The 55,771-nt window shown below is 71.5% G+C and carries 57 protein-coding genes (2 of these 57 running past the window's edge); 29 read left to right on the top strand and 28 right to left on the bottom strand.

The genetic code is table 11. The features are described from left to right. Window positions 1-414, top strand: the 3' portion of a protein-coding gene (gene ehuA, locus GGQ54_RS04920; protein ID WP_179444380.1) for an ectoine/hydroxyectoine ABC transporter ATP-binding protein EhuA. It extends 342 nt beyond the left edge of the window; only the last 414 of its 756 coding nucleotides appear in the window; the start codon falls outside the window, past its left edge; the stop codon is at window positions 412-414. A 334-nt stretch (window positions 415-748) separates the two neighbouring features. Here the strand turns inward: ehuA and GGQ54_RS04915 are convergent, their stop codons facing one another. After that, the gene (locus GGQ54_RS04915; protein ID WP_179444379.1) at window positions 749-1,528 is read right to left on the bottom strand and encodes a class I SAM-dependent methyltransferase; all 780 of its coding nucleotides are present in this window, start codon (window positions 1,526-1,528) and stop codon (window positions 749-751) included. A 73-nt stretch (window positions 1,529-1,601) separates the two neighbouring features. Between GGQ54_RS04915 and GGQ54_RS04910 the strand changes: the two genes are divergently transcribed. Beyond that, window positions 1,602-2,462, top strand: a complete 861-nt coding sequence (locus GGQ54_RS04910; RefSeq protein ID WP_179444378.1) for a LysR family transcriptional regulator — start codon at window positions 1,602-1,604, stop codon at window positions 2,460-2,462. A gap of 41 nt (window positions 2,463-2,503) precedes the next feature. On the opposite strand, the gene GGQ54_RS04905 is transcribed toward GGQ54_RS04910, so the two are convergent. Both GGQ54_RS04905 and GGQ54_RS04900 read right to left on the bottom strand, forming a co-directional pair. Then, complete coding sequence (locus tag GGQ54_RS04905; protein WP_246292553.1) at window positions 2,504-2,824, bottom strand: VOC family protein; 321 nt, start codon at window positions 2,822-2,824, stop codon at window positions 2,504-2,506. Between the two features lie 2 nt (window positions 2,825-2,826). Beyond that, window positions 2,827-3,387 (bottom strand): DinB family protein, encoded by a 561-nt coding sequence (locus tag GGQ54_RS04900; RefSeq protein ID WP_179444377.1) that lies wholly within the window; start codon window positions 3,385-3,387, stop codon window positions 2,827-2,829. Between the two features lie 60 nt (window positions 3,388-3,447). Here GGQ54_RS04900 and GGQ54_RS04895 point away from each other — a divergent pair, with 60 nt between their 5' ends. Next, a complete protein-coding gene (locus tag GGQ54_RS04895; protein ID WP_179444376.1) occupies window positions 3,448-4,398 on the top strand; it encodes a helix-turn-helix transcriptional regulator in 951 nt (316 codons plus the stop codon). 185 nt (window positions 4,399-4,583) lie between these two features. Here GGQ54_RS04895 and GGQ54_RS04890 read toward each other — a convergent pair whose 3' ends face one another. Genes GGQ54_RS04890 through GGQ54_RS04875 form a run of 4 tightly spaced genes read right to left on the bottom strand, consistent with a single transcriptional unit; the run spans window position 4,584 to window position 9,419 of the window. Next, window positions 4,584-5,702, bottom strand: coding sequence for a M20 family metallopeptidase (locus GGQ54_RS04890; protein ID WP_179444375.1), 1,119 nt, complete (start codon window positions 5,700-5,702; stop codon window positions 4,584-4,586). After that, entirely contained in the window at window positions 5,699-6,973 is a 1,275-nt protein-coding gene (locus GGQ54_RS04885; RefSeq protein WP_179444374.1) for an aminotransferase-like domain-containing protein, read from the bottom strand. The genes GGQ54_RS04890 and GGQ54_RS04885 overlap by 4 nt, the downstream gene beginning before the upstream one ends. Window positions 6,974-6,975: 2 nt before the next feature. Then, window positions 6,976-8,151 (bottom strand): M24 family metallopeptidase, encoded by a 1,176-nt coding sequence (locus GGQ54_RS04880; protein WP_179444373.1) that lies wholly within the window; start codon window positions 8,149-8,151, stop codon window positions 6,976-6,978. Then, window positions 8,148-9,419 (bottom strand): aspartate aminotransferase family protein, encoded by a 1,272-nt coding sequence (locus GGQ54_RS04875; RefSeq protein ID WP_179444372.1) that lies wholly within the window; start codon window positions 9,417-9,419, stop codon window positions 8,148-8,150. Before GGQ54_RS04875 ends, GGQ54_RS04880 begins: the two co-directional genes overlap by 4 nt. A 59-nt stretch (window positions 9,420-9,478) precedes the next feature. Between GGQ54_RS04875 and GGQ54_RS04870 the strand changes: the two genes are divergently transcribed. Beyond that, window positions 9,479-10,447, top strand: coding sequence for an NAD(P)-dependent oxidoreductase (locus GGQ54_RS04870; RefSeq protein ID WP_179444371.1), 969 nt, complete (start codon window positions 9,479-9,481; stop codon window positions 10,445-10,447). Here the strand turns inward: GGQ54_RS04870 and panB are convergent. The 8 genes from panB to GGQ54_RS04830 form a co-directional block, all read right to left on the bottom strand. Then, complete coding sequence (gene panB, locus GGQ54_RS04865) at window positions 10,444-11,289, bottom strand: 3-methyl-2-oxobutanoate hydroxymethyltransferase (protein WP_179444370.1); 846 nt, start codon at window positions 11,287-11,289, stop codon at window positions 10,444-10,446. The genes GGQ54_RS04870 and panB overlap by 4 nt on opposite strands. Before the next feature lie 58 nt (window positions 11,290-11,347). After that, a complete protein-coding gene (locus GGQ54_RS04860; protein ID WP_179444369.1) occupies window positions 11,348-12,808 on the bottom strand; it encodes an NAD-dependent succinate-semialdehyde dehydrogenase in 1,461 nt (486 codons plus the stop codon). An 85-nt stretch (window positions 12,809-12,893) separates the two neighbouring features. After that, window positions 12,894-13,745: a class II fructose-bisphosphate aldolase gene (locus GGQ54_RS04855; protein WP_179444368.1), complete on the bottom strand. Its 852-nt coding sequence runs from the start codon at window positions 13,743-13,745 to the stop codon at window positions 12,894-12,896. A 3-nt stretch (window positions 13,746-13,748) separates the two neighbouring features. Then, window positions 13,749-14,681 carry a hexose kinase gene (locus GGQ54_RS04850; RefSeq protein WP_179444367.1) on the bottom strand — a complete coding sequence of 311 codons (933 nt, stop codon included), beginning with the start codon at window positions 14,679-14,681 and terminating at the stop codon, window positions 13,749-13,751. After that, window positions 14,678-15,625 carry an ROK family protein gene (locus GGQ54_RS04845; RefSeq protein WP_218843703.1) on the bottom strand — a complete coding sequence of 316 codons (948 nt, stop codon included), beginning with the start codon at window positions 15,623-15,625 and terminating at the stop codon, window positions 14,678-14,680. The genes GGQ54_RS04850 and GGQ54_RS04845 overlap by 4 nt, the downstream gene beginning before the upstream one ends. 78 nt (window positions 15,626-15,703) lie before the next feature. Further along, entirely contained in the window at window positions 15,704-16,516 is an 813-nt protein-coding gene (locus tag GGQ54_RS04840; protein ID WP_179444366.1) for an RES family NAD+ phosphorylase, read from the bottom strand. Then, on the bottom strand, window positions 16,473-16,850 hold the full coding sequence (locus tag GGQ54_RS04835; protein WP_179444365.1) for a hypothetical protein: 378 nt from the start codon (window positions 16,848-16,850) through the stop codon (window positions 16,473-16,475). The genes GGQ54_RS04840 and GGQ54_RS04835 overlap by 44 nt, the downstream gene beginning before the upstream one ends. A gap of 41 nt (window positions 16,851-16,891) precedes the next feature. Next, entirely contained in the window at window positions 16,892-17,968 is a 1,077-nt protein-coding gene (locus GGQ54_RS04830; RefSeq protein ID WP_179444364.1) for a GNAT family N-acetyltransferase, read from the bottom strand. Window positions 17,969-18,035: 67 nt separating this feature from the next. Here GGQ54_RS04830 and GGQ54_RS04825 point away from each other — a divergent pair, with 67 nt between their 5' ends. After that, a complete protein-coding gene (locus GGQ54_RS04825) occupies window positions 18,036-19,244 on the top strand; it encodes a glycoside hydrolase 5 family protein (protein ID WP_179444363.1) in 1,209 nt (402 codons plus the stop codon). A gap of 9 nt (window positions 19,245-19,253) precedes the next feature. Then, a complete protein-coding gene (locus tag GGQ54_RS04820; protein WP_179444362.1) occupies window positions 19,254-19,625 on the top strand; it encodes a DUF1707 SHOCT-like domain-containing protein in 372 nt (123 codons plus the stop codon). On the opposite strand, the gene murQ is transcribed toward GGQ54_RS04820, so the two are convergent. Next, entirely contained in the window at window positions 19,578-21,425 is a 1,848-nt protein-coding gene (murQ, locus tag GGQ54_RS17555; protein ID WP_179444361.1) for an N-acetylmuramic acid 6-phosphate etherase, read from the bottom strand. The genes GGQ54_RS04820 and murQ overlap by 48 nt on opposite strands. Before the next feature lie 101 nt (window positions 21,426-21,526). Here murQ and GGQ54_RS04810 point away from each other — a divergent pair, with 101 nt between their 5' ends. Next, window positions 21,527-22,651, top strand: a complete 1,125-nt coding sequence (locus GGQ54_RS04810) for a chorismate-binding protein (protein ID WP_179444360.1) — start codon at window positions 21,527-21,529, stop codon at window positions 22,649-22,651. Between the two features lie 299 nt (window positions 22,652-22,950). On the opposite strand, the gene GGQ54_RS04805 is transcribed toward GGQ54_RS04810, so the two are convergent. Then, window positions 22,951-24,408, bottom strand: coding sequence for a glycoside hydrolase family 3 protein (locus GGQ54_RS04805; protein WP_179444359.1), 1,458 nt, complete (start codon window positions 24,406-24,408; stop codon window positions 22,951-22,953). A gap of 86 nt (window positions 24,409-24,494) precedes the next feature. Between GGQ54_RS04805 and GGQ54_RS04800 the strand changes: the two genes are divergently transcribed. Continuing rightward, the gene (locus GGQ54_RS04800; RefSeq protein WP_179444358.1) at window positions 24,495-25,382 is read left to right on the top strand and encodes a GTP-binding protein LepA; all 888 of its coding nucleotides are present in this window, start codon (window positions 24,495-24,497) and stop codon (window positions 25,380-25,382) included. Between the two features lie 24 nt (window positions 25,383-25,406). Here the strand turns inward: GGQ54_RS04800 and GGQ54_RS04795 are convergent, their stop codons facing one another. After that, window positions 25,407-25,922: a DinB family protein gene (locus GGQ54_RS04795; RefSeq protein WP_179444357.1), complete on the bottom strand. Its 516-nt coding sequence runs from the start codon at window positions 25,920-25,922 to the stop codon at window positions 25,407-25,409. 154 nt (window positions 25,923-26,076) lie between these two features. On the opposite strand from GGQ54_RS04795, the gene GGQ54_RS04790 reads away from it, so the two are divergent. The 12 genes from GGQ54_RS04790 to rplQ all read left to right on the top strand — a co-directional run bounded on the left by GGQ54_RS04790 (window position 26,077) and on the right by rplQ (window position 36,698). After that, window positions 26,077-27,393 carry an MFS transporter gene (locus GGQ54_RS04790; protein WP_179444356.1) on the top strand — a complete coding sequence of 439 codons (1,317 nt, stop codon included), beginning with the start codon at window positions 26,077-26,079 and terminating at the stop codon, window positions 27,391-27,393. Window positions 27,394-27,549: 156 nt separating this feature from the next. Then, the gene (locus GGQ54_RS04785; RefSeq protein ID WP_179444355.1) at window positions 27,550-28,611 is read left to right on the top strand and encodes a S1C family serine protease; all 1,062 of its coding nucleotides are present in this window, start codon (window positions 27,550-27,552) and stop codon (window positions 28,609-28,611) included. Window positions 28,612-28,733: 122 nt separating this feature from the next. After that, window positions 28,734-30,077: an ABC transporter substrate-binding protein gene (locus tag GGQ54_RS04780; RefSeq protein ID WP_343045853.1), complete on the top strand. Its 1,344-nt coding sequence runs from the start codon at window positions 28,734-28,736 to the stop codon at window positions 30,075-30,077. Further along, the gene (locus GGQ54_RS04775; RefSeq protein WP_179444354.1) at window positions 30,074-31,009 is read left to right on the top strand and encodes a carbohydrate ABC transporter permease; all 936 of its coding nucleotides are present in this window, start codon (window positions 30,074-30,076) and stop codon (window positions 31,007-31,009) included. Before GGQ54_RS04780 ends, GGQ54_RS04775 begins: the two co-directional genes overlap by 4 nt. Further along, window positions 31,006-31,887: a carbohydrate ABC transporter permease gene (locus tag GGQ54_RS04770; protein WP_179444353.1), complete on the top strand. Its 882-nt coding sequence runs from the start codon at window positions 31,006-31,008 to the stop codon at window positions 31,885-31,887. Before GGQ54_RS04775 ends, GGQ54_RS04770 begins: the two co-directional genes overlap by 4 nt. An 825-nt stretch (window positions 31,888-32,712) precedes the next feature. Then, window positions 32,713-32,934, top strand: a complete 222-nt coding sequence (gene infA / locus GGQ54_RS04765; protein ID WP_179444352.1) for a translation initiation factor IF-1 — start codon at window positions 32,713-32,715, stop codon at window positions 32,932-32,934. Between the two features lie 71 nt (window positions 32,935-33,005). After that, window positions 33,006-33,119 carry a 50S ribosomal protein L36 gene (gene rpmJ / locus GGQ54_RS04760; protein ID WP_013862061.1) on the top strand — a complete coding sequence of 38 codons (114 nt, stop codon included), beginning with the start codon at window positions 33,006-33,008 and terminating at the stop codon, window positions 33,117-33,119. Between the two features lie 167 nt (window positions 33,120-33,286). After that, the gene (gene rpsM / locus GGQ54_RS04755) at window positions 33,287-33,655 is read left to right on the top strand and encodes a 30S ribosomal protein S13 (RefSeq protein ID WP_179444351.1); all 369 of its coding nucleotides are present in this window, start codon (window positions 33,287-33,289) and stop codon (window positions 33,653-33,655) included. An 11-nt stretch (window positions 33,656-33,666) separates the two neighbouring features. Next, window positions 33,667-34,071, top strand: a complete 405-nt coding sequence (gene rpsK, locus GGQ54_RS04750) for a 30S ribosomal protein S11 (protein ID WP_179444350.1) — start codon at window positions 33,667-33,669, stop codon at window positions 34,069-34,071. A gap of 28 nt (window positions 34,072-34,099) precedes the next feature. Beyond that, window positions 34,100-34,711, top strand: a complete 612-nt coding sequence (gene rpsD / locus GGQ54_RS04745) for a 30S ribosomal protein S4 (protein ID WP_179444349.1) — start codon at window positions 34,100-34,102, stop codon at window positions 34,709-34,711. A 130-nt stretch (window positions 34,712-34,841) separates the two neighbouring features. Continuing rightward, a complete protein-coding gene (locus GGQ54_RS04740) occupies window positions 34,842-35,879 on the top strand; it encodes a DNA-directed RNA polymerase subunit alpha (RefSeq protein ID WP_179444348.1) in 1,038 nt (345 codons plus the stop codon). Window positions 35,880-35,912: 33 nt separating this feature from the next. Continuing rightward, window positions 35,913-36,698 carry a 50S ribosomal protein L17 gene (rplQ, locus tag GGQ54_RS04735; RefSeq protein WP_179444347.1) on the top strand — a complete coding sequence of 262 codons (786 nt, stop codon included), beginning with the start codon at window positions 35,913-35,915 and terminating at the stop codon, window positions 36,696-36,698. 84 nt (window positions 36,699-36,782) lie between these two features. On the opposite strand, the gene GGQ54_RS04730 is transcribed toward rplQ, so the two are convergent. Then, window positions 36,783-37,742, bottom strand: coding sequence for a peptidoglycan-binding protein (locus GGQ54_RS04730; protein WP_179444346.1), 960 nt, complete (start codon window positions 37,740-37,742; stop codon window positions 36,783-36,785). Window positions 37,743-37,920: 178 nt separating this feature from the next. On the opposite strand from GGQ54_RS04730, the gene GGQ54_RS04725 reads away from it, so the two are divergent. The 3 genes from GGQ54_RS04725 to GGQ54_RS04715 are packed head-to-tail and all read left to right on the top strand — an operon-like array spanning window position 37,921 to window position 41,208. Continuing rightward, window positions 37,921-39,132, top strand: coding sequence for a glutaminase (locus tag GGQ54_RS04725; RefSeq protein ID WP_179444345.1), 1,212 nt, complete (start codon window positions 37,921-37,923; stop codon window positions 39,130-39,132). A 37-nt stretch (window positions 39,133-39,169) separates the two neighbouring features. Then, window positions 39,170-40,015: a tryptophan 2,3-dioxygenase gene (kynA, locus tag GGQ54_RS04720; RefSeq protein WP_343045852.1), complete on the top strand. Its 846-nt coding sequence runs from the start codon at window positions 39,170-39,172 to the stop codon at window positions 40,013-40,015. Then, window positions 40,012-41,208: an aminotransferase class V-fold PLP-dependent enzyme gene (locus tag GGQ54_RS04715; protein ID WP_179444344.1), complete on the top strand. Its 1,197-nt coding sequence runs from the start codon at window positions 40,012-40,014 to the stop codon at window positions 41,206-41,208. Before kynA ends, GGQ54_RS04715 begins: the two co-directional genes overlap by 4 nt. A 7-nt stretch (window positions 41,209-41,215) precedes the next feature. Here the strand turns inward: GGQ54_RS04715 and GGQ54_RS04710 are convergent, their stop codons facing one another. From GGQ54_RS04710 to GGQ54_RS04670, 9 genes are all read right to left on the bottom strand, one after another. Next, entirely contained in the window at window positions 41,216-41,983 is a 768-nt protein-coding gene (locus GGQ54_RS04710; protein ID WP_179444343.1) for an alpha/beta hydrolase family protein, read from the bottom strand. Between the two features lie 86 nt (window positions 41,984-42,069). Then, window positions 42,070-42,690 carry a superoxide dismutase gene (locus GGQ54_RS04705; RefSeq protein WP_179444342.1) on the bottom strand — a complete coding sequence of 207 codons (621 nt, stop codon included), beginning with the start codon at window positions 42,688-42,690 and terminating at the stop codon, window positions 42,070-42,072. An 83-nt stretch (window positions 42,691-42,773) separates the two neighbouring features. After that, entirely contained in the window at window positions 42,774-43,859 is a 1,086-nt protein-coding gene (locus GGQ54_RS04700; RefSeq protein WP_179444341.1) for a prenyltransferase/squalene oxidase repeat-containing protein, read from the bottom strand. Window positions 43,860-43,984: 125 nt separating this feature from the next. Next, entirely contained in the window at window positions 43,985-44,194 is a 210-nt protein-coding gene (locus tag GGQ54_RS04695) for a CsbD family protein (RefSeq protein WP_179444340.1), read from the bottom strand. Between the two features lie 105 nt (window positions 44,195-44,299). Beyond that, a complete protein-coding gene (locus GGQ54_RS04690) occupies window positions 44,300-44,896 on the bottom strand; it encodes a methyltransferase (protein ID WP_179444339.1) in 597 nt (198 codons plus the stop codon). Next, window positions 44,893-45,732: a tRNA pseudouridine(38-40) synthase TruA gene (gene truA / locus GGQ54_RS04685; RefSeq protein ID WP_179444338.1), complete on the bottom strand. Its 840-nt coding sequence runs from the start codon at window positions 45,730-45,732 to the stop codon at window positions 44,893-44,895. Before truA ends, GGQ54_RS04690 begins: the two co-directional genes overlap by 4 nt. Next, complete coding sequence (trmB, locus tag GGQ54_RS04680; protein ID WP_179444337.1) at window positions 45,729-46,457, bottom strand: tRNA (guanosine(46)-N7)-methyltransferase TrmB; 729 nt, start codon at window positions 46,455-46,457, stop codon at window positions 45,729-45,731. Before trmB ends, truA begins: the two co-directional genes overlap by 4 nt. A gap of 226 nt (window positions 46,458-46,683) precedes the next feature. Further along, window positions 46,684-48,687 carry a sigma-70 family RNA polymerase sigma factor gene (locus GGQ54_RS04675; RefSeq protein WP_179444336.1) on the bottom strand — a complete coding sequence of 668 codons (2,004 nt, stop codon included), beginning with the start codon at window positions 48,685-48,687 and terminating at the stop codon, window positions 46,684-46,686. Between the two features lie 9 nt (window positions 48,688-48,696). Further along, complete coding sequence (locus GGQ54_RS04670) at window positions 48,697-49,977, bottom strand: citrate synthase (RefSeq protein ID WP_179444335.1); 1,281 nt, start codon at window positions 49,975-49,977, stop codon at window positions 48,697-48,699. Between the two features lie 205 nt (window positions 49,978-50,182). Between GGQ54_RS04670 and GGQ54_RS04665 the strand changes: the two genes are divergently transcribed. The 6 genes from GGQ54_RS04665 to glmM form a co-directional block, all read left to right on the top strand. Beyond that, window positions 50,183-50,770: a GNAT family N-acetyltransferase gene (locus GGQ54_RS04665; protein WP_179444334.1), complete on the top strand. Its 588-nt coding sequence runs from the start codon at window positions 50,183-50,185 to the stop codon at window positions 50,768-50,770. A gap of 146 nt (window positions 50,771-50,916) precedes the next feature. Continuing rightward, entirely contained in the window at window positions 50,917-52,908 is a 1,992-nt protein-coding gene (locus tag GGQ54_RS04660; RefSeq protein WP_179444333.1) for a M15 family metallopeptidase, read from the top strand. Beyond that, a complete protein-coding gene (locus tag GGQ54_RS04655; protein ID WP_179444332.1) occupies window positions 52,905-53,621 on the top strand; it encodes a hypothetical protein in 717 nt (238 codons plus the stop codon). Before GGQ54_RS04660 ends, GGQ54_RS04655 begins: the two co-directional genes overlap by 4 nt. Window positions 53,622-53,834: 213 nt before the next feature. Next, entirely contained in the window at window positions 53,835-54,299 is a 465-nt protein-coding gene (rplM, locus tag GGQ54_RS04650; protein WP_179444331.1) for a 50S ribosomal protein L13, read from the top strand. After that, the gene (gene rpsI, locus GGQ54_RS04645; protein WP_179444330.1) at window positions 54,296-54,841 is read left to right on the top strand and encodes a 30S ribosomal protein S9; all 546 of its coding nucleotides are present in this window, start codon (window positions 54,296-54,298) and stop codon (window positions 54,839-54,841) included. The genes rplM and rpsI overlap by 4 nt, the downstream gene beginning before the upstream one ends. Before the next feature lie 7 nt (window positions 54,842-54,848). Continuing rightward, on the top strand, window positions 54,849-55,771 hold the 5' portion of the coding sequence (glmM, locus tag GGQ54_RS04640; protein ID WP_179444329.1) for a phosphoglucosamine mutase. The gene runs 430 nt beyond the window's last position; 923 of the gene's 1,353 nt are visible here — the first part of the coding sequence; it begins with the start codon at window positions 54,849-54,851; its stop codon lies off the right edge, out of view.

Genomic DNA, 55,771 nt, shown 5'->3' with positions numbered 1-55,771 from the left:
GGCAAGCCGAAGGCCGAGGCCACATCGAGCGCCATGGAGCTGTTGGAGATGGTCGGCCTGAGCGAGCATGCCCGCAAGCGGCCCGGTCAGTTGTCCGGCGGCCAGCAGCAGCGGGTCGCCATCGCGCGGGCGATGGCGCTGCAGCCGCGGGTGATGCTCTTCGACGAACCCACCTCCGCGCTCGACCCCGAGCTGGTCGGCGGCGTGCTGAACGTGATCCGCGATCTTGCCCACAGCACCGACATGACGATGCTGCTGGTCACCCACGAGATGCGGTTCGCCCAGGAGATCTCCGATCGTGTGGTGATGTTCGACCACGGCGCCGCCATCGAGGACGGCCCGCCGTCGCAGATCTTCGGCAACCCGACCCAGGAGCGAACCCGCCAGTTCCTGCACGCCGTGCTGGAGGCCTGAGCCTCCCCGCCGCCCCGGGCTCCCCGCCGCCGCACCCGGGCTCTCCGTCGCCGCACCCGGGCTTCCCGTCGCCGCACCCGGGGCTTCCCGTCGCCGCACCCGGGGCTTCCCGCCGCCGCACCCGGGCTCTCCGTCGCTGCACCCTCGCCTCGAATTGTTTCCGTAGTTATGCCCGCTATCCGGCACGGATAGCGGGCATAACTACGGAAACAATCGGCTGGGGGAGGTGGGGGGAGGTGGCGAGGTCGGAGGGGAGGTGGCGCGGTCGGAGGGGAGGGGGCGGATCGGAGGGGAGGTGGCGCGGTCGGAGGGGAGGGGGGGCGGATCGGAGGGGTCAGCGGATGCCGACGATCACCCGGTCGTCGCCGCACTGCCAGACCTGGCCGACCTCGGCGCAGCCGCCCTCGCGCAGCGCCGCCAGGTAGTCGCCGACGGTCGCGGGCGACGAGACGTGATGGCCGAGGTCGGTACGCTCGCGCGCCGCCCACAGCTCGGCCAGCTCCGGCGCCTCCGAGGCCGCCTGCCACCACTCCTGCCAGCCCTCGCCCGGCTGCTCGCCGCGGCGCGTGCGGGCCGTCGCGCCGACCTCGCGGAGCAGTGCGTCGAAGCGGTCGGTCCGCTCGTAGAGGTGGTCGCCGTCGACGAACACCCCGCCGGGCGCGAGCGCCCCGGCAGCGGTGCCGAGCAGTTCGCGCAGGGCGGTCGGGTCCAGCCAGTGCAGCGCGGTGGTGGAGACGAAGGCGTCGGGCGCGCGGTGCAGCCCGAGCCGGTCGAGCCGCCCCGCCTCGCCCAGGTCGCCTGTGACCGCGCGGAAACGCCCGCCGAACTCGTCGCGGTACGCCGCCTCGGCCAGCCCCAGCAGCAGCGGGTCCTGGTCGATGCCGATCACCTGGGCGCTCGGCAGCCGACGCAGCAGCCGCGCCGCGAGCGAGCCGGGGCCGACACCGAGGTCGATGATCAACGGATCGGGACGCTCGATCGCGTGGGCGAGAACGTCGCCGATCACGGCGAAGCGCTCCTCCCGGTCGGCGAAGAAGGTGGCCTGCTGGGCGTCCCAGCGGTCGAGCCAGGCGCGGGCCCGGTCGGGGGACAGCTGCGTGATCGTCTGCGTCATGGCGACCATCCTGTCCGGGGCCGCACCAGGGCGGTAGCTCGGACATCTGGCGTACCGGCCATAGGATCGTCCTATGAGCGCGACGCCGAGCGTGGATGACCTGCGGCTGATCGCGTCGATCGCCGAGACGGGGTCGATCGGCGCGGCGGCCCGCATGCTGCGCATCGCGCAACCCTCGGCCAGCCAGCGACTCGCGCGGATCGAGCGGCGGTGCGGGGCGTTGCTGTTCACCCGCGATGCGACCGGGGCGAGCGCCACCGCGGCGGGGGCCGAGCTGGCTGCGCTCGCGAACCGGGTGCTCGGCGAACTGGACGGGGCCTATGCCGCGGCGCTCGGGGCCGCGGCCGATCGGCGCCCCAGGATCGGCGCGATCGCCGCGATGGCCCCGAGCGTGATCCCGTCGTTCGAGAGCCTGCTCGGCCGGCCGATCACTCCCTTGGTCGATCATGGTCCGCGGCTGATCGAGCTGGTCGCCGAGGAATGCCTCGATGCCGCCATCGTCGCGATCGCCGACCAGGTCACGCTGCCCAGGCGGGTGATCAGCCACCGGCTCGGCGAGGACCGGTTGGTGCTGCTCCGCGCGGCCGGTACGCCGCCGCCGGGTCGCGGGCGCCGGGCGTACCGCGGCCATCGCGTCGTGCACAGCACCTACGACCGGATGGGGCCGGTGGTGCAGGAGCGGCTGATCGGGCTGGGCGCCGACGCCGAGCCGGGCGCGACGCTGCCGACCACGCTGGCGATGGTGCGCTGGCGCGGCTGCCTCGGGGTGGTGCCGCGCAGCGCGCTCGCTCACGACCTGCACGAGGGCGAGGTGATCAGCGAGCTGCCGTTCGCCGCCCGGGTGCGGGTGTCGCTGATCACCGGCCGCGAGCCGGGGGACGAGCTGCGCGGCCTGCTCGCCGACCTCGGGCGCTGGCTGCACCTGACGAACTGATCAGTCCAGGCAGAACTCGTTGCCCTCGGGGTCGCGCATGATCAAGTGGCCCAGGCCGAACCCGTCCGGCTCGCGCCGGTCAGTCCGGGCGCGGCCCGCAGGTCGAGGTGCACGCGGTTCTTGGCCGTCTTCGGCTCGGGCACCCGCTGGAAGAACAGGCGCGGCGTCACCCCGCCGGGATCGATCACCGCGGAGCGGGAGTTGTGCTCGGATATCGGTACGCCCCAGGCGGTGAGCGCCTCGGCCCAGGAGGCGAAGCCGTCGGGCGGCGGCTGGACCGTGCCGCCCACGGCGTACGCCCAGAACTCCACGAGTGCGCCCGGGTCGGCGCAATCGAAGGTGACCTGTACCTCGACGCCCATGATCAGTTCTTCTTCCGATGCGTCCACAGGTCGCGCAGCAGCGCGATTTCCGCGCCGTGGTGGATGACCTCGCGGTTGATGTGCAGCACCAGCGTGGCCATGGTCTGGTCGGCATGCGGCCCCTCGGTCTCGCCGGCCGGCCGCCACAGGCCCTCCTCGCCGAGGCCGGCGACGCCCGCCTGCCACCGGGCGTACCCCTCGTCGAGCTGGTCCAGCGCGGTCGCGGCATCGGGAGCGTAGTCCCAGCCGAAGTAGTCCGCCGGCGGCCCGCCGAAGTGCCCAGCGTTGCGCATGCCGAAGACGCCGACGATCAGGTGCCCGAGGCGCCACGCGATGGTGGTCAGCGGCGGCGGGCTCGGCTCGGGGAGGGCGAAGTCGATCACCCATGCGCCGCTGCCGGCCTGCATCGGCGTGCGGTCCTGTTCGCGGGGGTGGACGGTCCAGGCGCCCGGCGCGGGCTCGAACAGGTACTCCTCGTCGGTGAGCCCCGCCAGCCGCGGGCGGAGCTGGTTGGTCCAGTGCCAGTCCAGTTGTTCGCGCAGTGTCGCGTTCACGTTGCTCATGGTCCGATCGTGCCGCGCCAACAGGACTGATTCGGTCCGCACGGCGGCTAGGTTGGCTGCATGGCCCGCACCACCGAGCGCGTCCTGCAACTGCTCGGGCTGCTGCAACAGCGTCCCGTCTGGTCCGGCCCCGAGCTGGCCGAACGGCTCGGGGTCACCACCCGCTGCATCCGGCGCGACGTGACGCGGCTGCGCGAGCTGGGTTACCCGGTGCACGCCGCGCACGGCGCGGCCGGGGGCTACCAGCTCGGTCGCGGGCGCACCCTGCCGCCGCTGCTGCTGGACGATGCCGAGGCCGTCGCCGTTGCCGTGGCGCTCGCCCAGACCGCGGGCGGCAGCGTCGCCGGGGCCGGCGAGGGCGCGGTCGGCGCGCTCGGGAAGCTGGACCAGGTGCTCCCGCCGCGGCTGCGGGCCCAGGTGCGGGCGATCTCGGAGGCGACCAGTGTGCACCCGGTCGCCGCCCGCATCGACGCCGACGACCTGCTGGCGCTGGCGCGGGCGTGCCGGGAGCGCCTGCGGGTGCGATTCGGCTACACGGCCCGCGACGGGACCGAGTCCGACCGCGAGGTCGAACCCATCCGGCTGGTCGACCTCTCGGGCTACTGGTACCTGATGGCCTTCGACCGCGATCGCGACGACTGGCGTACCTTCCGGCTGGACCGGGTCGGCGCGATCCGGGTGACCACCTGGCAGTTCCCGGCGCGTGATCATCCGGACCCGCTGGAGTGGGTGCGCCATTCCGTCGCCGAAAGCCCTTATCCGCAACAGATCCGGGTCATCCTCGACTGTTCGGCCGAGCGCGGCGCCGCCCTGGTTCCTCCGCGCTCCGGCACCATCACGCCCATCGACGACGGGCACTGCGAGCTGGTTCTCGGCCGGCTCGATCTTGGTTGGGAGGCGATGCATCTGGTCGCCCTCGGCGTCGGCTTCCGGGTGATCGAGCCGCCAGAGCTGGTGCATGAGTTGCGACGCCTGGCCGCCCGGATGCTCGAGGCCGCCGAGCGATCGTGAGTCGCGGCGTACCGCAGGCGCGGGCCGAACCGGCAGGTGCGGGCTGAGTATCGTTCGCGGGTGCCGGTTGGGTTCGCGGGTGCCGGTTGGGTTCGCGGGTGCCGGTTGGGTTCGCGGGTGCCGGTTGGGTTCGCGGGTGCCGGTTGGGTTCGCGGATGGGACAGACAGCCCGTCCTCCCGGCGACCTAGCGGGCGCCGCCCAGCAGCTCGCGGGCCAGCCGCTCGTAGCGATCGGTGGCCTCGACCAGCTCGGCGATGCCGACGGACTCATCGATCTGGTGCGCCTGGTCGTTGAGCCCGCCGGGGCCGAGGATGATGCAGTCGATGCCGAGGTCGCGGGCGACGAAGCCGCCGTCGCAGGCCGCGCTCCAAGCGCCCGGCGTACCACCCGCGAGCCGTACCAGCGGATGATCGGCCGCCGTCCGGAACCCCGGCATCTCCATCGCGACACCGACCTCGACGCCGATCCCGTCGCCGGTGATCCCGGCCCCATCGATCCGGTCCGCCAGCTCGGCGGCGAGCACGCCGGCGTCCTCGTCCGGCATCAGCCGCCGGTCGAGCTGCAGCAGGCAGTCGGGGGCGACGATGGAGACGCCTCGGCCGCCGCTGATCATGCCGCTGCTCCAGGTGCCGTGACCGAGCAGCGGGTCGGGCGATGCGGCCAGCCGGCGCTGGTCCTCGGCGACCAGCGCCAGCACCCGGCCGGCGGCGTCGATGGCATTGCGCCCGTCGCTGGGGCGCCCGGAATGCGCGGGTACGCCGGTGATCCGCACGTCGAGATAGCTGTCGCCGCGGCAGGCGATCACCGTCTCCAGATCGGTCGGTTCGGCGACCACACAGCCGAGATAGCTGCCCGACAAGCCGCGCCGCACCAGCGCCCGGATGCCGAGGCCGGTGTCCTCCTCATCGACGGTGCAGGCGAGGGTGACCGGGCCCGACAGCCCGGCGCCGCGCAACCGGTCCATCGCGGTGATCACCGCTGCCAGGCCACCCTTCATGTCGGTCGCGCCGCGGCCGAAGATCCGCCCGCCGGCCACCTCGCCGCCGAACGGCTCGCGCGTCCAACCGGGCCCGGCGGGCACGACATCGGAGTGGCCGAGGAACAACAGCCCGGGGCCGTCGCCGCCGGGCAGGGTGGCGATCAGGTTCGGGCGCCCGGGCGCCACCTCGATCAGCTCGACGTCGATCCCGCGCGCGGCGCAGGCATCGGCGAGCACGCGTACCGTCTCCGCCTCCGTGCCGCCCGGGTTCTCCCCGCCGGCGGTGATCAGGCTGCGCGTCAGCTCGACCAGCGGCTCGGTCATCCCACCCGCCCGGGCCGCTCGTCCAGCTCGGCGCGCGCCCGGTCGAGCGCCGTCGTCAGCCGGTCGACGCCCTCGACGATGCGTTCGGGGGTGGTGGAGGCGAAGCACAGGCGCAGGGCGTCGCCGAACCGCCCGGCGGGGGAGAACGCCGGCCCGGGGATGTAGGCCACCCCCTCGGCCAGCGCGATCTCGAACAGCCGGTTCGCCTCGATCTCGGCGTCGGCACCCTGCAGCGTCACCCAGCAGAAGAACCCACCCTCGGGTTCGGTCACGGTGATCCGGTCGCCGAGTCGCTCGGCGAGCGCGCCGCGCAGCGCGGCAAGGCGCTCGGCGTAGGTGATCTTCAGTCGCTGCAGGTGATCGGACAGCCCGCCGCGACCGATGAAGTCGGCGACCAGGTGCTGGTTGGGCACGTTCGTGCAGGTGTCCATCGCCTGCTTGGCGTTGATCAACAACTGCCGCAGCGACGGATCGGCCTCGACCCAGCCGACTCGCAGCCCGGGCGCAAGGATCTTGGAGAAGGTACGCACGGAGAACACCAGCGGGTCGTTGCCCGACAGCTCGCCGAAGCCCGGCAGGTCCTCTCCGGCGAAGCGCAACAGGCCGTAGGGATCGTCGTCGATGATCACCGCGCCCCACTCGCGCGCCAGCTCGATCAGCCGTTCGCGGCGGGCGACCGACAAGGTCACCCCGGACGGGTTCTGGAAGTTGGGGATGGTGTAGATCGCTGCGGGGGTACGCCCGGCGCGCTCGACCGCCTCGGCCAGTGCATCCACGTCGAGCCCGTCGGCATCCATCGGCGCCTCCAGCAGCTCGGCGCCGTAGGACAGCGCGGTGGCCGAGCCGTTGGTGTAGGTGGGCGACTCGACCACGACAAGATCACCGGGGGTGATGAACAGCTTGCCGGCGAGGTCCAGGCCCTGCATGCCGCCGGAGGTGATCACGATCCGCTCGGGGTCGACCTCGGCGCCGAGGCCGTCGGAGACCGCCTCGATCAGCGCTGGCTCGCCCTCGGTCGCGCCGTAGGTGAACGACGACGCGTCCCAGGCGCTGCCGGCGGCGTCGATGAACTCCTTGACCGGCATCGCCTCGTCGGCCGGCGCGCCCATCGCGAACCGCACGATGTCGTGGCTCTGCGCGGCGAGCAGCGAGGTGGAGGAGTCGATCACGGAGCCGACGAGCTGGCCGGCCCGGTCGGCGAGGGGGATCCGGGGATCGACGCCGCGGGCGGGCCCGTCGGCGCGGTCGTCGGTGCGTCGCTTCGATGCCATGATCACTCCTTCGTCAGTAGGCCGCGGGGGAAGTCGGTGAAACATTCCACGCCGTCGTCGGTCACGCGTACCGATTCCGAGGCCTCGTATCCGTAGCCCTTCATCCACATCCCGCAGATCACGTGGAAGGTCATGTTGTGCGCCAGCACGGTGTCGTCGGAGGGGCGGATGCTGACGGTCCGCTCGCCCCAGTCCGGTGGGTACGCGATGCCGATCGAGTAGCCGAGGCGGCTCTCCTTGGCCAGCCCGCGCCGGCGCAGGACCGCGTTCCAGGCCTCGGACACGTCGCGGACCGGCACGCCGGCCGCCATCGTGTCGAGCACGGCGGCCAGGCCCTCGGCGACCGCCTCCTCGGTCTGGCGAATCCGGTCCGACGCGCGGCCCAGGACGATCGTGCGGGCCAGCGGAACGTGGTAGCGCCGGTGCGCGCCGGCCAGCTCGATGGCCACCGCGTCGTCGGCGGCGAAGCGGCGGTCGGTCCAGGTCAGGTGCGGGGTGTCGGCGGCCTCGCTGGTCGGCAGCATCGGCACGATGGCGGGATAGTCGCCCCAGACCTCGTCGGTGCCGCCGATCTGGGCGGCGCTGATCGCCGCCGCGACGCGGTGTTGCGGTACGCCGACGTCGATCGCCTCGAGCGCGGCGGTCATCGCCGCGGTGGTGATCTGTGCGGCGCGGCGCAGCACGTCGATCTCGGTGTCGGACTTGATCACGCGTACCCAGTTGACCAACTCGGCGGAGTCGACCAGCTCGCGGCCGGGCAGCGCGGCGCGCAGCGCGAGGTAGGCCTTCGGGCTGAAGAAGTGGGTGTCGAGCTCGAGGCCGATCCGCGAGCCGGGCGCGATGTCGGCCGCGAGCCGCTCGCCGACCCAGTCGAACGGGTGCTCGGCGTCGCGGTGGACGTAGCCCTCCGGGTAGCCGACCACCTGATCGGCGGGAAGCCAGCTCGTCCGGGTGGCGCCGTGGGCATCCATCGCGCGCGCGTAGAAGATCGTGTCGCCGTCCAGCGGCACGTAGAGCAATTGCGGGGTGTAGAACGACCACGCGTCGTAGCCGATCAGGTAGAACAGGTTGGCCGGGTCGCTGATCAACAACACGTCCAGTCCGGTGTCGGCCATCCGCCGCCGGACCGCGGCCATCCGCGCGGAGTACTCCGCGTCGCTGAAGGTGTAGAGGTTCATTTGCCGAGCACGTCGGCGAGCGCCGCGCCGAAGCGCTCGACGCCCGTCGCGATCTCGTCGGAACTCACCACCAGCGCGGGGATCAGCCGGACCACGTTGCCCTGGGGCCCGCAGGTGAGCGACAACAACCCGTGGCCGGTGGTGGCCTGCTGCACGGCGAGCGCGGTCTCCGCGTCCGGGCTGCCGTCGTCGTTGCTGAACTCGACGCCGAGCATCAGCCCGAGGCCGCGCACGTCGCCGATGCCGCGGCCGGCCTTGATCGGGTAGTCCTCGGCGAGCTTGCGTACCCCCGCGAGCAGCTCCTCGCCGCGGACCCGGGCGTTCTCGACCAGGCCGTCTCGTTCGATCACCCGCAGCGTCGCGACGCCCGCGGCGGCCGAGACGGCATTGCCGCCGTAGGTGCCGCCCTGGGAGCCCGGCCAGCCCTTGCTCATCAGGGATTCCGGCGCGGCGATCGCGGAGATCGGGAAGCCGGAGGCGATGCCCTTGGCGGTGATCAGGATGTCCGGGGCCGCGGTCGAGTACTGGTGGCCCCAGAACTTCCCGGTCCGCCCGACGCCGGTCTGCACCTCGTCGATGATCAACACGATGCCGTGGGTGTCGGCGCGCTCGCGCAGGCCCTCGAGGAACGCGGGCGGGGTCGGCAGGTAGCCGCCGTCGCCGAGCGCGGGCTCGATCAACATCCCGGCGGTGTCGGCCGGCGCGGTGCGGGTGGCCAGCAGGTAGTCCAGCTCGCGCAGCGCGAACTCCACCGCGGTGTCGGTGTCCCAGCCGTAGCGGTAGGCGTAGGGGAAGGGCGCCATGTGCACGCCCGGCATCAGCGGCGACCAGCCGGCGGAGAACTTGGTGCCGGCGGTGGTCAGGCTGGAGGCGGCGGCCGTCCGCCCGTGGAAGCCGCCCTGGAAGACGACGATGTTGGGCCGGCCGGTCGCCATCCGGGCCAGCCGGATCGAGGCCTCGACGGCCTCGGAGCCGGAGTTGGCGTAGAAGACCGAGTCGAGCCCGGCCGGCAGCACCTCGCCCAGCTTCTCGGTCAGCTCGAGCAGCGGCTGGTGCATCACCGTCGTGTACTGGGCGTGGATGATCTTGCCGACCTGTTCGCGGGCGGCCGCGACGACATCGGGGTGGCAGTGGCCAGTGCTGGTGACGCCGATGCCGGTGGTGAAGTCGAGGTAGTCGCGACCGTCCGTGCCGTGGATCCAACTGCCCTGGGCGTGGTCCACGACGACGGGGGTTGCCTGCTTGAGGAGAGGACTGAGGGCGGCCATGCCGCCATCGTCCGGGGGCAATTGCAGATTGTCAACAATCAAGCTGTTACGGTGCCCGGGTGACCACCGCAGTCGTGCTGACGCGCCCCGATCTGGGCCCGCCGCCGAACGAGGCCGCCCTGTCCGAACTGGTCGAGCTGAGGTACGCCACGGCCGAGGAGCTGCCCGGCGCGATCGCGGGCGCGGAGGTCTGTTTCCTGTGGGACTTCTTCTCCCCGGCGCTGCGGGCGGCGTGGCCGCGGGCCGACCGGCTGGCGTGGGTGCACGTCGCCGCGGCGGGGGTGGACGCGATCCTGTTCGACGAGCTGCGGGATTCGTCGGTGGTGTTGACCAATGCGGCCGGGTTCTTCGACCAGCCCATCGCCGAGTTCGTCGCCGCCCAGGTGCTCGCCGAGACCAAGCAGTTGTACCTGAACGCCGAGCTCCAGTCCGAGCGACGCTGGGAGCACCGGGAGACCGATCGGGTCGGCGGGCGGCGCGCGCTGGTCGTCGGCACCGGCGGCATCGGCCGGGCCTGCGCGCGGCTGTTGCGCGCGCTGGGGATGGAGGTGCGCGGCGTCGGTCGCGTGGCGCGCGCTGAGGATCCCGACTTCGGCGAGGTGGTGGCCTCCGATGATCTTGCCGCCGCGGTCGACGGCGTCGATCACCTGGTGCTGGCGGCGCCGTTGACGGCCGGTACCCGGGGGATGGTCGACGCGGGCGTGCTGGCGGCGCTGCCGTCCGGCGCGCAGTTGATCAACATCGGTCGGGGCGAGCTGATCGACGAGGCGGCGCTGATCACCGAGCTGGCGAGGGGCCGGATCTGCGCCGCGCTGGACGTGTTCGCCGTCGAGCCGCTGCCCGCGGAGAGCCCGCTGTGGGCGATGCCGAATGTGCGCGTGAGCCCGCACCTGTCCGGCGACGTGCGCGGTTGGCGTACCGGCCTGGCGGAGCAGTTCGAGGCCAACCTGCGCCGCTGGCTTGCCGGGGAGCCCCTGGCCGGGGTGGTCGACAAGGCCGCGGGCTACGTGCGGCGCGACCCGCGCTAGAAGGTGTGCTCGCGGTCGGGGAAGGTGCCGGCCGCGACATCGGCGGCGTAGGCCCGCGCGGCAGCGTGCAGGGTGGAGTGCAGATCGGCGTACTGCTTGACGAACCGGGGCAGGCGCCCGCTGCGCAGACCGGCCATGTCCTGCCAGACGAGCACCTGGGCGTCGCAGCCGTTGCCGGCGCCGATCCCGACGGTGGGGATGGTCAGGGCCTGCGTGACGGCGGCGCCGACCTCGCCGGGGACCATCTCCAGCACCACAGCGAAGGCGCCTGCGCGCTCCAGGGTGCGGGCGCTCTGCACGAGCTCGTCCGCGCGGTCCTGGCCGCGTCCCTGTACGCGATAGCCGCTCAGGGCGTGCTCCTTCTGCGGTGTGAAGCCGATGTGTGCCATGACGGGGATGCCGGAGCGGGACAGCAGGTCGACGTGGTCGGCGATCTCGACCCCGCCCTCCAGCTTCACGGCATGTACGCCGGCCTCCTTCATGAATCGGGTGGCGGTGCGCAGGGCCTGCTCCGGTGAGGCCTGGTAGGACCCGAAGGGCAGATCGGCGATCACCAGCGCCCGGGAGGCGGAGCGGCTGACGGCGCGGGCCAGCGGGATCAGCTCGTCGACGGTGATCGCGAGGGTGCTGTCGTGGCCGTAGACGTTGTTCCCGGCCGAGTCGCCGACCAGCAGGGCCGGGATGCCGGCGTCGTCGAAGATCGCCGCGGTGTAGGTGTCGTAGGAGGTGAGCATCGCCCACTTCTCGCCGCGCTCCTTCAGCTCCTGCAGGTGGCGCAGCCGCACCCGGCGCGCGGGGGCGGGCGGCTCGGGAGCGGCGTAGGGGGCCGTGGTCTCGGTCATGGTGTCCTCTCGTCAGCGTCCCCGATGGTGGCGCGCGAGGAGCGGCCGAGTCTCCCGATCAGCCGGGCTGCGGCATTGCGAGCAGCTTCACCTCGAGGAACTCCTCGATGCCCTCCTTGCCGCCCTCGCGGCCCAGGCCGGACTGCTTGATCCCGCCGAACGGCGCGGACGGGTTGGACACCATGCCCGTGTTCAGGCCGACCATGCCGACCTCCATCGCATCGCTGACCCGGAAGGCGCGTGCGACGTCGGTGGTGAACAGATAACCCGCCAGCCCGTACGGGGTGGCATTGGCCATCGTGATCACCTCGTCCTCGGTCTCGAACGGGATCACCGCCGCAACGGGGCCGAAGATCTCGGTCTCCATCAGCTCGGCGTCCTTGCTCACCCCGGACAGCACGGTCGGGTTGTAGAAGAAACCCTTGCCCTCGGGGCGATCGCCGCCGGTGATCACCTTCGCGCCCTTGTCGATCGCGTCGGTGACCAGCGTCTCGACCTTGTCCAGCGCCTTGCGCTCGACCAGGGGGCCCACCTGCGTACCCTCGGCCGACCCGTCGCCCACCTTCAACTGCTGCATCCGCTCCGCGACCCGCCTGGAGAACTCCTCGGCGATGCCCGCCTGGGCATAGATCCGGTTCGCGGCCACGCACGCCTCGCCCATGTTGCGCATCTTCGCCGCCATCGCACCCTCGACGGCGACATCAAGATCGGCGTCGTCGAACACGATGAACGGCGCATTGCCGCCCAACTCCATCGACGCACGCATCACGTTCTGCGCGGCCTGGCCGAGCAGGTGCTTGCCGACCGCGGTCGAGCCGGTGAAGCTGACCTTGCGCGCCTTGCCGCTCTCCATCCACGCCGTCACCACCGAGCCCGGGTCGGTGGTGTTCACGACATTGAGTACGCCCTCGGGCAGGCCCGCCTCGACCAGGACCTCGACCAGCGCGAGCGAGGTCAGCGGCGTCAGGTCCGCCGGCTTGAACACCATCGTGCAACCGGCCGCCACCGCCGGGCCGATCTTGCGCGTACCCATCGCCAGCGGGAAGTTCCACGGCGTCACGAGTACGCAGGGCCCGACCGGCTGGCGCTGCACGAGGAACCGCGTCTTGCCGTCGGGGGAGAGCGTCTGGTCGCCCGAGATGCGCACCGCCTCCTCGGAGAACCACCGGAAGAACTCCGCGCCGTAGACGACCTCGCCCTTCGCCTCGGCCAGCGGCTTGCCCATCTCGGCGGTCATGATCGCCGCGATGTCGTCGGCGCGCTCGATCAGCAGCTCGTACGCCCGGCGCAGGATCTCCCCGCGCTCGCGCGGCGCCGTCGCCGCCCACGCCTGCTGCTTGGCCGCCGCCGCGTCCAGCGCGGCCCGGGCGTCCTCGGCGCCACCGTCGGCGACACTCGCCAGCACCTCCTCGGTCGCGGGATTGATCACCTCGAACGTCTTGCCCGATTGCGCGGGCACCCACGTCCCGTCGATGAACAGGTCCGTGTTGAGCTTGGTGACTGCCGTCGGTGTCGTCATCGTCCCCTCCGTGGCGGTTGGTCGGCCTCCACGCTACTCCGGGCCCGACGCACCGCGCGGTCCGGGTCGCGCGCCGAGACGCCGCTCAGGCGCCGCGGAACAGGGCCAGCAGCCGCGCCGTCTCCGCGGCCATTGCGTCGCGGGCCGGGCCGAGGTACTTGCGGGAGTCCACCAGCTCGGGGTTGCCCGCCAGCGTCTCGCGTACCGCACCGGTGAACACCTTGTTCAGGTGCGTCGAGACGTTGATCTTGGTCATTCCCGCCCGGATCGCCGCGACCAGCGTCTCGTCGGGTACGCCGGACGAGCCGTGCAGCACCAGCGGTACGCCGGCCGCCTCGCGCAGCCGGCCGATCAGCTCCAGATCGAGCACCGCGCTGCGCTCGGTCATCGCGTGCCTGCTGCCGACGGCGACGGCGAGCGCGTCCACCCCGGTCGCCGCCACGAACTCGCGCGCCTGGTCCGGATCGGTCAACACCCCCGGCTCGTGCGCGCTGCGCCCCGGCAGATCCTTGCCGCCGACCTCGCCCAGCTCCGCCTCGACGGCGACGCCGTGATCATGGGCGAGGTCCACCACCCGGGCCGTCGCGGCGAGGTTGTCGGCGTGCGGCAGCCGCGACCCGTCATACATCACCGAGCCGAACCCGGCGGCCACCCCGGCCCGGGCCAGCGCCTCGTCCTCTGCATGATCAAGATGGACGGCGACATCCGCCCCCGCCTCCCGCGCGACCTCCAGCGTGGCCAGTGCGATCGGCGCCAACCGTCCGCCGTGGTACTTCACGCAGTTCTCCGAGATCTGCAGGATCACCGGCAGGCCGGCAGACTCCGCACCCGCGACCAGCGCCTCCGCTGACTCCAGGTGCAAGACGTTGAACGCGCCGATCCCCGCGCCCTGTGCGCGGGCGGCGTTGATCAACTCGAGGGTCGGTCGCAGGGGCATCGGTCAGTTCTCCTCGACAACGCGGATCCGGGCGGGGGCGGTCAGCGGGCCGAGCTCGCCGGCCACGGGCGCGAGCACCGCGGCCGACGACCACTGCACCGCCGTGCGGGCCAGCCGCTCGTCGTCCCAGTCCGAGCACAGCGCCACCGCGGCGGCCGCCACCGCGGCGTCCCCGGCGCCGGTCGGGTTGCCGCGCAGCCGCTCCGGCGGCCGGGCCACCAGCGCGCCCCGCCGTCCCTTGGTGAACAGCGCCAGCCCGTCCGGCCCGGCCGAGACGAGCGCCCGCGCGCCCTCGTCCGGTGAGCGGTCCAGCAACGCCCGGACGGCCGTCGCCAGGTCCGACTCGCCTGTGGCCTCGCGTACCTCCTCGGCGTTCGGCTTGACCAGGTCCGCGCCCGCGGCGACGGCGTCCAGCAGCGCCGGCCCGGAGGTGTCGACGATGCAGCGGGCGCGGGAGGCGCGGGCGTACTTGATGATCTCGGGAAACAGGTTGCGCGGGGGATCGGGCGGCAGGCTGCCCGAGACCACCACCACCCGCGGGGCGTACTTGGCCATGGACCACTTCAGGCAGTCGTCCAGCTTGGCCCACTCGGCCCGGCTGATCGGTACGCCGTACTCGTTGAGCACCGTCGCCTGGTCGGCCGCCGTGTCCACCAGCGCGATGCTGCGCCGGGTGGGGCCGGTGACCTGGACCAGCTCCGGGGTGACGCCGCTGGCGCGGAGCTGGTCGCCGAACTGGGCCAGGTGCAACTCGTCGACCGGCGCGATGGCGACCACCGGGCGCCCCGCGCGCGCCACCACCCGCGCGACGTTCAGGCCCTTGCCGCCCGCGCGTACCTCGGGGGCGCGCACCCGGTGCGTCTCGCCCGGGCGCAGCGCGACCTGATAGGTCTCGTCGACGGCCGGATTCGGCGTCAGCGTCAACACCCCGTTCACGTCGGCCCCCGATCCTTGCGTGGCAGTGCGGTCAGGCCAAGCAAATCAGTGCCGAGGATCGCCGCGCCCCACAACCCGGCATCCGGCCCGAGTTGCGCCGCGACGACCGCTGGCCGGCGATGGAAGGAGAGGGCGCCGTGCAGCCGCGCGGTCAGCGGGTCGAGCAGCGCCGGGCCGGCCGCGGCGAGGCCGCCGCCGATCACGATCAGTTCCGGACCGAGCACGGCAACACAGTGCCGAAGGGCGTGGGTCAGGGCATCGATGGCCGCGTCCCAGGCGCGGCGCGCGGCGGCACCGGCGCGGGGATCGTCGAGCAGGGCCGCCACCTCGCGTGCCCCGGCGGCCGCGATGCCGGACTCCGCGCTGAACCGGCGGGCGATCGCCGCGGCCGAGGCCACCGTCTCCAGGCAGCCGGTGGCGCCGCAACTGCAGGGGCCGCCGCCCGGGACGGGGGCGTGGCCGATCTCCCCGGCGTACCCGCCCGCGCGCAGGCGGTGCCCGTCCACGAACGCGACCCCGGCGATGCCGGTGCCGATCGGCAGGACCAGCACGTTGTCGACGCCGCGCGCCGCGCCGAGTCGGCGCTCCGCGACGCCGACCGCCGCGATGTCGTGGCCGAGCGCGACGGGCAATCCGGTGGCGGCCGCGAGCCGGTCACGCAGCGGCTCCTCGCGCAGGCCGAGGTTGGCGGCGAACCGGACCACGCCTGCCGCCTCGTCGACGATCCCGGGCACCACGACGCTGATGGCGTCGGCGTCGGCGGCCAGCTCGGCGATCAGCGCGGTCAGGTCTGTGGCGCGGTCGGTGCCCGGTACGCCCGGCGTGGGCACCCGGCGTACCCCCGACAGGCCCGCGTCGGTCAGCAGGCCGGCCTTGACGTCGGTGCCGCCGATGTCGAAGACCGCCAGCCGCTCGCCCTCGCGCGGCCCCTCGGAAGTGTTCACGAGGGCCGATTCTGCTGGGTTCGGGCGCCGAGCGCGACTACGCCTAGGCGCGCCGTTCAGGTCAGGTTGGCTCGCGCGTCAGAAAAGACCTCGTTCCACACCTTCAATGCCTGGCCCATCGATGGTCGGCGCAGGCAGGTCGGCATCTGGGAGGAGCCAGCGCAATCCGAGTGTGGCGAACGCGGCGAGAAGTTCGGGGTGGGTCGGCGTCAGATCGAGCGCTTGCTGCTGATCAATGCAACGTGGCGGCCGATTGATGCTTCGTTCGAAAATGGCCCAGAGGGTGAGGTCGCTGCCGTGCCGCGAGGTGTAGCGGATTCCGTCAAGATCAGTTGAGCGGCACAGACGAGTGGCGATCGCTTGGGTCAGGGGCCGGGCTGCGGCGTCGTTGAGCGCGGATACGTCGAAATCGTTCAATCCCAGTTCAGTCGCTCTGGTTGCGAAGGAGGGGCGCAGGGTCGCGATGGTGGTCGAGGTCGTGACATCGCAGAAGGCTCCGGTGAGGGTAGCGGTTCCGGCGACTCGGTTGTCGAGCCAAGAAGGATCGACATCGCCCGCGGGTGTCGTCGGAAACTGCTCGACATCCTCTGGATCGGCGACGATGGCCGCGATTTCCTCGGCGAGCTGTGGATCTGGACGTAATGGCGCGAGCAGTTCGACGAAGCAGGAATAGAGGCTCGCGCCGGCATAGATCGACCGGAAGGTGCCGTCGAGATCGTCCCAGCGCCCGTCGAAGTGGTGCCCGGTCGCCCACTTCCAGTCCGTCCATGCCCACGGATCCGGGGCGTAGCCGACGCGCCAGATGCCCTGCTCGGCCGGTTCGGCGAGAGTGAGGGGCATCCAGGCCTCAGGCAGCGGCGAAATGGCGGGCCGCGCCAAGGACGCGCTCACCGATCTCGTCGATATCGCTCTCGCGGAGAATTCGTGCGGGCGCGATGTCACCGAGATCCGGGTTGAGTCCTTGCATCCAGGCCTGGACGACTCGGGAGCCGTGGCGGTCACCGAGGATGGTGCTGATCTGGTGGCTGAGGCGAAGTCGCTGTACCACCGCTGCGCTCGGCTCGCGTTCGCCGTGGGCCCACTGCCGAACCGCGCGCGTTTCCTTCACCCCCGCGATATATGCGACGAGGGTGGCGCCGAGCCGGTCCCGGAGCTCCTCGGTGAGGCTTGCGACCGGAAGTGTGACGGATTCCTTGTGGGCCCGCTGGTCCAGAGTGGTGACCATGCCCCCATCATGCCACGGATGCGTCACGATCACACCTCGAATCACACCCCAGAAAGCCGCTTGCTCCACACGGTTTCCAGCAGGCCCGGCCGGTAGCCCATCGCCAGGTTGATCGCGAGCATCCACTCGTTCTCGCCCGCGTTCCAGGTGTGGATCCGGGCGATCTGCGGCCGGTGGGCGGCGACCAGGTCGAGATTGGCGAGCTTGATCGCCAGCCCGAGCCGGTGCCCGCGGTGCTCGGCGCGGACCAGCGTCTCGGCCTGGTAGCCCACCGCGGGCTTGTCCGGCGGAACCTCGATGATCGTGAACGCCGCCAGCCGGCCCGAGCCGATGTGTTGGGCGACCGTGGTGAAGGCGGTCCGCCCGCCGGCCGCGGCCCGCGCCTCGCGCCGGCGTACCCGATCCGCGTCCCACACCTCCTCCTGATAGCCGAGCTCGGCGTGCGGCACGTCGACGCTCATCCGGGTGAACAGCTCGGCGATCTGATCGACGTGTTCGGCCGGGGCGGCATCTCGCCAGCCCAGCAGGCGATAGCCGCCCGAGCGCTCGTCGGCATCGCGCTGCAGCCTCTCGCGTACCCCAGGATCCAGCGGCACGGGCTGGGTCGACATCCGCTCGGCCTGCTCCAGCCGATAACCCCGGCCCAGCGCGAACGCGACCGGCGGGCTGTCGCGCGGCGCCCGGCCCACCCCGGTCGGCGGCAGCAGGGCGCCCGGGCCCTCGGCCCCGTCGGGGTGCTCGGCAAAGCCCAGCATGCGGGTACGCCCGCGCGCCCGCGCGGCATCCTCCGCGGCCTGCGCGAGCGCGCTTCCCAGACCGGCGCGCCGATGCCCCGGCACGATCTGCACCGTCGTCTCGGCGGTCTCGACGTTCTCCCGCAGCGGGTAGATGACCTCGGCGGCACCGAGCGCGGGGCCTTCCGGCTCGGCCCGGATCAGCAACAGCTCACGGGCCTTGTCGGACTGGTCGGCGAACCGCGCGCGACGGGCCGCGGCGGAGTCGGCGAGATCGTCGTTGCCGTGGGTCTCGATCAGCACGGCCCGGTCGATCGCGGCCACCTCGTCGAAGGCGCCCGCCCCGTCGGGGTCGGGTGTGGTCACGCGGTCGATGTGCACCATGGGTGCATGGTGGCCCCGCGCCCGATGCCCCCGCCACCAGTTTTCCCGATCCGCGAGGATGGTCGGCATGATCATCGAGACACCGCCGACCGATCGGACCGCGCCGCGGCTGGGCGTCAACTACACGCCGAGCCGGGGTTGGTTCCACTCCTGGCTGGACTTCGATCCGGCCGCCGCGGCTCGCGACCTGGACGCGATCAGCGCCCTGGGCGTCGATCATCTCCGGGTGCTGCCGCTGTGGCCGATCCTGCAGCCGGACCGGACCATGATCAACACCCGCGCGGTCGCCGATCTGCTGGCGCTGACCGACCTCGCCGCCGAGCGCGACCTCGACGTCTCGGTCGAGGTCTTGCAGGGCCACCTGTCCAGCTTCGACTTCCTGCCGGCCTGGGTCGGTAGCTGGCACCGGCGCAATGTCTTCACCGATCCCGACGTGGTGGCCGCACAGGCGCGGTTGATCGATGTCCTCGGCCGCGAGCTGGCCGGCCGCCCGAACGCGTTCGGGCTGGGCCTGGGCAACGAGTTCGGCCAGTTCGCGGCGGCGCGGCACCCCTCGGCGTACCCGCTGGACACCGCCGGTGCCGGCGCCTGGCTGGACGCCTTGCTGGGCGCGGCCGAGCGGGTCTGGCCGACCGGCCTGCACCAGGCCAATTTCGACGACGACGTGTGGTTCGCCGACGATCACCCGTTCACCCCACGGCTCGCCGCGAGCCGCGGGGCCCTGACGGTCGTCCACGCGTGGGTGTTCGGCGGCGTCGGACGGCGCTACTGCGCCGATCATCCGGCGCTGGCACAGTTCGCGCGCTATCTGGTCGAACTGGCGCGGGCCTGGTCGCCGCCGGGGCGCGGGGTCTGGCTGCAGGAGGTCGGTGCCCCGCGTGCCGCCCACGACGGGCGCCCGCTGATCGCCGACGCCGAGGCGTTCCTCACCGACACGGTCGGCGCGCTCGCCGACGCCCCCGATCTGTGGGGCATCACCTGGTGGGCCAGCCACGACGTGTCCCGCGACCTGGCCGACTTCCCGGAGCTGGAGTACGGCCTCGGGTTGATCGATGCCCACAATCGGCCGAAGCCGATCGGCCGTGCGCTGGCCGAGCAGGCGCCGCGGATCCGCGCCGCGCGGCCGGCCCCCGCGGCCGGCCCCGTGGTCGAACTGGCGCTCGCCGAGGACGGCTCGGATCGCTCCCTTGGCGGGCCCGAGAGTGACGCGTTCGACGCCTGGCTGACCGAGCGGCTGGCCGGTCGAGCGCCCCGGCTGCGACTCTCGACGCACTAGGCTGGGTCCATGAGCGGCGATCTGCCCATCTCGAGCAAGTACCGCAGCACGCCCACCGCGCCGGTGGACGACGCCGAGCGGGAGCGACTGACGCGGCAGCTCAACGATGCCTACACCCGCGGGCAGCTCGACGCCGACGACTACCAGCAGCGCCTCGACCGGCTCTATGCCGCCGGTTCGCTGGGCGAGCTGGTCCCGGTGGTCGAGGGGTTGCCGCCGCTGCCGACCCACGCCGAGCCGGCGATCGTCGCGCAGTCGGGCCAGCCGGGGGAGGTCGGCGGGCCCCCGCGCGGCGCCGGATTCAGCCGGGTTGCGCTCGGTGTGATCGTCGGGTCAGTCGCCCTGCTCGTCTTGTTGATCTTGTTGTTGATCATCTTCTAACGCCTTGCGCACGCTGCCGTCGGCGGCGCCCAGGCGCTCCCGGGCAGCCTCGGCATCGCCGCCGGTGAGCAGGCTGACGATCGCGGTCTTCACCTCACCGCCGGCAGCGGCCAGCGCCCGCTCGGCGTCGCCGTGATCATGGCCGGTGGCCTCCCGGACGATCCGGTTGGCGCGGGCCCGCAGCTTGTCGTTGGTGGCGGCCACGTCGACCATCCAGGCGCCGTAGGTCTTGTTGTTCATGATCATCGCCGCTGTGGAGATGATGTTCAGCGCGATCTTCTGCGAGGTGCCGGCCTTCATCCGGGTGGAGCCCGACACCACCTCGGGCCCGGTCAGCAACTCGATGCCGACCTCGGCGGCCGCGGCCACGGCGGTGCCGTGGTTGTTGGTGATGCCGACGGTCGGCGCGCCGCGCTCGGCGGCCGCGGTGAGGGCGGCGACCACATAGGGGGTACGCCCGGAGGCCGCGATGCCGATCACCAGGTCGGCCGGCCCGATCGCCAGGCGCTCGATGTCGGCGCGCGCCGCCTCCTCGTCGTCCTCCGCGCCCTCGATCGCGGCGGTCATCGCCTGTTCGCCGCCCGCCAGCAGTGCCACGAAACGGCCGGGATCCACCCCGTAGGTAGGCGGGATCTCGGCGGCATCCAGCGCGCCGAGGCGCCCCGGCGTACCCGCGCCGACGTAGACGATCCGCCCGCCGCGCGCGTACGCCTCCGCCGCCATCCGCGCCGCCGTCGCGAGCTGACCGTGCGCGGCGCGCATGGCCGCTGGTACCGACGCCTCGGCATCCAGCAGCACGTCGACCAGGCGGGTACTGGAGAAGGTGTCGAGATCGGCAAGATCGCGGCGTACCTGCTCGGTGCCCAGCCGGTCCACCGAACCGTCGGAAACCTCCGAGCGCTCGCCGGGCTCGGCCGCCGGGCCGATCAGCATCTCCCGGTGCGGCGCCGGCGCGCCCGAGGCCAGCAGCAGCGCCCCGTCCAGCGGCGTGCCCTCGCCGCGGACCACCTCGCGGCCGCTGGCGCCGGCCAGCTCGGCCAACAACAGCTCCGAGCCGGACAGGCCACCGGTCACCGCGACCGGCCCGTCGCCGGCGCGCTCGATGGTGCCCGCCAGCGCCTCGGCGGCCGCCGTCACCAGCTCACGCGCCGCGGCATCGCCCTCGGCGGCGAGGCCCAACACGTCGGGGGCGAAGGCGGCGGTGGCGCGGGCGGGCGTACCGCTTGCGGCGAGCGTGCGTGGCAACCGGGCCAGGTCGCCGAACCGAGCGCGGGCCGCATCCAGCAGCGGGCCCAGGTCGTAGTCGGCCTCGCGGGAGGCGAGCACCCGCCGCAGCGCCTCGCGACCCAGCCAGGCGCCGGACCCGTCATCGCCGAGCCAGGGGCCCCAGCCGTCGAAGATCCGCAGCTCCCCGCGGGCCGAGACGTTGATCACCACCGCGCCGGTGCCGAGCGCCGCGACCGTGCCGGACCGGCCGCCCAGCGCACCGGCGTGGGCGATCACCGCATCGCTGGTCACCGTGACCTCGGTGCCCGGCAGTTCGGCCTCCAGCCGGGCGGCGAGCTCGGCCGCGGCCTCCGGCGCCGCGGCCGCGCCCGCGGCCCCACAGACCAGCGAACCGGCGAGCTGGCGCTGCGCCGCTGGCAACGCCTCCCGGACGGTGAGCACCGCGCGGACGGCCTCGGCGATGCCGCCGGGCTCGGCAAGTCCCGGCGCACCCGGCCCCGAGACGACCACCGGCCGCTCGTCGACCACCGCCAACCGGCACCCGGTCTTGCCAAGATCAATTCCGCTGTACACGGCCTCCAAGCTAACAGCGGCGGCCCGCGAACCCCCGGCGTTCGGGTCCGGGTCGGCTCGCGATTTCCGGGGCTGGTGGGCCGCGTGGGATCATCGACGCCGTGGAGGAGGCCTTCGTCGACCGGCTGGGTTGGGTACGCGACGGTGCCGCGCTCACCGGATCGGGCGGCTGGCGGCTGGCCTTCTCCGGCCGCGACCGGCTCGCCCGGATGGACGCCGTGTGGCAGCGGCTGGCCGACCGCGATCGCGGCCCCGCCCCGCTCACCGCCTTCCTCGCCGCCACCTTCGACGACTCCTCGGCGCTGCCGAGCGTGCTGCGCGTCCCGCGGTCGGTACGCCGCGGCGAGACCGCGTGGGAGCAGGCCGTCGACGCCGGGTTGCTCGCCGAACTGGCCGCGGCCGACGATGGGTTGACGGTCGGGCTCGCGGGTGAGGAGATCCGGGGACTGGCCGCACCGGGGGAGAGCGCCGGCCGGGCGGGGCACCGCCGGCTGGTCGAGGCGGCGCTCGGGGCGATCGCCGGCGGCGCCGCGGACAAGATCGTGGTCGCGCGGGACGAGTACGTGCGTGCCGACGACGCCCGGTGCGCCCGCGCCCTCGAGGCGTTGGCCGCCAGCTATCCGCAGACCTGGACATTTGCCGTGGACGGGCTCTTCGGCGCGACGCCGGAGCTGATGATCGCCCGGCAGGGAGACCGGTTCCGGACCCGGGTGCTGGCCGGCACCGCGGGCGATGCCGAGACCCTGCTGGGCGATCCGCGCCGGGTGGCCGAGCACCGGCTGGCCGCCGACGCTGTGCTCGGCGAGCTGGCCGGGCTGGCGGTGCTGGACGACGAGCGGCCGGCGGCGTACCCGCTGCAACTGCCGAACCTGTGGCATCTGGCCACCGACATCTCCGGCCGCGTCGCCGATCCCGCGTCGTCGCCGCTGCGGTTGATCACCGCGCTGCACCCGACGCCGGCGGTGGCCGGCGTACCGACCAAACGGGCCGTGGAGTTGATCAACGAGTTCGAGCCGCGGGACCGCGGGCGCTACGCCGGGCCGGTCGGCTGGATGGATGCGGACGGCAACGGCGAGATCGGGCTGGCCCTGCGCTGCGGCCAGCGCGAGCCCGGCGGCGTGCGCTGCTATGCCGGCGGCGGCATCGTGGCAGGCGCCGATCCCGAGTGGGAGTACGCCGAGACCGAGGTCAAGCTCCAGCCCATGCGCCGGGCCCTTGGGGTGTAGGAAAGGACTCTTGGAGGTCTGTTGCGATGCTCGGAATTTCCCGTCCAGTGATCGCCGCAGTCGCCTTGATCATGCTGGGTGCCGTGATCGGCGGTTCCGGGGCGGCGAATCGGGGTTCGTGGCTCGGCATCGCTGCGGGGGCTCTGGGTGTCCTCTGTGGCGTGGCCGGAATCGTCCTCCTGTGGCGGGGATCGTCGGGGCGGGGGCGGGCGAGTCGCCGTCAGCGCTAGTTCGATCTCTTCGTCAGGTTTCGCCCGCTGAAGCTGGCGCCAGGGGGCGAGACCTGACGACGCGATCGGTCAGCCGACCAGTGCCTCCGCGGCCGCGATCGCCTCGACCCGGCCCGGCCCGGCGGTCTCCAGCACTTTCCCGCGGAGATCCCGCGGCACTCCGGTGTTGATCACCAGCGCGTCCGGGCGCCGGTCCAGCACCGCGTCGAGCAACTCGGCGGTGGCGCCGTCGGGCTGCGCGCCCAGCAGCACGACCAGCGGCTCATCGTCCAGCCCGGCAAGATCGGCAATCGTCTCGATCACCACCCGCCGCGCCCCCGGCAACCGGGCGGCGAGTTCCACCAGCGCCCACGGCCGGGTACGCCCGGCGGCGATGTTGTCGGGCCCGCGCAGTTCGGCAAGCCAGGGCCGCGCACCCAACTTCGGCAACGGGCCGGTACGCCGCAGCGCCTCGTGCGCGATCTGTGTCCCGACCTCGCTGCGGGTGCCGGGCGCCCGGCGTACCGGCTCCCCGAAGGCCGCCCGCCGGGCCGCCGCCCGCTCCGCCAGTCGGGCCACCCGCCCGGCCGCCTCGGCGAGCCGGGTCTCCCGCAGCGCGCCCGAGCGCACGGCCCCGATGATCGCGTCGACGATCTCGGCGAGCGCCGCGGCGGGGTCGTAGCCGCCGCCCACCGGATTCCCGATACAGATCAGATCCACCCCGGCCGCCAGCGCGAGCGCCGCGCCGCGGCCCATGCCCCAGCCGTCCCGGATCGCCGCCATGTCCAGTGCGTCGGTGCAGACCACCCCGTCGAAGCCGAGCTCGTCTCGCAGCAGCCCGATCAGCCGCGGGTTCAGCGTCGCCGGCTCGCGCCCGTAGGCGTCGAAGATCACGTGCGCGGTCATGATCGCGTCGGTCCCCGCCGCCACCGCGGCGGCGAACGGCACCAGATCACGCTCCCGGACCACGGCCTCCGGCGCGTCCACCCGGGGCAGGGCGACATGGGAGTCCTGCCGGGTCGCGCCGTGCCCGGGGTAGTGCTTGGCGCAGGCCGCCACCCCGCCCGCCTGCAGCCCGCGGACGAAAGCGGCGCCGTGCCGGGCCACCAGCTCCGCATCATCGCCGAAGGCGCGTACCCCGATCACCGGATTGTCCGGATCGGAGTTCACGTCCACATCGGGCGCGGCGGTCAGGTCGATCCCCTCCCCGCGCAGCGCGGCGCCCAGCTCGGCGGCCACCGCCTCAGTGCGTACCGGATCGTCGACCAGCCCGAGCGCGTGGGCGCCCGGCCAGGACGACCCGTCCGGCTCGAACCGGGTGACCGACCCGCCCTCCTCGTCGGAGCAGACCAGCGCCGTCGGCGCGATCGCGCGCAGCTCACCGGTCAGCGCCGCGAACCCCTCGGCCGGCCGGTTGTGACCGAACAGCCAGGCCCCGGCGAGCCCGCGATCCAGCTCGTCGGCCAACCAGCCCGGCACACTCGTCCCGACGAATCCGGGCGCCAGCACGCCGCGCGCCAGTGCGGCCAGTTCCGACTCCGATTGCACGGCCACACTGTGCCACCGGCCGTTCCGCGCGACCAGACTGAGGGAAGCCTAAGTTGGCTCACCCGGCGTGCGTTAGGGTTGGGCCCGTGCCCCGCCGCGAGATCACCGACACGATGCTGATGGACAGCGTTCGCCGGCTCGAGGACGAGCATCCGCCGATCCCGATGGGCTCGGTCGACTGGACCGTGCACGACCCCGGGGCGGTCGCCCGCGACTACGCACACATCCTCGACTATCTGGCCCGGGTCGAGCTCGAGGTCGACCGCAATGTGCTCGAGCTCCTGGTGCTGCTGCCCGATGTCAGCGAGGTCGACCGCTACTTCTACGCCGATGTCTGGCAACCCCAGGAGATCCAGCACGGCCTGATCCTGGACAAGCTGCAGACCGAGCTCGGCCTCGCCCCCGCCGAGCCGATGCTCGAGGTGCAGATGGGCATGAAGATGCTCGGTGCGCTGGCCCACATCGAGCCAATCCAGGAGGTGGCGCGGCTGATGTACTACCTGACCGGTGCGGCGACCGAGCGGCAGGCGGTGCTGGCGTACAACGCGATGACCAAGGGCATGAACAGCCTCGGCGAGACGGCGATCTCGAAGACGATCATCGGTCAGATCAAGAAGCAGGAGCCCGGGCACTTCGCCTTCTACAAGATGTCGGCGGAGAAGATGCAGCAGGACCGCGTGCTCAAGCCGTGGCAGTTGTGGCTGACGCGGCGACTGCGCAACTTCTCCTACGGCCTGGTCGGCACCAACCAGCGCAAGACCTATACCGCCGACATGGGCGGCGTGGTGATCGGGCTGGGATTCGCCGAGGACCTGGAGGCGTACGCCCGGGAGGTCTCCCGGGTGGAGAAGTCGATCTTGTGGGCCCACGACAAGGGCCTCGACTTCCCGCCCTACGTGCTGCGTGCCCTGCGCGAGTCCGTCGAGATGTATCGCGAGCGCGGCGGGCTCGGCGGGCCCGTCGTGCCCGCCTGAGACCGACGTCGCCGGTACGCCCGGTCAGCGGTCCACGTCGTGCAGGTGATGTATCGGGTCGTGGACGTAGTAGCGGGCCAGCGACTCCACCGTGAAGATCGTGCCGTCCGAGCGCCGGCCGGTACGCCCGAGGTCGCCGGCGGCCACCGCGGCGAAGGCGGCGGCGGTCCGGTCGGCCGCCCGGATCAGCGCCTGCCCGACGGCGGCCGGATCGGCCTCGGCATAGCGATCGCGCTCTGCGGTCTCGTCGGGATCCCAGTTGGCGAACGCGGGATCGTCGTCGCCGAGCATCAGCGCGAGCCGCTCACCGAAGATGACATGGGCGTCGCGGACGTGGGCGGCGTACTCCAGCGGCGACCAGACCTCCGGCGCGGGCCGGTCACGGACGTCCGCGCGGGCCAGCACCGCGGGCCAGGCGGCGGCATTCTCCCGCAGCAGTTCGGGGACGCGCTCATACGGCACGGTCGAGGCGTCGAACCCACACTCGGGACAGCGGCGCTCCAGCACCCAGGTCCAGTCCTTGATCTCGGCTTGCGGCATGGCCCGATGCTGGCGTGCCACGGCGTACCCGACCAGTGCTGCGCGCGCCAGGAATCGCAGCGATCCGGCCAGCGGGGGCTGCGCAAGATCGGACAAGCCGTTGTCAGTCCTGCGACCTAGGCTGGGGCCAGCATCGACGGACCGGGAGCTGATCATGAAGTCCTTCTATCTGGTGCTGGTGAACACATTGCTGGCCAATGTGACCAGCAGCTACCTGTGGTTCGCGCTGACCTTCTGGATCTACCTGGAGACGCGCTCGGTGACGGCGACCGCGATGATCGGCGGCACCTACATGCTGCTGGTGGCCCTGACCGGCACCCTGTGGGGAACGATCGTCGACCGGGTACGCAAGAAGACCGCGATGGCCGCCTCCTCGACGATCACCCTGACCTCCTACCTGCTGGCCGGACTGACCTTCGCGACCGTGCCGACACCCGCGCTGCTCGACCTGCGCGGCCCGTGGTTCTGGATCTTCGCCGTGCTGATCCTGATCGGCGGGGTGGTGGAAAGCATGCGCAACATCGCCTTGTCGACCACCGTCACACTGCTGGTGCCGGAGCCCGAGCGGGCCAAGGCCAATGGCCTCGTCGGCAGCGTCCAGGGTCTGGCCTTCCTGGTCACCTCGGTGTTCTCCGGCCTGTCCATCGGGCTGCTCGGGATGGGGCCGACCTTGATCATCGCGATCGTCGCGACGGCACTTGCGCTGGTCCAGTTGCTGACCGTGCGGATCCCGGAGGAGGGGGTGCTGCGCGATCCGGAGGTCGCGGACAAGCGGCTCGACCTGGCCGGTAGCTGGCGTGCGGTGCGGGCCATGCCCGGGCTGCTGGCGCTGATCCTGTTCAGTACCTTCAACAACCTGATCGGCGGGGTCTACATGGCGTTGCTCGACCCCTACGGGCTGACGTTGTTCGACGTCAGTGTGTGGGGGATCGTGCTGGCGATCACCAGCACGGGATTCATCGTCGGCGGGCTGGTGATCTCGCGTACCGGCCTCGGCGCCAATCCGATCCGTACCCTGCTGCTGGTCAATCTCGGCGTGTCCGCTGTCGGCCTGTTCTTCGCCGTCCGTGAGACCTGGTGGCTGTTCGTCCCCGGCATGTTCGTCTTCATGATGCTGATCCCCGCGGCGGAGGCCGCCGAGCAGACGATCATCCAGAAGGTCGTGCCACTGCAGCGCCAGGGCCGGGTCTTCGGCTTCGCGCAGAGCGTCGAGGCGGCCGCGGCGCCGGTGTCTGCATTTCTGATCGGGCCGCTCGCGGAGTTCGTGTTGATCCCGTGGGTCGACTCGCCGGCTGGCCGCGGTGCCGTCGGCTGGCTGCTCGGCGAAGGGCAGGCGCGCGGCATGGCGTTGATCTTCATGATCGCCGCCGTGATCATGGTCGGCGCGGTACTGGTCGCCTTCCGGAGCGGTGCCTACCGCAGGCTTTCCGCCGGGTACGCCCAGCCGGTGGCGACTTCCACAGCCACCTGACAGCTTTCCGTCAGCGCTCTCGCATGGTCGCCGGGTGAGATGTCGGACATGAGCCACTGGTCCGGGTCGGTGAACCGACATCCCCATCCCTCATCCCCTCGGTTCACCGACCCGCCAGTCGCTCGCCAGACCCCCGCCCGCCGCATCCCCGCCCCGTTGGCCGCACTCGCCGGGATCGCGACCGTGCTGGTGATGCTCGGCGGATCCCTGCTGCCGGGCGCGCTGGTCGCCCGCGTCCTCGCACCGGGCGGCGGCAACCTGCCGACGGTTCCCGGAATCACCGACACCCGGCCGCCGACGATCGCCCAGGCGCCCGACGCCGCCCCGGCCTCGACCAGGTCCGGGGTCGTGATCATCGACACCCGCACCTCGAACGGGATCGGGGCCGGCTCGGGTGTCGTGATCGGCGACGGGAGCCTGATCCTGACCAATTACCACGTGGTCGCCGACTCCGAGCGGGTCCGGGTGACCTCCGCCGGCGGCGAGGCCCAGTCCGCCACGATGCTCGGCTTCGACTCCTCCGCCGATGTGGCCCTGCTCGGCATCGAGAAGGCACTGACTCCGGCCAAGATCGACACCGACGGCGTCGAGACCGGCGAGGCGCTGACCGCGATCGGCAATCCGGGCGGCGAGGGCCGGCTGCGCACGGTGGACGGTCAGGTCAGGGCGACCGACCGTTCGGTGACCGTGGCGGGGGAGAACGGAGGGTTCGGCTCCCGCCTCGAGGGAATGATCGAGACCAGCGTGCCCGTCGTTCCCGGTTACTCCGGCGGGGCGATGGTCGACGCCGAGGGCGAGGTCGTCGGACTGAGCACCGCGGGTTCGGTGATGCGCTCGGCCAGCCGCAGCGACGAGTCCGACGCTGCCCCGGACAGCTACGCCGTGCCGATCGCGACCGCCACCGAGATCGCCGCCCAGATCGAGGCCGGCGACAGCTCCGGGCCGGTGACCATCGGCCGGTCCGGTTACCTCGGCGTCAGCGTCGACACCGTCGGCGAGATCGTCGATGTGGTGCCCGATTCGCCCGCCGCCGGGGCCGGGATCGAGCCCGGTGCGGTCATCCTCTCGGTGGACGGTACGCCGGTGCAGAGCGGCGGCCGGTTGAGCAGCGTGCTCGCCGGCACCGAGGCGGGCCAGCGGGTCGAACTGGTCTGGACCGATGCCGCCGGCGAGGAGCGCTCGAGCAGCGTCGCGCTCGCGGAGAGCCCCGTGAACTGATCGGGCCCAACTGATCGAGCCCGCGTTGCGCAACACCCCGCCCGGCGCGGGCCGCCCGTCTAGAGTCGAACTCCCCTCAATGTCGAGAGCAGCGCCCGGTGGGGCGCGGACGGGAGTCGGCGGTGAAGAGACTCGGACCGGCGCTGGTGGCCGGAGCGCTGATGCTGACGACCGGTTGCGCCGGGTTCGGCCGGCTCGGCGAGCAGCCGGGCATCACGACGATCACGGTCGCCAGCGTCAACAACTCCCAGATGCAGGACATGGCCTCGCTCGTCCCCGAGTTCGAGCGCACCCATCCCGGCGTACGGGTGAACATCTTGTTCATGGAGGAGAACGACCTCCGCGCCGCGGCCACCAAGGACGTCGCGACCGGCGGCGGCCAGTACGACGTGATGACGGTCGGCTCGTACGAGGTGCCGATCTGGGCCCGCAACGGCTGGCTCGTCGATCTCACCGACCCGCTCAGCTCGGATCCGGCGTACCAGGTGAACGACCTGATCGGGCCGATCCGACAGGCGGCCACCTACGAGGACCGGATGTATGTGGCGCCGTTCTACGGCGAGTCGTCGTTCCTGATGTATCGCACCGATGTGTTCGACGAGGCCGGACTGGAGATGCCGGAGAACCCGACCTGGCAGCAGGTCGCCGATCTTGCCGGGCAACTGAAGAGTCCCGAGCGGGCCGGCATCTGCATGCGCGGCAAACCCGGCTGGGGTGAGGCCGGCGCGATCCTCGGTTCGATGGTCAACACCTTCGGTGGGCAGTGGTACGACATGAACTGGGACGCGAAGGTGAATGCGCCCGGTTTTGCCGATGCGACGAACTTCTACGTCGACCTGACCCGGAACGCCGGCGAGCCCGATCCCGTCTCCTACGGCTTCACCGAGTGCTACAACCTGTTCAGCACCGGGGGCGCGGCGATGTGGTACGACGCGACCTCGGCGGCCGGCGCACTGGAGAGCGACGATTCCGAGGTTGCCGGGAAGGTCGGCTACGTGCCGGCGCCCGTGGTCGAGACCGATCAGGCGGGCTGGCTGTGGTCGTGGAATCTCGGCGTCAACGCGGCATCGACGAAGCAGCAGGCGGCGACCGACTTCGTGAAGTGGGCGACCTCGCCGGACTACATCGAGCTGGTCGGCAACGAGGTCGGCTGGTCCGAGCTGCCGCCCGGCACCCGCAATTCGACCTATCGGATTCCCGAGTACGCCGAGGTCAGCTCGGCCTTCGGTCCGCTCACGGTGCAGACCCTGTCCGAGGTCGACCCGGCGCAGCCGGGCGTGGCGCCGCAGCCGTGGGTCGGCATCCAGTACGTCTCGATCCCCGAGTTCCAGGATGTCGGGAACCAGGCGACCCAGGCCTTCGCCGATGCGCTCGCGGGCCGCACGAGCACCCGACAGGCGCTCGACGAAGCCCAGGCGATCGCCCAGCGCGCGGGCGAACAGCAGCGAAGGGAGGCAGGCCAATGACGACCGCGACCGCCGAGGCGCCCGAGAGCGTGAGGCCGCGCACCAGGCCGCCGTCGCACCAGGATCCGGCCGAGCGCCGGTTCGCGCGGACGCTGCTGCTGCCGGCGATCGGTGCGCTGATCCTGATCACCCAGATCCCGTTCGTGGTGACGATCTTCTATTCCTTCCAGCACTGGAACCTGTCCCGGCCCGAACAGCGGGGCTTCGCGGGCCTGGAGAACTATGCGGCCGTCTTCACCAACGGCTACTTCCTGCCGTCGGTGCTGGCGACCGTGCTGATCGTTGGCGGCTCGGTGATCATCTCGTTGGTCCTCGGGCTGCTGCTGGCCGTCCTGCTGAACCGCGAGTTCTTCGGCCGCAGCCTCGCGCGGACCCTGCTGATCACGCCGTTCCTGGTGATGCCGGCAGCGGCCTCGCTGATCTTCAAGTGGTCGCTGCTGAACACCGAGGGCGGCATCGTCAACTGGTTCCTCGGGTTGCTCGGCATCGGCCCGATCGCCTGGAACACCGACCATCCGATGCTCAGTGTGATGATGGTGATGGTCTGGCAGTACACGCCCTTCTTCATGCTGCTGCTGCTCGCCGGCCTGCAGTCCCAGGACGGCGAGGTGCTGGAGGCCGCCGATGTCGACGGCGCCGGCCCGGTGCGGCGGTTCTTCTTCATGACCGTGCCGCATCTGCGTACCTATGCCGAACTGGCGATCTTGTTGGGCACGATCTTGATGTTGCAACTGTTCGACCCGATCAACATCATCACCAAGGGGGCGGGCGGCACCAAGACCTTGCCGTACCTGCTGTACGAGCGGGCCTTCATCGGCCAGCAGGTCGGCGAGGCCGCGGCCTACGGCGTTGTCACCGTGGTGCTGATCATCGTGGTGGCGACCTTCGCCCTGCGCAAGCTGTTCCGGGTGTTCACCGAGGAGGGGCGATGAGCGCCGTGACCGAACCCGCAGCCAGCGCCGAGGCGACGCGGGCCCGGCGGGGCGGATCGCCCGCCGGCCGCAAGCTCGGCGGAGCGCTGATCACCCTGCTGACCTGGCTGCTGGTGTTCCTGTTCTTCTTCCCGGTGCTGTGGACGGTCTTCACCTCGTTCAAGTCCGAGGCCGCTGCCGCATCCCCGACGCCGTTGATCAACACACCGTTGACCCTGGACAGGTACGCCGAGGTCTTCGAGCGGGGGATGGGGTTGTACCTGCTGAACTCCGCGGCGGTGTCGATCGGCTCGACGATCGTGGTGATGGCGCTGGCGATCCCGGCGGCGTACGCCCTGTCGGTACGCCGGATCTCGAAGTGGTCCGATGCATTGTTCTTCGTGATCTCCACCCGGTTCATGCCGTTCGCCGCGGTGATCATCCCGATCTTCTTGCTGCTGCGGCAGTTCGGGCTGCTGGACAACCTGACCGTGCTCGGCATCCTCTACGTCGGGATCAACCTGCCGCTGGCGATCTGGATGATGCGCTCCTTCTTCGAGGAGGTGCCGGCCGCGATCGTCGAGGCGGCCCAGGTGGACGGGGCGACCTACTGGCGCGAGCTGTGGCGGATCGCGTTCCCGATCGTGGCGCCGGGCGCCGCGGCGGCCGCGCTGATCTGCTTCATCTTCGCCTGGAACGAGTACTTCCTGGCGCTGCTGCTGACCTCGGTCGCCGCGATGACCACGCCGCCGTTCCTCGGCTCGTTCGTCGACGGCCGCGGCCAGTTCCTCGCGGTACTGAGCGCCGCGGTGACCATTGCCATCGTGCCCGTGATCCTGGCCGGCTGGCTGGCCCAGAAGCGGCTCGTCCGCGGCCTGGCGATGGGCGCGGTCAAGTAGTCGAGCGCTGCTCGAGCAGGCGAGGAACGAGCGCCGTCGAGATCTCCCGCGGTCGAGACCTCGAGACCTCGCGTCGTCGAGACCTCCCGCCGCTGAGCCCTCGCGCCGAAAGTGACCACTGGTCGGGGTTTGGGCGGGTTTGGGCGCCAGGTGGTGGCCGAAACCCTGGCGAGTGGTCGGTTTTGGCGCTCGGCGGGGGTCTCGACAGGCTGGACCGAGCGCCGCCGAGGCCTCGCGCCGTCGAGATCTCCCGCCGCCGAGATCTCCCGCCGCCGAAACCTCGCGCCGTCGAGACCTCGAGCCGCCGAAACCTCGCGCCGAAAGTGACCACTGGTCGGGGTTCGGGCGGGTTTGGGCGTGGTGTGGTCGCCAAAACCCTGGCGAGTGGTCGGTTTTGGCGCTCGGCGGGGGTCTCGACAAGCTCGACCGGCGTTGGTCGAGGTCGAGCCCTCGCGCCGCCGAGCCCTCCCGCCGTCGAGATCTCCCGCCGTCGAGACCTGGCGCCGTCGAAACCTGGCGCCGAAAGTGACCACTGGTCGGGGTTTGGGCGGGCTTGGGCGTGGTGTGGTGGCCGGAATCGTGGCGAGTGGTCGATTTCGGCGATCGGCGGGGGCTCTCGACGGGCTCTACCGGCGTCAGGCTCGCTCGGCGGGGGTCTCGACAGGCTCGACCGGCCTGGGGCTCGACGGGCTCGACCGGCCTGGGCCGGACCGGCGTACGACGATTTGGGCTGCGGGGGATCGGGCACTAGAGTAGAGCGTCGGTCACCCGTGTGGGTGATGCATGTCCGCATTCAGGAGTTCCGAGCGAACAGTTTAGGGAGCAATGGCAAAGAAGGAAGGCGTCCTCGAGCTTGAGGGAACCGTGGTCGAGGCCCTGCCCAACGCGACATTCCGCGTCGAGCTGAGCAACGGCCACAAGGTGCTTGCCACCATCAGCGGCAAGATGCGCCAGCACTACATCCGGATCCTTCCGTCGGACCGGGTGGTTGTCGAAGTCTCCGCCTATGACCTGAACCGCGGCCGCATCGTCTACCGGCACAGGTGACCGGGGTCAACAAATCATCAACTCCCCGACGGGTGCACGCCTGCCCGGGGCCAGATCGAAAAGAGAGCTCGATGAAGGTTCAGCCGAGCGTCAAGAGGATCTGCGACAAGTGCAAGGTGATCCGCCGGCACGGTCGCGTGATGGTGATCTGCGAGAACCCGCGCCACAAGCAGCGCCAGGGCTGACCAGCCCGCTGCGGCCGGGCCGCAGTCACGGCTCGACGACAACTGAATAACCCAACAACGTGAATGCAGCCCGCCGCTCGCCGGCGGGTCCACCCCCGGTCGGAGGCCGGGGCCCGCACCGCCGGGACGCTTCACGCCGACACCTCCGATGAGTGAAAGAGTCACACATGGCACGCCTCAGTGGTGTCGACCTGCCGCGCGACAAGCGCCTCGAGGTCGCACTCACCTACATCTTCGGCGTCGGGCGTACCCGCGCGCTGGAGACCCTGAAGGCCACCGGTATCTCCGGTGACCTCCGCGTCCACGAGCTGAACGACGAGCAGTTGGTTGCGCTGCGCGACCACCTCGATGGCAACTACCAGATCGAGGGCGACCTGCGCCGCGAGATCGCCGCCGACATCCGCCGCAAGGTCGAGATCGGCACCTACCAGGGCCGGCGGCACCGCTCCGGTCTCCCCGTCCGCGGCCAGCGGACCCGCACCAACGCCCGTCAGCGCAAGGGCAAGCGCAAGCCCGTCGCCGGCAAGAAGAAGTAAGGACGCACCAGATGGCTACTGCAGGACGCAGCAGCGGCGCCAAGAAGGTGCGCCGCAAGGAGAAGAAGAACATCGTCGCGGGCCAGGCCCACATCAAGTCGACGTTCAACAACACGATCATCACGATCACCGACCCGACCGGCGCGGTCATCGCCTGGGCCTCGGCCGGCACCGTCGGCTTCAAGGGTTCGCGCAAGTCGACCCCGTACGCCGCCCAGATGGCCGCGGAGGCCGCCGGCCGGCGCGCCATGGACCACGGCATGAAGCGGGTCGACGTGTTCGTCAAGGGCCCCGGTTCCGGCCGGGAGACCGCGATCCGTTCGCTCGGCGCGGTCGGCCTCGAGGTCGGCGCGATCGCCGACGTGACCCCTGTACCGCACAACGGCACCCGCCCGCCCAAGCGGCGCCGGGTCTGATCGAGACGACACAGGAAAGGACTGAATCATGGCTCGTTACACCGGCCCGCTGACCAAGAAGTCGCGTCGTCTCGGCACCGACCTGGTCGGCAACGACAAGGCCTTCGAGCGCCGCCCCTACCCGCCGGGTATGCACGGCCGCGGCCGCACCAAGGAGTCGGAGTACCTGCTCCAGATGCGGGAGAAGCAGAAGGCCCGCTACGCCTACGGCGTGCTGGAGAAGCAGTTCCGCCGCTACTACGAGGAGGCCAACCGGCTCACCGGGCGCACCGGCGACGTGCTGTTGCGCATCCTCGAGTCCCGGCTGGACAACGTGATCTACCGCGCCGGCTTCGCCAACACCCGCCGCCAGGCCCGCCAGTTGGTCAACCACGGCCACTTCGAGGTCAACGGCAAGAAGGTCAACATCCCCTCCTACCGGGTCAGCCCGCACGATGTGATCACCGTGCGCGAGAAGTCGACCGACCTGCACCCGCTGGTCGTCGCCCGCGAGACCCATGGCGAGCGCGAGGTCCCGGGCTGGCTGGAGGCCCGCACCGACCCGATGATGATCTTGGTGCACGCGCTGCCGAAGCGCGAGCAGATCGCCGTCGACGTCCAGGAGCAACTGATCGTCGAGCTCTACTCCAAGGTGAGCTGAGCCCGCCACGCCGGTGCGTCTCGCGGTGATCATCATCCGCGCGGCGCACCGGCGTACCAACCCGGTACGCAGCAGCGACCGGGTCCACCCATTCGCCGTCAAATAGCGGGCGGCCGAAAGGAAACCGAACATGCTGATCGCACAGCGCCCCGCACTGTCCGAGGAGAAGGTCGACGAGTTCCGTTCGCGGTTCGTCATCGAGCCGCTGGAGCCCGGCTTCGGCTACACCCTGGGCAACTCCCTGCGCCGCACCCTGCTGTCGTCCATCCCGGGCGCCGCGGTGACGAGCATCAAGATCGAGGGCAACCTGCACGAGTTCTCCACCATCGAGGGCGTCGTCGAGGATGTGACCGAGATCATCCTCAACCTGAAGGCGCTGGTCGTCTCCTCCGAGGAGGACGAGCCCGTCGTCATGTACCTGCGCAAGTCCGGCGCCGGTGCCGTCACCGCCGCCGACATCGCGCCGCCGGCCGGGGTCGAGATCCACAACCCCGAGCTGCACATCGCGACCCTGAACGACAACGGCCGCCTGGAGATGGAGCTGGTCGTCGAGCGCGGCCGCGGCTATGTCTCCGCCGTGCAGAACAAGGGCTTCGAGAACGAGATCGGCCGGATCCCGGTCGACTCGATCTACTCCCCGGTGCTCAAGGTCACCTACAAGGTCGAGGCCACCCGCGTCGAGCAGCGCACCGACTTCGACAAGCTGATCGTCGACGTCGAGACCAAGCCGGCCATCCGTCCGCGCGACGCGGTCGCCTCGGCCGGGCGTACCCTCGTCGAGCTGTTCGGCCTCGCGCACGAGCTGAACACCGAGGCCGAGGGCATCGAGATCGGCCCGTCGCCGGTCGACGAGCAGCTCGCCGCGGACCTGGCCCTGCCGGTCGAGGACCTGAACCTCACCGTGCGGTCCTACAACTGCCTCAAGCGCGAGGGCATCCACACCGTGGGCGAGCTGGTCTCGCGCTCGGAGCAGGACCTGCTCGACATCCGCAACTTCGGCTCCAAGTCGATCGACGAGGTCAAGCTGAAGCTGGCCGAGATGGGCCTGTCGCTGAAGGACAGCGCGCCCGGCTTCGACCCGCTGACCGCGATCGGTCGCTACGACGACGAGGACACCGAGGGCGACGAGCGCGGCGACGCCGACTTCGCCGAGACCGAGCAGTACTGAGCGGCCACCGAAGATCAATTGGAGAACTGACAGATGCCTACCCCCACCAAGGGTCCCCGCCTGGGCGGCAGCCCGGCACACGAGCGGATCATCCTGGACAACCTGGCCAGCCAGTTGTTCGAGCACGGGAAGATCACCACGACCGAGGCAAAGGCGAAGCGGGTACGCCCGCTCGCCGAGAAGCTGATCACCAAGGCCAAGCGCGGTGATCTTGCCGCCCGCCGGCAGGTGCTGACCCACGTCCGGGACAAGTCCGTCGTGCACGTCCTGTTCACCGAGATCGCCCCGGCCCTCGCCGGGCGCGACGGCGGCTACACCCGGATCATCAAGGTCGGGCCGCGCAAGGGCGACAACGCCCCGATGGCCGTGATCGAGATCGTCACCGAGTCGGTCGAGGAGTCCCGCAACGCGAAGTCGGGCGCCAAGCCCGCCAAGAAGGCCGCCGCCAAGAAGGCACCGGCCAAGAAGGCCGCCGCCGCGCCGGCCGCTGCCGAGGAGGAGACGACCGAGGAGAGCAACGCCAAGGCCGCCGCACTCGCGGCCGCCGAGGTCGACACCGCCGCCGACGAATCTGCCGAGGCCGCCGCCGACGAGACCGCGACCGAGGACGCCGCCGCCGAGGAGGCCGCCGAGGTCAAGGACTACGGCAAGGGCTCCTTCCGCGGCGAGACCCCGCCGGAGGGCTTCGCGATCAAGGGCAACGAGGACTCGATGAAGTTCCACACCCCGGAGTCGCGCTGGTACGACCAGACGGTCGCCGAGGTCTGGTTCGACTCCGAGGAGTCCGCCGAGGCCGCCGGCTTCAGCAAGGCCGGCTGACCCGCCGACAGCCAGCCGACAGACAACGGGCGCCGCACCACTTCGGTGGTGCGGCGCCCGTTGCGCGTCAGTCCTGACCGCGCCTCACTTCAGGCGAATGAACTCCACGTCGTAGCCCTGGTCGGTGCCGCGGTTGCGCTCGGCGACCTGGGACTTCGCCTTCGGCCCGGAGGTATTGCCCTCGATGGTCGTGAACGACGCCCCGTTGACCGTCTTCACGATGCCGATGTGGTCCCAGACCCCGTTGTTGTCCCAGTCGTAGACGGCGAAGTCGCCGGGGCGGGCCTGGCCGACGAAGCTCATCTCGTCGTTCGCTTCGGCCTTGGCCCGGTAGTGGCGTACCCCGACCATGTTGTAGGGGTGGAGGCCGAGCTGCTTGCTGGTGACCCAGGACACGAAGCCCGCGCACCAGTTGCCCGTCTCGCGGTTCGTGGTGTCCAGGTGCGACCACTCGCCGTAGAAGAACTTCTGGGCATCCGGGCCGGCCACGATGCCGACCTGCTGCTCGGCGAGCGCCAGGATCTTCTTGACCCGCTCGTCGGTCGTCGGCGCCTCGCAGTCGGTCCGCGAGATGCCCATGCTGCGCATCGTCTCGGGGCCGGCGATCCCGTCGGCCTTGAGGCCCTTGGCGGTCTGGTACTTGCGCACCGCCTCCGTCGTCGCGGTCCCGTAGGAGCCGTCCTGGTCGATGCCGACCCGTGCCTGCACCTGCTTGATCTTCGCCGACACGGCCGCTGCGGTCTGCGGCCCGTAGGAACCGTCCACCTCGATGCAGGCATCGGTCTGGAAGGCGCGGACGGCGGCCAAGGTGTTCGTACCGTTCTCGCCGTCGACGGCGTCGTGGTAGTAGTCCAGGCCGCGCAGATTGATCTGGGCGGTGCGGATGTCGGTCGAGGCCGCGGTCTGCTCGGCCGGCGCCGGCGCAGCGGTCGCGGTGGGCGCGGTCGACAGGCCGCCGAGCAGTACGCCGGTGCTCAGGGCCGCGGCGCCGAGCCCGGCGAAGATGCGCCGGCCGAGGCGGCGCGGCGTCGTGGGAGCGGTCATCATGGATCCTCTCGTCGTTTCCCGGAACCCCAGCCCACGGCCCGGCCCGCCTGTCCCACAAGGGCCGGCCCGTCCTCCCGGACGTCCCGGACACCGCGTCCGGTCGGTGCCCGGACGCCGCCGCGGCGTACCCGTGCAGCCCAGCGGGCCGGACGTCCGGCTCCGTTAGGCTCGGCCCGTGAGGTCACCGATTCCGGACTATCTGACCCAGGTGCTCGACACCTGCGGCGGCGACACCTCCGGCGCGCCGGCCGACTACATTCCCGAACTGCGCGACGCCGACCCCGACCGGCTCGGCGTCTCGCTGTGCACCGTCGACGGTGCCGTCTACGACGTCGGCGACACCGCCGACGAGATCAGCATCCAGTCGGTGTCCAAGCCGTTCGCCTACGCGCTGGCGGTCATCGATCGCGGGCTGGAGGCCGTGCTGCAGAAGATCGATGTGGAGCCGTCGGGGGATGCGTTCAACGAGATCTCGCTGGACCCCGCCACCGGGCGGCCGCGCAATCCGATGATCAATGCGGGCGCGATCGCCGCACATGCCCTGATCGACGGCGACAATCTCGATGCGCGCGTGGAGCGCTTCCGCGAGTTCGCCGGCCGGCTGGCCGGGCGCGAGCTGACCGTGGACGAGGCGGTGTTCGCCTCCGAGATGTCCGAGGCGTACCGCAACCGCGCCCTGGCCAATCTGCTGCGCTCGCGCGGCATCGTCGAGGGCGACCCCGAGGACGCCGTGCGCGGCTACATCCGGCAGTGTTCGATCAACGTCACCGCGCACGACCTGTCGGTGATGGCGGCGACGCTGGCGGCCGGCGGCGTCCAGCCGCTCACCGGGGAGCAGGTGATCCCGCCGCGGGTGAACCGGCAGGTGCTGAGCGTGATGACGACCTGTGGGATGTACGACGCGGCCGGCGACTGGGTGACCAGCGTCGGCATCCCGGCCAAGAGCGGGGTGTCGGGGGTGCTGATCGGCGCGCTGCCCGGGCAGGTCGGACTGGCGACGTTCTCGCCGAGGCTGGATGCGCACGGCAACAGCGTCCGCGGGGTGCAGATCTTCGAGCGGCTGTCGGACGACATGGGCATGCACATGATGGAGGCGCCGCAGCCCGCGCGGTCGGTGATGCGGTCCCGGCGCGACGATGCCGACAGCGCGGTCTTCGAGCTTCAGGGCAGCGTCCAGTTCCCGCAGGCGGAGCGGATGTTGCGCGCGCTGGTCGAGCAACCGATCACCGAGCCGCGCGCGGTGTTCGACCTGACCCGGGTCTTCGCCGTCAACGATGTCGGGCTGCGGATGCTGCAGGAAGGTCGGCGCCGGTTGGAGGCCGACGGCATCGAGGTGATCGTCGACGACCCGGACGGGGTCTATCTCGGCAAGGCGGACGACGCCTGACCGGCCCGGCCCGGCGCCTCGGCGTTAGGGTGCGCTGGTGAGCAACACCCGAGACATCGAGTCCGGCATCCACACCGACTTCGCCAGCGAGATGAGCTATGGCTCCTATCTCGATCTGGACACCCTGCTGTCGGCCCAGCATCCGGTCAGCCGGCCCGAGCATCACGATGAGCTGCTGTTCATCATCCAGCACCAGACCACCGAGCTGTGGTTCAAGCTGGTGCTGCACGAGCTGCGCTCGGCCTCCGCGCTGCTGCGGGCCGATGAGTTCCGCGAGTCGCTGAAGCGGATCGCCCGGGTGAAGCACATCCAGCGCACGCTGACCGAGCAGTGGTCGGTGCTGGCCACCCTGACCCCGACCGAGTACGCCGAGTTCCGCGGCTTCCTCGGTCACTCCTCGGGATTCCAGTCCTGGCAGTACCGCGCCGTCGAGTTCGCCCTCGGCAACAAACATCGCGGCATGCTCAACGTGCACCGCGCCGACCCCGACGCCCATGCCCTGCTGACCGAGTTGTTGGAGGCGCCGAGCCTGTACGACGAGTTCCTGCGCGCGCTCGCGCGTCGGGGGTACGCCATCCCGGCCGAGGTGCTCGACCGCGATGTCACCCTCGCGCACACGCCGAACGCGGAACTGACCGAGGTCTTCGTCGAGATCTATGCCAACGCCCATGATCACTGGGACGTCTACGAGGCGTGCGAGGAGCTGGTCGACCTGGAGGACAACTTCCAGCTCTGGCGCTTCCGGCACCTGAAGACAGTGCAGCGCACGATCGGGATGAAGACCGGCACCGGGGGATCGTCCGGCGTCGGCTTCCTGCAGCGCGCGCTCGACCTCACGTTCTTCCCCGAGCTGTTCTCGGTACGCACGGAGATCGGCGCGTGAGGGCCGCCGAGCTCGACGCCGCGGACCCATTGGCGCAGTTCGGCGCGGAGTTCCTGCCGGCCGAGGGGGTGTCGGCCTATCTCGACGGCAACTCGCTCGGCCGGCCGCTGCGGGCCAGCGCGGAGCGCGTGCAGGAGTTGATCAACGGTGCCTGGGGGACCGGGCTGATCCGCTCCTGGGACGAACAGTGGATGGCGGAGCCGCTGCGGCTGGGCGACGAGCTCGGACGGGTGGTGCTCGGCGCCGGACCCGGGCAGACCATGATCGGAGACTCGACGACAGTGCTGCTCTACAAGTGGTTGCGGGCGGCGGTGGCGCTCGACCCGCGGCGCAGCAGGATCGTGCTCGACACCGAGAACTTCCCCACCGATCGCTATCTGGCCGCCGCGGTCGCGCGGGAGACGGGCGCCGAGCTGGTCTGGCTGCGACCGGATCCGGCGGCCGGGGTCAGCCCCGAGCAGGTCGCCGACGCCGTCGACGGGCGTACCGCCGTGGTGTTGTTGAGCCACGTCGCCTACAAATCGGCCTGGCTGGCCGATCTGCCGGCGATCACCGCCATCGCACACGAGGCCGGCGCGCTGGTGTTGTGGGACCTGTGTCACTCGGCCGGGGTGGTCGGGGTCGCTCTCGATGCCGCTGATGTCGATCTTGCGGTCGGCTGCAGCTACAAGTTCCTGAACGGCGGCCCGGGCGCACCCGCCTTCGGCTATGTCGCGGCACGGCTGCAGGATCGGCTGGAGCAGCCGATCACCGGCTGGATGGGGCATGCGGACCCGTTCGCGATGGGCCCGGACTATCGGCCGGCCACCGGGATGCGCCGCTTCGTCAGCGGTACGCCGCCGATCCTCGGGATGGCGCCGATCGCCGACATGATCAGGCTGATCGAGCGGGCCGGATTGCCGGCGATCCGGGAGAAGTCGATCAAGCTCGGCGAGTACGTGATCGCCGAGGTGGACGCCCGCCTCGCCGGCCTCGGGGTGCGGGTCGCCTCGCCCCGCGATCCGGAGCGCCGCGGTGCGCACGTGACGCTCGCGCACCCGGCATTCCGAGAGATCTACCGGGCGCTGTGGGGCGAGGGGGTCATCCCCGACTTCCGCGAGCCCGACGGCATCCGGCTCGGCCTGTCGCCGCTGAGCACCAGCTTCGCCGAGGTCGAGGCCGCCCTCGACGCGATCGAGCGCCAGCTCCGCTGAGCCGGGGCTACTCCTGCGTCGACGGTGCGGGGCCGCCGCGGGGCAGCCGGGCCACGACCTCGCGAAAGTGCGGTGACTCGGGATCGATCACGTCGAAGTGGTGGGCGCCGGGCAGCTCGACCAGGGACTCCGGGAAGGCCCGGCCCTGCTCGATCGGCACCGTCACGTCGTCGGTCCCGTGCAGGACGGTGACCCGACCCGGGCCGTCGGCGCCTGCCAACGACCGAGGGTCCCAGCGGGCAAGATCACCGTCGCCGAAGAAGGCCGCGACGGCCCCGCGGCCGAGCCCCTGCTCCCGGGCCGCGGCCAGATCCGCGACGGGCGCCAGCGCGATCGCCTCCGCGATCAGGCCGCGCGCGGCGAGCCACAACACCAGGTGGCCGCCGGCGGAGTGCCCGAGCCAGGTCGCCTCGCCGAGCGTGTCCACCCCGCGCCCGTATCCGGCGGCCGGCGTACCCGCCAACCGGGTCAGTGAGGTCAGTGTGCGGTCCGGGTCGCCGGGTGTTCGCGGATACTCGGCGAGGTGCACCGCGTACCCGGCATCGCCGAGCGCGCGCGCCGTGGTGCGGGCGTGGGCCCGGTCGGTGGCCGGCCGCCAGAAGCCGCCGTGCACGAAGACCACGGCAGGGCCGTCGGCGGGGCCGAAGACCTCCACCAGCTCGTCGGGATCCTCCCCGTAGGCCCGCACCGGCCCGGGCGGCACCGCGTCCGCGCGCAGTCGCGCGTTCGCGTCCTCCTCGGCGGCCCTGGCCCGGCGCGCCTGCTGCTCGTCCATCGCCCGATGTTCTCACGCCTGAATGCGGCGAGCCCGGCCCGCCCAGGGAGGCGGACCGGGCTCGCGCGGTCAGGAACGGGTCGGACTCACTCCGCCTGGGGAGACGGGATGGCGCGAGCAGCCTGGAAGCGCTGCGCGGCATCGGCCCAGTTGACGATGTTCCACCAGGCCTTCACGTAGTCCGGCTTGACGTTGAGGTAGTCGAGGTAGAACGCGTGCTCCCACATGTCGAGGACCACCAGCGGCGTCTGGGTCGCGGGGATCTGGGCCTGCTGATCACGCAACTGGAAGATGCTCAGCCGATCGCCCAGCGGGTCGTGGGCAAGGATCGCCCAGCCGGAGCCCTGGATGCCGGTCGCGGCGGTGGTGAACTGGTTCTGGAAGTTCTCGAAGGAGCCGAAGTTCTCGTCGATGGCCGCGGCCAGCTCGCCCTCGGGCTGACCGCCACCGTCCGGCGACAGGTTCTTCCAGAAGATCGAGTGGTTGACGTGACCGCCGAGGTTGAACGCCAGGTCGGTCGTCAACTGGTTCAAGTTGGCCAGATCACCGGCCTCGCGGGCCGCGGCCAGCTTCTCCACCGCGGTGTTCGCGCCCTTCACGTAGGTCGCGTGGTGCTTGTCGTGGTGCAGCTCCATGATCTTGGCGGAGATGTGCGGCTCCAGCGCGGCGTAGTCATAGGGGAGATCGGGAAGGGTGTACTCGGCCATGATCGATTCCTCTCGTTGATCTTGTACCTGCCAGCATGCGTCCTCAAGGGCGGTTGAGCACAAGTGGCCTCTCGCCGATGAGTCTAGGAGTCGGTCGACCCGTCCCGGTCGCGGGGTGCGCCCGCAGCCGTACCGGAAGATTCCGTGGTACGCCGACGCCGGGTCAGCAACAGCCCAGCAGCCAGCACGCCGGCGCCGACCGCGACCGCCACTCCCACCAGCAGCCCCGGGCTGAGCCCGTCGGAGGTATCGGGACCCTCGTCGCTGGAGACGACATCGCCGCCGAGGTCGGCGCCCTGGGTCCCGACGAGGGTGGCGTACCCGATGCCGGTCAGGCCGAGTACGCCCTGGCTCGTCGCGCGCAGGTCTCCGGCACCGCCCTCGGCGGCCGGCAGCGACCCGTCCGGCAGTTGCTGGGCCGCCAGCCACTCCTGGCCCGCGGTCTCGTCGCGGCCCAGTTCGGTCAGCGCGGCGACCGCGAGCCCGGTCGAGTTCACCTTGGAAAAGCCCGGAAAGCTTCCGTCGGCCGCACGCTGGGACTCCAGCCACGCGATTGCCGGCTCCTGCAGCTTGCTCGGTTCGGTCAGCCTCGACAGCGCCATGATCGCCATCGCGGTGCTGTCCACATCCGGGCTGAACTTCCCGTCGGTCTCGAACCCGAAGGCGCCCGAGCCGGCCGGGTCGACGTAGTCGCCGAGCTTGGTCACCACCTGGTCGGGGACCTCCTCGCCGGCCCAGGCGTAGGCCAGGATCGCCCAGGCCTGACCGAAGGCCGAGCCATACTGGCCCACCTGGCCGTCCTTCGCGGTGCCCTTGCCGATCGCCTCGATCAGATTCGTCCCGCCGGCATTGGCCGGATCGCCCCCGGTCGCGCTCACCAGCACCGCCAGTTTCGCCGCCGACGCGGCATCGGCATCGCCCGCGTCGGCGACCAGCTCATCGGCCAGCCGCGCGGCGTCGTCGCCCCGGTCGGCAGAGACGAGGCCGAGGGCCACATCGACCATCACCGTCGGGTCGTCGGCGGGTGCCTGTTGGGCCGCCAGCCAGGCCCCGGCGTCCGCGGCGGCCTGGGCCGGCGGCGCCGCGGCGGCCGGCAGCGCCGGCCACAGCAGCAGCAGGGTCGCGGCGAGCGCGGAGAGCACCTTCGCGAGCGGACGGGCTGGAGTCATCGGGCGTACCTCCCGGTGGCCGGACAAGTGATCGGACGCAGACGTGCGGGGCGCCGCCCGAAGGCGACGCCCCGCACGATAGACGACACCGGCCCGTTCGGCCGTGGCGTCCGCCGGAGAGCAGGTCAGTGCTGGTCGCGACGATTCTCGAACGAGTCCCGGGCCTCGCCGGCCTTGTCCTTGACGTCCTCGCCGAAGTTCTTCACGTCGGCCTTGCCCTGATCGACCTTGCCCTCGGCCTTGAGCTTGTCGTTGTCCGTCAGGTCGCCGACGGCCTCCTTGGCCTTGCCGATGGCGTCCTCGGCGGCGTTCTGGATCCGGTCACCAATACCCATGGGTCATCCCTTCGTCGGTGTTGTCCCGGCCGCGCCAGCCGCTTGCGCGTACCTGCGGCCATTGGTGTCGACAATACTCCCCCAAAGCCGGCCCCGGCGGCCGGCTCAGGGAGCTGTGGTCTGCAGGATCCGGAAGCCCTTCGCGCTGCCGACGCGTTCGGTCGGGTAGCCCTGTTCGACCAGCCAGCGCTGCAGCGAGTCGGCACCGAGGTTGCGGCCGACGACCATCCGCGCGCGGCCGCCCGATTCCAGCCTGGGCAACCATTCCAACAGCAGATCGTGCAGGGCGGCCTTGCCGATCCGGATCGGTGGATTGGACCACAGCTCGTCGTAGCGGGTGGTCGGGTCGACCTCGTCGGCGTGCAGGACGCGTACCCGGTCCGCGACTCCTGCGGCCTCGGCATTGCGGGCGCACAACTCCAGCGCCCGGCGGTTCACGTCGACGGCATCGACGGTGATCTGGGGGGCGCAGACCGCCAGCCCGATCGCGATCGGGCCCCAGCCGCAGCCGAGATCGACCAGATGGCCGCCATGGCCGGGCGGCTCGGACTCGCGCAGCAGTACGCCCGTGCCCGGGTCCAGCCCCGCGGCGGAATAGACGCCGTTCGCGGTGGCGAAGCGGAACTCGCGGTCCCAGATCGTCGCCGTCACCTCGCGCGCACGGATGGGGCCCGTGGGGGTCTCGAAGTACTGGCCGCTCACCTCAACTCCTGCCCGTCACCCGGTCCGGTTTCCGGCGGCTGCCGGTACGCTCGCGCCTCGTCCGCTCGCGCCCCCATCCGATCATCGGGGGGATAGCCGACTTCCTCAAGGGTGAGTCCGTGGGCCGGCATCACCTGGATCGACGACGGGCGGGCGGTCGCCGCCCCGGCCGCGTCCAGCCAGGCGAGGTCTCGGCGGCCCTGCCCGACCGCCACCAGCGCGCCGGCCAGGGAGCGGACCATCGAGTGGCAGAACGCGTCCGCGCGTACCCGCAGCTCGACCACCCCGGCGAACGGTCCGTCGGCGATCCGTTCCGCGTGCAGTTCGAGCAGGGTACGCACGGTGCTCGCGCCGTCGCGGCGCTTGCAGAATGCCGCGAAGTCGCGCAGGCCGAGCAGTCGCGACCCCGCCTCGCTCATCGCCTCGGGGTCCAGCGGGCCGGGCACGGCGACGACCTGGTTGCGCAGCAACGGATCGGCGGGCCGGTCGGACAGCCGATAGGCGTAGCGACGCCACAGTGCCGAGAACCGCGCATCGAATCCCGGCGCCGCCGGCCGCACGGCGGCGATCGTGATGTCGGCCGGCAGCACCCGGCGCAGCCGGCGGGTGAGTCGGTCGGGGTCGGTGTCGGCAGGCAGGTCGACGTGGGCCACCTGGCCGCGCGCGTGGACGCCGGCGTCCGTGCGGCCGGCAACCGTCAGCGGCGTCGGCGCGTCGAGGCGCAGGACCCGGGGCAGCCAGCACTCCAGCTCGCCCTGCACCGTGCGCAGCCCCGGCTGGGTCGCCCACCCGGAGAAGCCCGCGCCGTCGTAGGCGAGGTCGATTCGAAATCTCATCGGCGGCGATAGGACAGGTCGCGGATGTCGTGTCCGGCGCGTTCGCCGCGGCCCTCGAACCGGGTGATCACGCGGCCGGCCGGGCGTGGCGCCCACCCGTCGGGATGTTCGTTGATCAACTCGGGTTCGGCGTCCAGCACCCGACGCATCCGGTCGGCGTACGGTGCCCAGTCGGTGGCCGCCAGCAGGCGGCCCCCCGGCCGCAACCGGGACGCGGCGAGGGCCGCGAACTCGGGGTTCACCAGCCGTCGCTTGTGGTGGCGCGTCTTCGGCCACGGGTCGGGGAAGAAGACCCAGATGCCGGCGAGGGAGCCGGGAGCGAAGAGATGCTGCAGGCCGTGCACGCCGTTGCCCTCGACCAGCCGGACATTGCGCACGCCGGCGCGATTCAGCTTGATCATCGTGGCGGCGATCCCCGGTTGGAACACCTCGAATGCCACGATGTCGAGATCCGGACGCTCGGCTGCCATCGCCACCAGCGAGTCGCCCGCGCCGGAGCCGATCTCGACGACCAGCTCGGACCGGCGGCCGAAGACCGCGGACCAGTCGACGCTCTGCCCGGCAGAGATTGCGCCGTGGCCGGCGCCCTTGTCCACCTCGACCAGGTGGTCCGGGCCGTGTTCGCGCCAGGCCCGCTGCTGGGCCGGGGTCATCCGGGCCCGGTGGCGCACGAACGAGACCACCTCGCGGCGGTGGGACTCGGGCGGGTTGTCGGCGGCAGTCATGATCACGTCAGGATAGGGGCGGGCACGGGGGGCGCCCAGTCGTCGAACGGGTCGGACCCGGGTCAAGAACTCGAAGGCGGCCCGGGCCGCTGGCCCGGGCCGCGTTTGCAGGCCACAACGGCCTGCCCCCCCGACAGACGGCGGAGCCTCCCCGGGGAGTCATCCGCCACCAATGAAGACGAGGCACCCCGCCGACCGTGTCGCGAGATCGCGAACTTCTTTCCGGTCAGGGGATCGGGTAGCTGCCGCTGCCCGCGAGCTCCCGGCCGCCGTAGCTGCGCAGATCGGCGGTGAGCGAGCCCGGCTCGGCGCCGGGCTCCCGCGTTCCCCGGATCAGCAGCCGCCCCGGCTGCACGGCATCGACGAATGTCCGCCCGGGCACCTCCAGGTGCTCCGTGGGCTCGCCGTAGTGGAGGTCACGAACCGAGGTCAACGTATAACCCTCCGGCACGGTGAGCGCCGCCACGTAGCCCACCGGGAGGTCTTCGCTCATCTCGATCTCCATCGTCCACACGGAGGGGGCCGGGCTCGGTGTCGGTGTCGGGCTCGGTGTTGGGCTCGGTGTGGGTGTTGGTGTCGGTGTGGGGGTGGGCGTGCCGGCCGGGCTCGGTGACGCGCTGGGGGTCAGAGTCGGGCTGGGGGTCAGAGTCGGGCTCGAGGTCAGAGTCGGGCTCGAGGTCAGAGTCGGGCTGGGGGTGGGAGTCGGGCTGGGGGTGGCGGTAGGCCTCGGTGTCGGGGTGGACGTGGCGGGGCTCCTCGGTTCCGGCGGGACCGAGCGCATCGACGGGTTGGGTTTCGGCGAGACCGAGCGCAGCGACGGGCTGGGTTCCGGCGCGCGTGGTGACGGCAGCGCCGTCGGCCCGACGGGAGGGCGCGCGGGGGTGGGGGCGACGGTCGGCGCGGGACGCGGTCGGCGGACCGCATTGGCCTTCGGTGTGGCAAGCGTGGGTCCCGGGGACGCCGGTCCGGGGGTTGGCGGGCCGGCCGGGGCGCCGTCGTCGGGGCCGGGTGGGCTCATCGGGGGAGCGGGCGGGCCCATCGGAGGAGCCGGCGGACCCGCAGGGGGCGGGGGCGGGGGTGGATCTGCCGGCGGGGGTGCGCCGGCACCGTTGCCGGTCCCCGCGGCCGGTCCGAACCCGGTGGGCGCAGGGGCCTCGGGTCGGCTCAGCGCGTACGCCATCGCGGCCGCGACCGCGATGGCGAGCATCGCCACCAGGATGCGCGCAACGGAGTGGGTGGCCCGGCCGCCGTGTTCTCGGCCGCCGTCTCGCTGCCTGCCCCACCCCCGGTCACCGGGTCCCGGGTTCCCCTGCGCGCGAGCCACGGGCGCCGTGCCGGCCAGGGCATCGGCGGCGGCCCACGCGCCGGCTCCGACGACCGGTGCGATCACGGCCACGATTGCCTTGTCGATGGTCTGCAGCACGATCAGGGCGCGCCCGCAGTCGGCGCAGGTGTCGAGGTGCTCATCGACCATGCGGCGCTTCGCGGGGCCCAGGGCGTCGCGGACGTAGCGCGCCAGCAGCGGTCGGACCGGGCGGCAGGCCGGGATCCGCGCGGTCCGCGCGTGTTCGGTCAGGTACGCCTCGCGCAGCCGCTCCTTGGCGCGCCGGACGCGCGAGGAGACGCCGTTGGCGCTGACCCCCAGTTGCCGGGCGATCGCGGTCGGACGCTGCTGGTCCACGACCGCTCGCCACAACAGGTCGCGGGTCTCGGACGGGAGACTGTGCCAGGCCGCGACGGCGGTGCGCTGGTCGGCAAGCTCGGCGAACAGTTCCTCGGCCGACGGATGCGCCGCGTCCAGATCGTCGGACTGGTCGGTCGGGACCACCCGGGAGCGCGGCGAACGGGTCTCGTCGATGGCCAGCCGGCGCAGCGTGGCGTACAGATAGGCGGCGAAGTTGTCCTGTGGGCCGTTGCCCGCACGGATGGAGCGCAGCACCCGCAGATAGGACTCGCTGACCAGGTCATCGGCATCTCCGGACGGCCGCAACCGGCGCGCCAGGCGGCGGGCAGCGGGGGCGTAGCGCTCCCAGAGTTCGCCGTAGGCATGGCTTCGGCCCGCCCGCACCTCGGCGAGCAGGGCAGCATCGGGCTCGGCCCCGGGTCCCGGTTCTCCACCGGTCCCCGGGGCCTGCATCACGTCGTCGGTGCGGCGACCGTTCGACGAACGAGATCCGTCACCAGTCGGTGCCGGGTCGTCGCCGTCGAACACATCCCCCGTTCCGGTCACGGTCCTCGCTCAACGCTTGTCCATGGGGACGAAGTCGCGCCCACGGTGGCCCGTGTAGATCTGCTTCGGCCGGGCGATCTTCTGCTCCGGGTCGTTGATCAATTCCTTCCACTGGGCCAGCCAGCCCGGTGTGCGGCCGATGGCGAACAGCACCGTGAACATCTCCGGCGGGAACTGCAGGGCCTCGTACAGCAGCCCGGAATAGAAGTCCACATTGGGATAGAGCTTGCGGGAGACGAAGTAGTCGTCCTCCAGCGCGATCTTCTCCAACTCCTGGGCGATCTTGAGCTGCGGGTTGACGCCGGTCACCTCGAAGACGTCGTCGACGGCCTTCTTGATGATCTTGGCCCGCGGATCGTAGTTCTTGTAGACCCGGTGCCCGAAGCCCATCAGGCGCTCGTTTCCGGCCTTCACGCCCTCGATGAAGTCGGGCACATTGGCGACATCGCCGATCCGGCGCAGCATCTTCAGCACGGCCTCGTTCGCGCCGCCGTGCAGCGGTCCGTAGAGGGCGCCGATGCCGCCGGCAATCGCCGAGTACGGATCCACCTGGGTCGAGCCGATCGAGCGGACCGCATTGGCCGAGGCGTTCTGCTCGTGGTCGGCGTGCAGGATGAACAAGACCTCCATCGCCCGGACCAGTCGCTCGTCGGCCTGGTAGACCGGCTCGGACATCTTCCACAGCATCGACATGAAGTTCGCCGTGTAGGACAGGTCGTTGCTCGGGTAGATGTAGGGCTTGCCCTGCGCGTGGCGGTAGGCGAACGCGCCGAGTGTCGGCATCTTGGCGATCATCCGGATGATCTGCAGATCGACGACCTCCGGGTCGTGAATCTGGTTGGCCTCGGGGTAGAACGAGGACAGGGCGGCCACCGACGACATCAGCATCGACATCGGGTGCGCGTCATAGCGGAAGCCCTGCATGAAGGTCTTCAGGTTCTCGTGCACATAGGTGTGGTTGGTCACCCGGTCCACCCAGGTGGCGAGCTGGTCCTCGGTCGGCAGTTCGCCGTTCAGGAGCAGGTACGCCACCTCGAGAAAGGTCGAGTTCTCGGCCAGTTGTTCGATCGGGTAGCCCCGGTACTCCAGGATGCCCTTGTCGCCGTCGATGAACGTGATGGCGCTCTTGCAGGAGGCCGTGTTGACGAATCCCGGATCGTAGGTGGCCAACGCGCGCTCACCGTCGACAGCGAACTTCTTCAGGTCGCCGGCCCGGATCGTGTCGTCGCTGATCGCGATCTCTTCTTCGCCACCCGTGCGGTTGTCGCGGATGCTGAGCGAATCGGTCATGGGACAAACCTAGGGCGCGATGACACCAGTTGCCCAACTGGGTCAGTCCGGACTCGTGCGATTCGCATCACGTGGTCGCGCCGGCGCGACTAGTGTCCGAAACGACGGAACCCGGCGGCGGTGGCCGGGCTCGGCGGATGCGACGGGGTCCCGCACGGGCGGGGCACTGGGTGAGGGGAGTCGAGATGCGATCACCTTTGAGCCGATGACCACCTGGGAAACCCACCCCGTCACGCCGCGACGGTTCGACGACTTCGCCGATGTGATCAATCCGAACCGCCGCGGCACGCACTGCTGGTGCCTGTCGCATCGGCTGCAGCAGAGCCAGATCACCGAACTCGGCGGCACCGGCGACGACGCCCGAGCCTGCGCAGCGCGCAAGCTCGCCCGCCGCAAGCATCCGATGGGGGTGGTGACCTATCGCGATCAGACGCCGGTCGGCTGGTGCTCGATCGGCCCGCGTACCGACATCCCGAGGCTCGAGGCATCGAAGCTGATCAGACCGGTCGACGACGTCGCGGTGTGGAGCATCATCTGTGTGGTGGTACGCAGCGGCCATCGCCGCCAGGGTGTGACCGAGAAGTTGATCAGCGGCGCGGTCGACTACGCCGCATCGCGCGGTGCGCCTGCGGTCGAGGCGTACCCGGTGGATCCGGGTGGCAAGCGGATGGACCTGACGATGGCGTTCGTCGGCACGCGCGCCATGTTCGACCAGGCCGGGTTCGCGGTGATCGGGCAGACCGACGCGGTCGCCAGCAAGATGCCGCGTCTCATCATGCGTCGCACCCTGTGATCAGGTTCGCGCCGCGCGGGAGCCCCGGGCGCTCGGCGCCGCGGGCGCGACTAGTGTCCGAGACGACGGAACCCGGCGGCGGTTGCCGGACTCGACCGGTGCGACGGGGTCCCGGACGGGCGGGGCACGGGGTGAGGGGAGTCGGGATGCGCAGGGTTGTCGGCCTGATGGTGGCGGCGGTGGTCGCCTGGACCGCGGTGGGCGCGACGGCGTACGCGCAGCCGCCGAGCGCGCCCCCGACACCGAGCCCATCGCCGAGCCCATCGGCCGGCGTGACGCCGGGGGCCACGCCGCCGCCGACCGGCGAGGCGACCGCCTCGCCGAGGCCGACGACCCCGTCCGCCACCCCCACCGAGACCCCGAGCCCCACCGAGACCCCGAGTTCCAGCGCTAGCCTGAGTCCCAGCGCCACGCCGAGCGTCGAACGCCACGAGCTGGCCGCGGAGACCCCGATCGCCGCGCGGTACCGGGCCTCCGGCGGCGCCGCCGGGCCGCTCGGCGCGGTGACCAAGGCGGAGACCGCGGTGCCCGGCGGGCGGATGGCGCGCTACCGCAACGGCGCGATCTACTGGTCGCAGGCGACGGGCGCCAAGATCATCGAAGCGCGGATGCTGGCCGCCTTCGACCGGGTCGGGCTCGCCCGCGCCGGCTTCCCGACCGACGAACGCAGTTGCGGCCTCGCCGACGGCGGCTGCCTGCAGCGCTTCACCAAGGCGATCATCTACGACCAGCGCGATGCCGGCGTCCACGCGGTGACCAACCAGCTCCTCGGCCGGTACGCGGACCTGCGCTGGGAACAGGGGCGCCTGGGATACCCGATCGCCGACGAGCTGTGCGGCCTGCGCGACGGCGGCTGCTCCCAGCGGTTCCGCGGCGGCCTGGTGCTGTGGAGTTCCGCGACCGGCGCGTGGGCCACCTGGGGCAACATCGGGATCACCCACGCCAACCTCGGTTATGAGCGCGGCCGGCTCGGCTACCCGACGACGGGTGAGCGGTGCACTCTGAAGGACGGCGGCTGCTACCAGAAGTTCGCCGGCGGCGACATCTACTGGTCGCCCCGCACGGGCGCGCACCCCGTCTGGGGCTCGATCCGCAATACCTGGGCCGGGCTTGGCTGGGAGCGCGGCCGGCTCGGCTTCCCGATCAGCGCGGAGAGCTGCACGTTGAAGGACCGCGGCTGCTACCAGAAGTTCACCGGCGGATCGATCTACTGGACCGCCAGGACCGGGGCCCAGCCGATCTGGGGCGGCATCGCCGCGGCCTGGGGCGCCCAGGGCTGGGAGCGCGGCCGGCTCGGCTTCCCGACCACCGGCGAGCGGTGCACCCTGAAGGACCGCGGCTGCTACCAGAAGTTCACCGGCGGATCGATCTACTGGACTCCCAGGACCGGCGCCCGGCCGGTCGTCGGGGCGATCGAGAAGGCCTGGGCCGCGCAGGGCTGGGAGCGTGGGCTGCTCGGCTTCCCGACCGGCAGCGAGTGGTGCCGCGACGGGAAGTGCCGCCAGGACTTCCAGTACGGGCGGATCACCTGGGACGGCTCGCGCGCCTCGACCGAGTACCGGCAGAACGCAACCATCCGGCGTACCTCCAGCTCCGACGTGCGCTACACCTACCGCTCCGGCTGCCCGGTGGGTCCGGGCAGCCTGCGCACCATCGACATGAACTACTGGGGCTACGACGGCCGGATCCATCGCGGCCAGATGATCATCCGCGACAGCTACGCCCAGCGCGTCGTGGACGCGTTCAACGACGCATTCAAGGCCCGCTTCCCGGTGGCCCGGATGGACAACCCGAACGTGTGGCGCGGCAACGACCCCGACCAGATGGTCGCGAACAACACCTCGGGCTTCAACTGCCGGTCGGTGGTCGGCAACCCGCAGGCGGTCTCGCCGCACTCCTACGGCACCGCGGTCGACACGAACACCGTGCAGAACCCGTTCCGGGACAAGAACGGCACCTGGTGGCCGTCGAACGGCCGAGGCTACGTCCAGGACGGTCAACTCAACCGCAAGATCACCTCACAGGGCATGTTGTGGACGGGCAGCTCGCTGACCCGCGGGTTCGAGAGCCGCGGCTGGTTCTGGGGCGGGCGCTGGAACCCGGGCAGGGACTACCAGCACTTCAACTGGGGCCCGTGATGAAGGCTCGCGCGCTGCTGGCGGCCGCCGGCGCCGTCCTGGTGCTGGGTGGTTGCAGCCAGCCCGGCCCGGCGCCGGACCCATCGCCCGGACCCAGCGAGGAATCGGTGCTGCCGCTGCCGCCCGGCGAGACCCTGCCGCCGGAGCCACCGCCCCGCGATGCGCCGTCCGCGGGCACCAGCCCGGCGGCCGTCACCGCGGGGCCGCTGACGCCCGCGGATCTTCCCGACGAGGTGCTCGGGTTCGCCGCGCAGGAGCGGCCGCCGGCCGAGAACGAGTACGTGCCGAACGGCACCTGGACCCACGAGGTCGCCGGCGAGCGGGCCGGGTGGGAGGCCATGCCGACCTGTCCCGGCAACACCGGCGGTGGCTGGCCGGCCGCCGCCTTCGCGCTGGCCGGTACCTATCTGGATGACCGCGACCGACCGGGCAACGGTCTGTTGCTGCAGTTCGGGTCCGCGGGGGATGCGACGGCGTACTTCGACACCTATCTGGCCGTGCTGGCCAGTTGCCCCGCCACCGACGCGATGCCGGCCGCCCAGCGGGTGGCCGCCGGCGAGGGGTGGTACGCCGGACGCCGCGACTACGGTGGCGAGCGCTGGTCGGAGGTGGTGGCCCGCCGGGGCGACCGGGTGGCGTTGATCATCGTCAACGACGACGACGCCGCGTCCGAGGCGCAACTGCGCGGCCTCGGGGAGCGGCTGAGCCGGTGACCGCGCGGTTTTGACCGCCAGCCCGGCGCGCGGGTATCTTAAGACGCTGTTGCGCTCAGGCATGCCCTCGGGGTCCCCGCTCCCAAGGTGCGCGCTGTCTGGCGGGCCGACTTGGCAGAGGCCTCCGCGAGACTCGCAGCGCACACCGAGACCTGTTCGGTACGCCCGCCCGGCGTTCCGGACGACAACACCCGAACACCAAGGATCATCAACGTGTCCACGTACAGCCCGAAGCCTGGCGAGGTGACCAGGAACTGGCATGTGATCGACGCCGAGGACATCGTGCTCGGCCGGCTCGCGGTCAGCGCGGCCGGTCTGCTCCGCGGCAAGCACAAGCCCACCTACGCCCCGCACGTCGACACCGGGGACTTCGTCGTCGTCGTCAACGCCAGCAAGATCGCCCTGTCGGGCAACAAGCGGACCGACAAGTTCGCCACCCGGCACTCCGGTCGCCCCGGCGGCCTGAAGCAGGTCGCCTACGGTGAGCTGCTGGAGTCCGACCCCCGGCGCGCCGTCGAGCTCGCCGTGTGGGGGATGCTCCCGAAGAACAAGCTGAGCCGCAAGCAGATCAAGAAGCTCAAGGTCTACGGCGGCGCCGAGCACCCGCACACCGCGCAGCGGCCCCAGCCCTACGAGATCACCCGCATCAGCCAGACCGAGAAGGGGACGGCCAAGTGACGCAGCGAAACGTCAGCGAGAACACCGAGTCCGTCGAGACCACCGACGAGGCGCCGGCGTCGTTCGCCGAGGGTGGCCGCACGATCGCCTACCGCTCCGAGGCCGCCGGCTCCGGTTCGGCCGCGGCGGAGTCGACCGCCCGCCCGGCCGTCGTCGCCCCGGGCGCCGCGACCGGCCGCCGCAAGGAGGCCGTGGCCCGCGTCCGGATCGTTCCCGGCAGTGGCCAGTGGACGATCAACGGCCGCAACCTCGAGGACTACTTCCCCAACAAGGTGCACCAGCAGATCGTCTCCGAGCCGTTCGGCACCGCCGGTGTCGAGGGCTCCTACGACGTGATCGCCCGGATCAACGGCGGCGGCGCGAGCGGCCAGGCCGGGGCGCTGCGCCTCGGGGTGGCCCGCGCGCTGAACGGCGTCGACGCCGAGGCCAGCCGCTCGGCGCTGAAGAAGGCCGGCATGCTGACCCGCGACGCGCGGATCAAGGAACGCAAGAAGGCCGGCCTGAAGAAGGCCCGCAAGGCACCTCAGTACTCCAAGCGCTGATCTGCCGATGGCGGGCCTGTTCGGCACCGACGGCGTCCGCGGACGGGCGAATGTCGACCTGACCGCGGAGCTGGCGCTCGACCTGTCGGTCTCTGCCGCCCACGTGCTGGGCGAGGTCGGAGCCTTCGACGGGCACCGTCCGGTCGCGCTGGTCGGCCGCGACCCGCGCGCCTCCGGGGAGTTCTTGGAGGCCGCGGTCGTGGCCGGCCTGGCCAGCGCCGGGGTCGATGTGATCCGGCTCGGCGTGGTGCCGACGCCCGGGGTGGCGTACCTCGTCGCGAACTCGCGCGCCGACCTCGGCGTGATGATCTCGGCCAGCCACAACCCGATGCCGGACAACGGGATCAAGTTCTTCTCCCGCGGCGGGGCCAAGCTGGACGACGGCCTCGAGCAGCGGATCGAATCCCAGTTGCGGGCCGAGTGGCAGCGCCCGACCGGCGCCGCCGTCGGCCGGGTCACCGACGACGGTGCCGCCGTCGACGCCTATGTCGAGCATCTGGTCTCCTCGGTCGCGCCGGTACGCCTGACCGGGCTGAAGGTGGCGATCGACGCCGCCAACGGCGCGGCGTACCGCACCGCCGCCCAGGCCTGCCGGGCGCTGGGTGCCGAGGTGATCGCGATCCACGCCGAGCCGGACGGCACCAACATCAACGACGACTGCGGCTCGACCCACCCCGGCTCGCTGCAGCGCGCGGTCGTCGAGCACGGCTGTCACGCCGGTTTCGCGCTGGACGGCGACGCCGACCGCTGCCTGGCGGTCGACGAGTCCGGCGCCATGATCGACGGCGACCAGATCCTCGCCGTGCTGGCCCTGGCCCTGTCCGAGGCCGACGAACTGGTCGGCGACACCCTGGTCGCCACGGTGATGAGCAACCAGGGCCTGGTCAATGCGATGACCGAGGCGGGTATCTCCGTCCAGCGCGCCGCCGT

It is taken from the genome of Naumannella cuiyingiana, from assembly GCF_013408305.1.
Lineage (GTDB): Bacteria > Actinomycetota > Actinomycetes > Propionibacteriales > Propionibacteriaceae > Naumannella > Naumannella cuiyingiana.
Note: the sequence above shows the minus strand (reverse complement) of the source record. Positions and strands in the feature narration are given on the sequence as shown.

Coding starts and splice junctions, on each gene's coding strand:
- GGQ54_RS04820 (WP_179444362.1), top strand. CDS start 19,254: ATGAGCGGCGATCTGCCCATCTCGAGCAAGTACCGCAGCACGCCCACC.
- GGQ54_RS04910 (WP_179444378.1), top strand. CDS start 1,602: ATGAGCGCGACGCCGAGCGTGGATGACCTGCGGCTGATCGCGTCGATC.
- rplQ (WP_179444347.1), top strand. CDS start 35,913: ATGCCTACCCCCACCAAGGGTCCCCGCCTGGGCGGCAGCCCGGCACAC.
- GGQ54_RS04670 (WP_179444335.1), bottom strand. CDS start 49,977: ATGACCGATTCGCTCAGCATCCGCGACAACCGCACGGGTGGCGAAGAA.
- GGQ54_RS04890 (WP_179444375.1), bottom strand. CDS start 5,702: ATGACCGAGCCGCTGGTCGAGCTGACGCGCAGCCTGATCACCGCCGGC.
- GGQ54_RS04705 (WP_179444342.1), bottom strand. CDS start 42,690: ATGGCCGAGTACACCCTTCCCGATCTCCCCTATGACTACGCCGCGCTG.
- truA (WP_179444338.1), bottom strand. CDS start 45,732: ATGAGATTTCGAATCGACCTCGCCTACGACGGCGCGGGCTTCTCCGGG.
- GGQ54_RS04900 (WP_179444377.1), bottom strand. CDS start 3,387: ATGAGCAACGTGAACGCGACACTGCGCGAACAACTGGACTGGCACTGG.
- GGQ54_RS04825 (WP_179444363.1), top strand. CDS start 18,036: ATGATCATCGAGACACCGCCGACCGATCGGACCGCGCCGCGGCTGGGC.
- rpsD (WP_179444349.1), top strand. CDS start 34,100: ATGGCTCGTTACACCGGCCCGCTGACCAAGAAGTCGCGTCGTCTCGGC.
- GGQ54_RS04855 (WP_179444368.1), bottom strand. CDS start 13,745: ATGCCCCTGCGACCGACCCTCGAGTTGATCAACGCCGCCCGCGCACAG.
- GGQ54_RS04835 (WP_179444365.1), bottom strand. CDS start 16,850: ATGGTCACCACTCTGGACCAGCGGGCCCACAAGGAATCCGTCACACTT.
- GGQ54_RS04710 (WP_179444343.1), bottom strand. CDS start 41,983: ATGGACGAGCAGCAGGCGCGCCGGGCCAGGGCCGCCGAGGAGGACGCG.
- GGQ54_RS04730 (WP_179444346.1), bottom strand. CDS start 37,742: ATGACCGCTCCCACGACGCCGCGCCGCCTCGGCCGGCGCATCTTCGCC.
- panB (WP_179444370.1), bottom strand. CDS start 11,289: ATGACCGAGACCACGGCCCCCTACGCCGCTCCCGAGCCGCCCGCCCCC.
- GGQ54_RS04700 (WP_179444341.1), bottom strand. CDS start 43,859: ATGACTCCAGCCCGTCCGCTCGCGAAGGTGCTCTCCGCGCTCGCCGCG.
- GGQ54_RS04795 (WP_179444357.1), bottom strand. CDS start 25,922: ATGCCGCAAGCCGAGATCAAGGACTGGACCTGGGTGCTGGAGCGCCGC.
- GGQ54_RS04790 (WP_179444356.1), top strand. CDS start 26,077: ATGAAGTCCTTCTATCTGGTGCTGGTGAACACATTGCTGGCCAATGTG.
- GGQ54_RS04875 (WP_179444372.1), bottom strand. CDS start 9,419: ATGGCCGCCCTCAGTCCTCTCCTCAAGCAGGCAACCCCCGTCGTCGTG.
- GGQ54_RS04740 (WP_179444348.1), top strand. CDS start 34,842: ATGCTGATCGCACAGCGCCCCGCACTGTCCGAGGAGAAGGTCGACGAG.
- infA (WP_179444352.1), top strand. CDS start 32,713: ATGGCAAAGAAGGAAGGCGTCCTCGAGCTTGAGGGAACCGTGGTCGAG.
- GGQ54_RS04660 (WP_179444333.1), top strand. CDS start 50,917: ATGCGCAGGGTTGTCGGCCTGATGGTGGCGGCGGTGGTCGCCTGGACC.
- GGQ54_RS04775 (WP_179444354.1), top strand. CDS start 30,074: ATGACGACCGCGACCGCCGAGGCGCCCGAGAGCGTGAGGCCGCGCACC.
- GGQ54_RS04665 (WP_179444334.1), top strand. CDS start 50,183: ATGACCACCTGGGAAACCCACCCCGTCACGCCGCGACGGTTCGACGAC.
- GGQ54_RS04880 (WP_179444373.1), bottom strand. CDS start 8,151: ATGAACCTCTACACCTTCAGCGACGCGGAGTACTCCGCGCGGATGGCC.
- rpsK (WP_179444350.1), top strand. CDS start 33,667: ATGGCTACTGCAGGACGCAGCAGCGGCGCCAAGAAGGTGCGCCGCAAG.
- GGQ54_RS04830 (WP_179444364.1), bottom strand. CDS start 17,968: ATGGTGCACATCGACCGCGTGACCACACCCGACCCCGACGGGGCGGGC.
- GGQ54_RS04915 (WP_179444379.1), bottom strand. CDS start 1,528: ATGACGCAGACGATCACGCAGCTGTCCCCCGACCGGGCCCGCGCCTGG.
- GGQ54_RS04770 (WP_179444353.1), top strand. CDS start 31,006: ATGAGCGCCGTGACCGAACCCGCAGCCAGCGCCGAGGCGACGCGGGCC.
- GGQ54_RS04695 (WP_179444340.1), bottom strand. CDS start 44,194: ATGGGTATTGGTGACCGGATCCAGAACGCCGCCGAGGACGCCATCGGC.
- rpsM (WP_179444351.1), top strand. CDS start 33,287: ATGGCACGCCTCAGTGGTGTCGACCTGCCGCGCGACAAGCGCCTCGAG.
- GGQ54_RS04895 (WP_179444376.1), top strand. CDS start 3,448: ATGGCCCGCACCACCGAGCGCGTCCTGCAACTGCTCGGGCTGCTGCAA.
- trmB (WP_179444337.1), bottom strand. CDS start 46,457: ATGACTGCCGCCGACAACCCGCCCGAGTCCCACCGCCGCGAGGTGGTC.
- GGQ54_RS04860 (WP_179444369.1), bottom strand. CDS start 12,808: ATGACGACACCGACGGCAGTCACCAAGCTCAACACGGACCTGTTCATC.
- rpmJ (WP_013862061.1), top strand. CDS start 33,006: ATGAAGGTTCAGCCGAGCGTCAAGAGGATCTGCGACAAGTGCAAGGTG.
- GGQ54_RS04885 (WP_179444374.1), bottom strand. CDS start 6,973: ATGGCATCGAAGCGACGCACCGACGACCGCGCCGACGGGCCCGCCCGC.
- GGQ54_RS04905 (WP_246292553.1), bottom strand. CDS start 2,824: ATGGGCGTCGAGGTACAGGTCACCTTCGATTGCGCCGACCCGGGCGCA.